At 63.6% G+C, this 57,671-nt stretch carries 45 protein-coding genes (2 of these 45 running past the window's edge); 20 read left to right on the forward strand and 25 right to left on the reverse strand.

Translation table 11 applies throughout. From position 1 onward, the window contains the following. The 12 genes from AB6802_RS11270 to AB6802_RS11325 all read right to left on the reverse strand — a co-directional run. Positions 1-832 carry the 5' portion of an amidohydrolase gene (locus AB6802_RS11270; RefSeq protein ID WP_371010175.1) on the reverse strand. 56 nt of this gene lie to the left of the window's left edge, so only the first 832 of its 888 coding nucleotides appear in the window; its start codon is at positions 830-832; its stop codon lies off the left edge, out of view. Then, positions 832-2,100, reverse strand: coding sequence for a VWA domain-containing protein (locus AB6802_RS11275; RefSeq protein ID WP_371010176.1), 1,269 nt, complete (start codon positions 2,098-2,100; stop codon positions 832-834). Before AB6802_RS11275 ends, AB6802_RS11270 begins: the two co-directional genes overlap by 1 nt. Next, positions 2,097-2,978, reverse strand: coding sequence for an AAA family ATPase (locus tag AB6802_RS11280; RefSeq protein ID WP_371010177.1), 882 nt, complete (start codon positions 2,976-2,978; stop codon positions 2,097-2,099). Before AB6802_RS11280 ends, AB6802_RS11275 begins: the two co-directional genes overlap by 4 nt. A gap of 8 nt (positions 2,979-2,986) precedes the next feature. Beyond that, positions 2,987-3,991 (reverse strand): xanthine dehydrogenase family protein molybdopterin-binding subunit, encoded by a 1,005-nt coding sequence (locus AB6802_RS11285; protein ID WP_023779827.1) that lies wholly within the window; start codon positions 3,989-3,991, stop codon positions 2,987-2,989. Position 3,992: 1 nt separating this feature from the next. After that, on the reverse strand, positions 3,993-5,360 hold the full coding sequence (locus AB6802_RS11290; protein WP_371010178.1) for a xanthine dehydrogenase family protein molybdopterin-binding subunit: 1,368 nt from the start codon (positions 5,358-5,360) through the stop codon (positions 3,993-3,995). Between the two features lie 11 nt (positions 5,361-5,371). Beyond that, a complete protein-coding gene (locus tag AB6802_RS11295) occupies positions 5,372-5,854 on the reverse strand; it encodes a (2Fe-2S)-binding protein (RefSeq protein WP_371010179.1) in 483 nt (160 codons plus the stop codon). A 108-nt stretch (positions 5,855-5,962) separates the two neighbouring features. Beyond that, on the reverse strand, positions 5,963-6,757 hold the full coding sequence (locus tag AB6802_RS11300; RefSeq protein WP_371010180.1) for a xanthine dehydrogenase family protein subunit M: 795 nt from the start codon (positions 6,755-6,757) through the stop codon (positions 5,963-5,965). A gap of 11 nt (positions 6,758-6,768) precedes the next feature. Further along, positions 6,769-7,212 carry an SRPBCC family protein gene (locus AB6802_RS11305; protein WP_371010181.1) on the reverse strand — a complete coding sequence of 148 codons (444 nt, stop codon included), beginning with the start codon at positions 7,210-7,212 and terminating at the stop codon, positions 6,769-6,771. Positions 7,213-7,329: 117 nt separating this feature from the next. Continuing rightward, on the reverse strand, positions 7,330-8,157 hold the full coding sequence (locus AB6802_RS11310) for a helix-turn-helix domain-containing protein (protein ID WP_371010182.1): 828 nt from the start codon (positions 8,155-8,157) through the stop codon (positions 7,330-7,332). A gap of 151 nt (positions 8,158-8,308) precedes the next feature. Next, complete coding sequence (locus tag AB6802_RS11315) at positions 8,309-9,307, reverse strand: ABC transporter permease (protein WP_371010183.1); 999 nt, start codon at positions 9,305-9,307, stop codon at positions 8,309-8,311. 28 nt (positions 9,308-9,335) lie between these two features. Beyond that, the gene (locus AB6802_RS11320) at positions 9,336-10,079 is read right to left on the reverse strand and encodes an ATP-binding cassette domain-containing protein (RefSeq protein WP_371010184.1); all 744 of its coding nucleotides are present in this window, start codon (positions 10,077-10,079) and stop codon (positions 9,336-9,338) included. A 5-nt stretch (positions 10,080-10,084) separates the two neighbouring features. Further along, positions 10,085-10,498 carry a hypothetical protein gene (locus AB6802_RS11325; RefSeq protein WP_371010185.1) on the reverse strand — a complete coding sequence of 138 codons (414 nt, stop codon included), beginning with the start codon at positions 10,496-10,498 and terminating at the stop codon, positions 10,085-10,087. Between the two features lie 32 nt (positions 10,499-10,530). Between AB6802_RS11325 and AB6802_RS11330 the strand changes: the two genes are divergently transcribed. Next, the gene (locus AB6802_RS11330) at positions 10,531-11,520 is read left to right on the forward strand and encodes a substrate-binding domain-containing protein (protein WP_371010186.1); all 990 of its coding nucleotides are present in this window, start codon (positions 10,531-10,533) and stop codon (positions 11,518-11,520) included. Between the two features lie 95 nt (positions 11,521-11,615). Here AB6802_RS11330 and AB6802_RS11335 read toward each other — a convergent pair whose 3' ends face one another. Next, a complete protein-coding gene (locus AB6802_RS11335; protein ID WP_371010187.1) occupies positions 11,616-12,554 on the reverse strand; it encodes an NAD(P)-dependent oxidoreductase in 939 nt (312 codons plus the stop codon). Positions 12,555-12,686: 132 nt separating this feature from the next. Between AB6802_RS11335 and AB6802_RS11340 the strand changes: the two genes are divergently transcribed. Beyond that, a complete protein-coding gene (locus tag AB6802_RS11340; protein ID WP_371010188.1) occupies positions 12,687-13,583 on the forward strand; it encodes an NAD-dependent epimerase/dehydratase family protein in 897 nt (298 codons plus the stop codon). Positions 13,584-13,685: 102 nt separating this feature from the next. After that, a complete protein-coding gene (locus tag AB6802_RS11345) occupies positions 13,686-14,462 on the forward strand; it encodes a FadR/GntR family transcriptional regulator (protein WP_371010189.1) in 777 nt (258 codons plus the stop codon). Between the two features lie 160 nt (positions 14,463-14,622). Here the strand turns inward: AB6802_RS11345 and AB6802_RS11350 are convergent, their stop codons facing one another. Beyond that, complete coding sequence (locus AB6802_RS11350) at positions 14,623-14,910, reverse strand: DUF3175 domain-containing protein (RefSeq protein ID WP_371010190.1); 288 nt, start codon at positions 14,908-14,910, stop codon at positions 14,623-14,625. 220 nt (positions 14,911-15,130) lie between these two features. On the opposite strand from AB6802_RS11350, the gene AB6802_RS11355 reads away from it, so the two are divergent. The 7 genes from AB6802_RS11355 (at position 15,131) to AB6802_RS11385 (ending at position 23,047) form a co-directional block, all read left to right on the forward strand. Continuing rightward, positions 15,131-16,303: an MFS transporter gene (locus tag AB6802_RS11355; RefSeq protein ID WP_371010466.1), complete on the forward strand. Its 1,173-nt coding sequence runs from the start codon at positions 15,131-15,133 to the stop codon at positions 16,301-16,303. Between the two features lie 137 nt (positions 16,304-16,440). Beyond that, positions 16,441-17,469: a LacI family DNA-binding transcriptional regulator gene (locus AB6802_RS11360; protein WP_371010467.1), complete on the forward strand. Its 1,029-nt coding sequence runs from the start codon at positions 16,441-16,443 to the stop codon at positions 17,467-17,469. A gap of 301 nt (positions 17,470-17,770) precedes the next feature. Beyond that, complete coding sequence (locus tag AB6802_RS11365) at positions 17,771-18,898, forward strand: sugar ABC transporter substrate-binding protein (RefSeq protein ID WP_371010191.1); 1,128 nt, start codon at positions 17,771-17,773, stop codon at positions 18,896-18,898. Positions 18,899-18,976: 78 nt separating this feature from the next. Continuing rightward, positions 18,977-20,524: a sugar ABC transporter ATP-binding protein gene (locus AB6802_RS11370; protein WP_371010192.1), complete on the forward strand. Its 1,548-nt coding sequence runs from the start codon at positions 18,977-18,979 to the stop codon at positions 20,522-20,524. Continuing rightward, on the forward strand, positions 20,521-21,501 hold the full coding sequence (locus AB6802_RS11375) for an ABC transporter permease (RefSeq protein WP_371010193.1): 981 nt from the start codon (positions 20,521-20,523) through the stop codon (positions 21,499-21,501). The genes AB6802_RS11370 and AB6802_RS11375 overlap by 4 nt, the downstream gene beginning before the upstream one ends. Before the next feature lie 14 nt (positions 21,502-21,515). After that, a complete protein-coding gene (locus tag AB6802_RS11380) occupies positions 21,516-22,502 on the forward strand; it encodes an ABC transporter permease (RefSeq protein ID WP_371010468.1) in 987 nt (328 codons plus the stop codon). A gap of 80 nt (positions 22,503-22,582) precedes the next feature. Continuing rightward, complete coding sequence (locus AB6802_RS11385) at positions 22,583-23,047, forward strand: gluconokinase (RefSeq protein WP_371010469.1); 465 nt, start codon at positions 22,583-22,585, stop codon at positions 23,045-23,047. 9 nt (positions 23,048-23,056) lie between these two features. On the opposite strand, the gene AB6802_RS11390 is transcribed toward AB6802_RS11385, so the two are convergent. The 3 genes from AB6802_RS11390 to AB6802_RS11400 all read right to left on the reverse strand — a co-directional run bounded on the left by AB6802_RS11390 (position 23,057) and on the right by AB6802_RS11400 (position 26,028). Beyond that, the gene (locus AB6802_RS11390) at positions 23,057-24,202 is read right to left on the reverse strand and encodes a hypothetical protein (RefSeq protein ID WP_371010194.1); all 1,146 of its coding nucleotides are present in this window, start codon (positions 24,200-24,202) and stop codon (positions 23,057-23,059) included. A 140-nt stretch (positions 24,203-24,342) separates the two neighbouring features. Beyond that, positions 24,343-24,792, reverse strand: a complete 450-nt coding sequence (locus tag AB6802_RS11395) for an Rrf2 family transcriptional regulator (protein WP_140821031.1) — start codon at positions 24,790-24,792, stop codon at positions 24,343-24,345. A gap of 249 nt (positions 24,793-25,041) precedes the next feature. Further along, a complete protein-coding gene (locus AB6802_RS11400) occupies positions 25,042-26,028 on the reverse strand; it encodes a sulfate ABC transporter substrate-binding protein (RefSeq protein ID WP_371010195.1) in 987 nt (328 codons plus the stop codon). A gap of 235 nt (positions 26,029-26,263) precedes the next feature. On the opposite strand from AB6802_RS11400, the gene AB6802_RS11405 reads away from it, so the two are divergent. Both AB6802_RS11405 and AB6802_RS11410 read left to right on the forward strand, forming a co-directional pair. Continuing rightward, positions 26,264-26,536 carry an antitoxin gene (locus AB6802_RS11405; protein WP_371010196.1) on the forward strand — a complete coding sequence of 91 codons (273 nt, stop codon included), beginning with the start codon at positions 26,264-26,266 and terminating at the stop codon, positions 26,534-26,536. After that, positions 26,536-26,934: a type II toxin-antitoxin system VapC family toxin gene (locus AB6802_RS11410; RefSeq protein ID WP_371010197.1), complete on the forward strand. Its 399-nt coding sequence runs from the start codon at positions 26,536-26,538 to the stop codon at positions 26,932-26,934. Before AB6802_RS11405 ends, AB6802_RS11410 begins: the two co-directional genes overlap by 1 nt. Before the next feature lie 47 nt (positions 26,935-26,981). On the opposite strand, the gene AB6802_RS11415 is transcribed toward AB6802_RS11410, so the two are convergent. The 7 genes from AB6802_RS11415 to AB6802_RS11445 form a co-directional block, all read right to left on the reverse strand. Continuing rightward, positions 26,982-28,022, reverse strand: coding sequence for a sulfate/molybdate ABC transporter ATP-binding protein (locus tag AB6802_RS11415; RefSeq protein ID WP_371010198.1), 1,041 nt, complete (start codon positions 28,020-28,022; stop codon positions 26,982-26,984). Positions 28,023-28,150: 128 nt separating this feature from the next. After that, positions 28,151-29,035: a sulfate ABC transporter permease subunit CysW gene (gene cysW / locus AB6802_RS11420; protein WP_371010199.1), complete on the reverse strand. Its 885-nt coding sequence runs from the start codon at positions 29,033-29,035 to the stop codon at positions 28,151-28,153. After that, positions 29,028-29,879: a sulfate ABC transporter permease subunit CysT gene (gene cysT / locus AB6802_RS11425; RefSeq protein ID WP_371010200.1), complete on the reverse strand. Its 852-nt coding sequence runs from the start codon at positions 29,877-29,879 to the stop codon at positions 29,028-29,030. The genes cysW and cysT overlap by 8 nt, the downstream gene beginning before the upstream one ends. 22 nt (positions 29,880-29,901) lie before the next feature. Next, positions 29,902-30,930, reverse strand: coding sequence for a sulfate ABC transporter substrate-binding protein (locus AB6802_RS11430; RefSeq protein ID WP_371010201.1), 1,029 nt, complete (start codon positions 30,928-30,930; stop codon positions 29,902-29,904). A gap of 271 nt (positions 30,931-31,201) precedes the next feature. Next, on the reverse strand, positions 31,202-31,891 hold the full coding sequence (locus AB6802_RS11435; RefSeq protein WP_371010202.1) for a M15 family metallopeptidase: 690 nt from the start codon (positions 31,889-31,891) through the stop codon (positions 31,202-31,204). 247 nt (positions 31,892-32,138) lie between these two features. Then, positions 32,139-34,229 (reverse strand): penicillin-binding protein 1C, encoded by a 2,091-nt coding sequence (gene pbpC / locus AB6802_RS11440; RefSeq protein WP_371010203.1) that lies wholly within the window; start codon positions 34,227-34,229, stop codon positions 32,139-32,141. A 121-nt stretch (positions 34,230-34,350) separates the two neighbouring features. After that, entirely contained in the window at positions 34,351-39,831 is a 5,481-nt protein-coding gene (locus AB6802_RS11445) for an alpha-2-macroglobulin family protein (protein ID WP_371010204.1), read from the reverse strand. A 277-nt stretch (positions 39,832-40,108) separates the two neighbouring features. Between AB6802_RS11445 and AB6802_RS11450 the strand changes: the two genes are divergently transcribed. The 6 genes from AB6802_RS11450 to AB6802_RS11475 all read left to right on the forward strand — a co-directional run bounded on the left by AB6802_RS11450 (position 40,109) and on the right by AB6802_RS11475 (position 54,764). Then, the gene (locus AB6802_RS11450) at positions 40,109-42,037 is read left to right on the forward strand and encodes an autotransporter assembly complex family protein (RefSeq protein ID WP_371010205.1); all 1,929 of its coding nucleotides are present in this window, start codon (positions 40,109-40,111) and stop codon (positions 42,035-42,037) included. Positions 42,038-42,039: 2 nt separating this feature from the next. Then, positions 42,040-48,090, forward strand: coding sequence for a translocation/assembly module TamB domain-containing protein (locus tag AB6802_RS11455; protein WP_371010206.1), 6,051 nt, complete (start codon positions 42,040-42,042; stop codon positions 48,088-48,090). A gap of 279 nt (positions 48,091-48,369) precedes the next feature. Then, the gene (locus tag AB6802_RS11460; RefSeq protein WP_371010207.1) at positions 48,370-50,028 is read left to right on the forward strand and encodes an ABC transporter substrate-binding protein; all 1,659 of its coding nucleotides are present in this window, start codon (positions 48,370-48,372) and stop codon (positions 50,026-50,028) included. Positions 50,029-50,176: 148 nt separating this feature from the next. Next, entirely contained in the window at positions 50,177-51,211 is a 1,035-nt protein-coding gene (locus AB6802_RS11465; RefSeq protein WP_371010208.1) for an ABC transporter permease, read from the forward strand. A gap of 12 nt (positions 51,212-51,223) precedes the next feature. Then, the gene (locus AB6802_RS11470; RefSeq protein ID WP_371010209.1) at positions 51,224-52,381 is read left to right on the forward strand and encodes an ABC transporter permease; all 1,158 of its coding nucleotides are present in this window, start codon (positions 51,224-51,226) and stop codon (positions 52,379-52,381) included. Between the two features lie 52 nt (positions 52,382-52,433). Then, on the forward strand, positions 52,434-54,764 hold the full coding sequence (locus tag AB6802_RS11475; protein WP_371010210.1) for a dipeptide ABC transporter ATP-binding protein: 2,331 nt from the start codon (positions 52,434-52,436) through the stop codon (positions 54,762-54,764). Between the two features lie 13 nt (positions 54,765-54,777). Here AB6802_RS11475 and AB6802_RS11480 read toward each other — a convergent pair whose 3' ends face one another. Continuing rightward, positions 54,778-55,368, reverse strand: coding sequence for a transglycosylase SLT domain-containing protein (locus tag AB6802_RS11480; protein WP_371010211.1), 591 nt, complete (start codon positions 55,366-55,368; stop codon positions 54,778-54,780). A 211-nt stretch (positions 55,369-55,579) separates the two neighbouring features. On the opposite strand from AB6802_RS11480, the gene AB6802_RS11485 reads away from it, so the two are divergent. Further along, complete coding sequence (locus AB6802_RS11485) at positions 55,580-57,118, forward strand: trimethylamine methyltransferase family protein (RefSeq protein WP_371010212.1); 1,539 nt, start codon at positions 55,580-55,582, stop codon at positions 57,116-57,118. A gap of 140 nt (positions 57,119-57,258) precedes the next feature. Beyond that, positions 57,259-57,671: the 5' end (the start) of an FAD-dependent oxidoreductase gene (locus tag AB6802_RS11490; RefSeq protein WP_371010213.1), read on the forward strand. It continues 2,014 nt past the right edge of the window; only the first 413 of its 2,427 coding nucleotides appear in the window; its start codon is at positions 57,259-57,261; its stop codon lies beyond the right edge, outside the window.

Genomic DNA, 57,671 nt, shown 5'->3' on the forward strand with positions numbered 1-57,671 from the left:
TCGGCCCATGCTTGCCCACCGCAGTTCGATGCGCCTTGATGAGTTCGGCGTGGCTGGTCCACAGCTTTTCGATCGGGAAGTTGGAGCCAAACATCAGCCGGTTCGCACCGAGGATTTCGATCGCGTTGTCGACGATGTAGGCGATCAGCGTCGGATCGTTACGATGCTCGAAAGTGCCGAGCCCCGACAGCTTGGCGTAGAAATTGGGCGCTGCGGCGAGCGTGCGCAGGCCGGCCTTCCAGGCCTCGGCGGTTTCCGGTTCCATGCCGGTCAGCATGCCGGCATGGGTGAGGATGAAATTCGTTTTCGGATTTTCGCCGACCAAAGTCAGCCCGTCCTTCATCTGTGCCGGGAAGAGCTGCAGGTCGAATGACAGGCCATAGTCCTTCAGCCTCGCCACATTGGCGCGAACCTTGGGGTCGATGACCTGATCGGCCAAGGCGGCGAAGCGGAAGGCGGGTGTCTCGTGCCAATGCAGTTGCATGCGCACGCCACGCAGCAGCTTGTATTTCATCAGCCGGTCGATCTGCGGCCTGACATCGTCCACCGTCATGTCGGCATAGCCGACGATGGCGTGCGGCCAGCCGGTTTCGTCTGATGTTTTCTGCAGGAAGGCGACTTCATTCTCGAAGTCCTCCTTCGCCCAGTTGGTCTGGACATAGACGGCTTTCTCGACGCCCGAGCCTTTCTGGTCATCGAGGAATTCCGTGATCGGGTAGTCACGGCGGATCGGTTCGTAGGGGCCGAAGATGCGCGGCACCATCGGGCCCACCAGCCAGGGCTGATCCTTTTGGCGCCAGATGTGGAAATGCGCGTCGATGGCTTTCTGCATCACGATACCCTTTTCCAGATTGCCGCCGCCGCCGGAGCAGGGCAGGCGAGCGACAGGATGAAATCAGTGAGGCTCGCGAGCGAGGAGCCGTCGACCAGATCGTCCAGCACCGGCAGGATGGCGCGCAGCGCTGCCGTCACCGGCTGGAAGCGCGGATCGCCCGCGAGCGGTGTTGCCAGCGAAAGCCGGAAGGCGCGGGCACTCAGCCGGCGGATCGCTGTTTCCAGCGCGGCATGGTCACCGCGCTCCAGCGCATCCGACAGGATGACGACCGCAGCACCGCGGGCGAAGGATGAAAAGCGCGGCACCGAGAGGAAGGCGAGCAGCGACGGGCCCATGCGGGTACCGCCGTCCCAATCATCGACGAGTGCTGCGGCGCGGGCGAGCGCCTGCTCGCGGTCGCGGATGCGCAGCGCCGAGGTGACGCGGGTGAGGCGCGTGCCGAAGGTGAAGACTTCGGCGTGATCCGCGCCCTGCACGGCCGCGTGCGCGAGCTTGAGATAGTCGGCTGTGTGCAGCTTCATCGAGCCGGAAACATCGATGAGCAGGAGCAGTTTTCGCGACACGGTCTGGCGGCGGCGCAGCAGCGGCGAGGGGATGTCGCCATCGGCGCTGACGATTTCGCTGAGAGAGCGGCGCAGATCGAGGGTGCCTCGCGAGCGGGTACGGACTGTGCGGAACGAGCGGCGGGCGGGCAGGGAGCCGGCGAGCTTGCGGCGGAACGAGCCAAGGCCATCGGGATCACGCTGGAAATCGCGGCTGCTCAGCTGTTCGAGCACCGAGGACAGTTCGCCACCTTTTTCCTTGCGGGCAATCTGGTTTTCTTCCTCGCGCGTGCCGCGATCGTCCTTGATGCGGGTTTCGTCGTTCTCCTCGCCTTCGATCGAAGGTTTTGCGTCGCCGTAGAAATGGGCGTGGAAATGCGCTTCGAATTCGCTGCGGCGGTCGGGCGAGGGGGCGAGTGTTGCGAGTGCGGCTTCGCGGATGTCGTTCATCGAGCGGGGGCCGAGCAGAGTGACCGCCTGCATGAAACCGGTGACTTGTTCTGGCGCGATGGGGAATGCGTGGCGGCGCAATAGGCGTGCGAAGCCGAGGAATGGCGCGGCGGCGGGGGGCCAGCTGTCCTCGCCCCGTTTACGGGGAGAGGATGCCGGCAGGCAGGTGAGGGGCAGCGCCGACGTCGGAGGTTGACGGTACCCCTCATCCGCCCCTTCGGGGCACCTTCTCCCCGTAAACGGGGAGAAGGGATTGTTGACGTCGCGCGTCACCCCAGCGCCTCCTCGACAATCCCGCCCAACTCCGGCGCGATATAGGACAGGTCCTCCTCATCCTTGATCAGCACGCCGATGGCGCGGCGGAAGGCTTCGGGCCACGGGCTGCCGCCTTTTTCGAGGATGGTCGCGGCATTGGCCCATTCGACCGCTTCGGCGATGCCGGGCGGCTTGGCCAGCGGGCGCGCGCGGATCTGCTGCACGGCTGAGGCCACGGCCCGCGCGGTTGCCTCCGCCACATCGCCGGCGCGCAGCATGATGATGGCGGCCTCGCGGTCGGCGTCGGGATAGCCGATCCAGTGATAGACGCAGCGCCGCCGCAGTGCCTCGGCGAGTTCGCGCGTTCGGTTCGAGGTCAGGATGACGATCGGCTGTGCCTGAGCGCGGATCGTGCCGCGCTCGGGAATGCTGATCTGGAAGTCGGAGAGGAACTCCAAAAGCAGCGCCTCGAACTCATGGTCGGAACGGTCGATCTCATCGACCAACAGCACGCGCTGCTCCGGCGCCTTCAGCACCTGCAGCAGTGGCCGGGCGATCAGGAAACGATCGTCGTAGATGTCGATCTCGTGCTCGCCAGCATGGCGGATGGCGAGCAGCTGGCGCTGGTAGTTCCATTCGTAGAGCGCGTGCGCGGCGTCGATGCCTTCATAGCATTGCAGCCGCACCAGATCGCGCCCGAGCAGTTCGGCGATTGCCTTGGCCGCTTCGGTTTTGCCGACGCCCGGCGCGCCTTCCAGCAGCAGCGGCTTGCCGAGCCTGATCGCCAGGAAGATGGCCGTCGCAAGACTGTCATCGGCCAGATAGCGTGAGGCGGCGAGATGCTCCGCCACCGCCTCCGGCGTGGTTGCGACAGTCTCTGCGATTGTCACGTTCATTTCGGTCCTCAGTTCGCCGCTTGCGCCTTGAGCGCACGCAAAATGCGTTCCGGCGTGATCGGCAGCGTGTCGATGCGCACGCCGACGGCGTCGAAGACGGCATTGGCGACAGCGGGAATCTGCGGGTTGGCGCACATCTCGCCAGGGCCCTTGGCGCCGTAGGGTCCGTCCGCCGACGGCCGCTCCAGCACGATGATCTCGGTCTCGGCGAGATCGCCGGGGCCGGGCATCAGATACTGGTTGAAATCGGTGCCGCCATGATCGCGGTTGGGATAATAGGGCTCGGTCGTCTCATAGAGCGCATGGCTGATGCCCATCCACGAGCCGCCGACCAGTTGCTGCTCGACCATTTTGGGGTTCAGCGCACGGCCGATTTCGAAAACGTTCTTGACCGTCAAAACCGTGACCTCGCCGGTCTCGTCATCGACCTCGACCTCGGCCACGGTGCAGGCATGCGCGTAGCACGTCGACGGCTTCATCGCGCCGGTTTCCTTTTCCGGATAAGAGCGCGGGATCAGGAACATGCCGCGGCCGGAGATCGAGCGGCCGCGCTTGAAATGCGCCGACAGCGCGACGTCGAAGATCGAGATCGATTTCTGCGGCGCACCCTTCACCAATATGTTGCCCTGGCCGTCGGTCTCGAGGTCGGAAGCGTTGACCTCCAGCTCTTCCGCCGCCACTTCCAGCATCACCTGGCGGGCTTCTTTCGCCGCCTGGATGACGGCATTGCCGGCGCGGTGCGTGCCGCGAGAGGCAAAAGTGCCCATGCAATGCGGGCCGGTGTCGGTGTCGGCGGTGTCGACGACGACGCGGTCGGTCGGAACGCCAATCGTCTCGGCGCAGATCTGCGCCATGATCTGCTTCATGCCCTGGCCGAGATCGACGGAGGACAGCGTCACCATGAAATTGCCGGTCGGCGTCGAATGCACCAGCGCCTGGGTCGGGTCGCCGCCGAGGTTCATGCCGGTGGGATAGTTGATCGCGGCAACGCCGCGTCCGCGCCGGATCGCCATCTCAAGCCCCGTTCTTGTAGGAGGACATCGTCAGATATTTCTCCGCCACCGGCCAGTTGGCGGCGCGCGAGGCTTCCTGCATGCATTCGATCAGCGCCGCGCCTTCAGTCGGCTGGCGATGCGCCTTCATGTCGCCGTCGCGATAGGCATTGATGAAGCGGAATTCGAGCGGGTCCATGCCGATGAGCCGCGCCAGCTTGTCCATCTGCACTTCAAGCGCGAAGTCGCCGATGGTGACGCCGAAGCCGCGCATGGCCGATGACGGCGTGCGGTTGGTGTAGACGCAGTAGGTGTCGATCCAGACGTTGGGGATGGTGTAGGGGCCGGGATAGTGGCCGGCGCCCTTCTGCGCGCCATAGGGCGAGTGGCGCGAATAGGCGCCAGCATCGGTATAGCCGGTGACTTTCCGCGCGACGATGCGGCCGTCTTTCATCACGCCGTCCTTGATGACGACTTTTTCGGCCGCGCGCGGCGAGGAAATCTGCATCTCCTCCTCGCGGCTGTAGATGAAAGAGACGGGACGCCCGGTGAGCTTTGCGCCTAGAATGGCGATCGGCTCGACGATGACATCGACCTTGCCGCCAAAGCCGCCGCCGACGGTGCCGCCGACGAAGTGCAGCTTCGAGCCCGGCATCTGCAGGATGATCGAGGCGTTGTCGAGGGTGAAGAACATCGCCTGCGTGTTGGTGTAGCAGGTGAAGCGGTCATTGCCTTCGGGCGCCACGACGCAGCCAGTGGTCTCGGTCGGCGCATGCTCGATCGGCGAGGACTGGTAGCTTTGTTCGAGGATGTGGTCAGCGCCGGCAAAACCCGCCTCGACATCACCGAAGCGGACCTTGCGGCACTCGCCGCTGTCATAGAGATAGTAGTTCTGGCCGTGATATTCGTTGACCAGCGGCGCGCCGGGCTTCAGCGCTTCCTCCATGTCGAAGACGGCGGGCAGCACCTCATAGTCGACCTTGACCTTGGCGGCGGCTTCTTGCGCGGCGCGCTCGGTCTCGGCCAGCACCGCCACGACGGCCTCGCCTTTCCAGCGCACCTTGCCGTCGGCGAGCACCGTCTCGTCCTCGGGACCGATCTGGATCAGGATCAGGATGGTGTAGACATTGTGCGGCACATCCTTGGCGGTGAGGATTTTGACCACGCCGGGATGCTTCTCGGCTTCGGAAGTGTCGATCGAGCGGATGCGGGCATGATGATGCGGGCTGCGCACCATCTTCAGGTGCAGCATGCCGGGAAAATTGCGGTCGGCGAAATAGGCGGTCTTGCCGGTGACATGTCCAGGCGAGTCCGAACGCGGCCTTGGCTGGCCGATCTCGTGCAGATCGTCCTTGCGCACATCGGCGAAATAGCTCTTGCGCAGTTCCATCTTTTGCTCCCTCAAGCCGCGTTCTGAGAGTTGGACCGCGCGGCGGTGAGCACCGCCTGGATGATCGGCTCGTAGCCGGTGCAGCGACAGATGTTGCCGGACAGCGCCTCGACCACGTCCTCGCGGCTGGGGTTGGGCGTGTGGTCGAGCAGCACCTTGGCAGCCATGATCATGCCCGGCGTGCAGAAGCCGCATTGCGTGGCAAAGGTATCAAGGAAGGCGCGCTGCAACGGATGCAGGACGCCGGCTTCGGCGAGGCCGGATGTCGTGATGATGCTAGTACCGTTGCAGGTCTCGGCCAGCGTCAGGCAGGAGAGCCGCAGTTCACCGTCAATGATGACGGAGCAGGCGCCGCAGGTGCCTTGATGGCAGCCGCCTTTCGGCGAGGTGTCGCCGATCTTGTCGCGCAAGGCATTGAGCAGCGTCGTGCCGCTGTCGATGAATTCGGCTTTTTCGGAGCCGTTGAGCGTGAATTGCACCGGGACCTTCGCCATTCTTCCTCCTTGCGCGCCTGCTCGACGGATCGGACAGACGCGCGTCCCCCACGGATTTTTTTGCTTGTCGTTATCCCAAAACCGCTTCGCACTTTTGGGCGGCAAGCATCAGTTCAACAGCAGCCGGCCGAGATGGACCGGCAGGACTTCGGCGCGATACCAGGCGCTGGCGATCGGATCGGTGATCGGCGCGATGCCTTCGGTTGCGACGGCCAGCGCTGCCGCGATGCCGTCCTGGTCGAGCGACTTGCCCAGGAGCGCCTTCTCCGCCGCCTTGGCGCGCATCGGCTGGTCGGCCATGCAGCCAAGCGCGATCCGCGCCGAAGACACGGTGCCGTCCGCAGCCTGCTCCAGAACAGCGGCGATGCTCAACACCGAAACGCCCTTGGGCTTGACCCGCGATACTTTCAGGAAGCGGAAGTTGTCGGCCTTTGGCAGCGTGAAGGCCACTGAAGTCACGATGGCACGGGTTTCGTCCCGCCCGGCCAGGAAAGTCTCGATGGGCAATTCGCCGTCATCGGTACCGACCATGGCATCGAGCGCCAGCAGGGCAACGGCGAAATCGCCATAAGGCGCCGGCGCGAACAGATTGCCGCCGATGGTCGCCATGTTGCGGATTGCCGGGCCACCGACGGCGCGCGCCGCCTTGGCAAGGACGCCGAGGTCCGGATGACGGGCGATCGCCGCCATGGTCACCGAGGCGCCGATGCGGACCGCGCCGCCCGAGACCGCGATGGCCGAGAGGGCCGGGTCGGTCGACCTGATAAGGCCGGAGACCGAAACGTCGCCTTCATTGGCGGCGCGGACGACCAGCGTGCCGCCGCCGAGATAGCGCGTGCCGTGGGCTTTCAGCGCCGCGTTGGCGTCCTTCACCGTTGCGAAAGTCTGGAGTGCCAGCGCCAATGCCCGCTCCTTCAGATCTGACCGGTAAAATGGCTCTTCAGAGCGTTGAAGCCGCCCTGGAAGACATTGGCGCCCATGCCGGCGGCGAGCTTGTCGGCCTCTTCCGGTGCCGCGTCGAAGCTGGCGGTCCATTCGGCATAGGTGCGGTCGCCATCGGTGACGCGCCTGAGCTGCAGTGTCGCCTTGTGGTTGGTCAGCGGCTGCGGGGTCTCCAGGATGGAGTAGCTGACAAGAAAATTCTCATCGGAAAAGTCGAGCAGCTTTTCACGGATGCGCGCGCCGCTGGCGAGCTCGAAATTGCGCACGCAGCCGATCGTCGAAGCGTCCTTGCCGTCCTCGATATGGCTTTCGACCATACGCGGATGCCAGCCCGGTAGGTCGTTGAAGTCGCGTATGCGCGCCCAGACCTTTTCGACCGGCGCGTCGATGACGCTGGAGACGGTGACTTTGGCCATATCAAAATGTCCCTTGCGAAATGCGGCTGCCGGGCAAGGTAGGGCGCTGATGCGGACGACGTTTATCAAGGCGTCTTAAGCGCCTATCAATCAGTATGAAAAACAGGTGACTGCGGCTCAGGCTATCGCCCGCGCGGCTTCCCGGTAGAGCGTTGGTGGCACGCCGACATGATCGCGGAAGAAGCGCGAAAAATTCCCTTGGGTGGTGAAGCCGAGATTGCAAGCGACGGAGATCAGCGGTTCCTGCGACCATTGCAACTGGCGTACGGCCTCTTCCATGCGCAACGTGTTCCAGTAGACGTTGGGCGTCAGGTTGGTCTGTTCCTTGAACAAAGCGAAGAAGTGCGGCCTCGACAAGCCGACCGAACGGGCGACGTCGTCGAAGGAAATGCGCTCGCAGACATTGGCCTTCATCAGCTGGATCGCCTTGCGGACGCGGAAGTCGAGCATCGTGTTGATGCGCGCGCGTACCGCCTGCGGTGCCGAGGCGTCCGCCGCGTCGAGCACTGAGTCGATGAAGCGCTCGATCTCGTAATTGGCGACGTCGTCGATGCTTTCATTGTCGGTGAGGTGATCGAGCAGATTGGCCGCCGCCTGATGCAGCCACGGCTCCAGCGTAATCGCGGCCCGCGTGAACAGCGGCGCCGAGGAGGGCAGATCGCGGCGCAGGCGCGCCCAATCGGGATCGATATAGAAGGCCAGGAACAGGCCACATCTGCCGTCATGCGCAAGCGCGTGACTGTGCGGCTGGAACGAATTGATACCGGCCGCTGTTTTCGGCCCAAGCCGTACCGTTTCGCGGCCGACGGTCATTTCGCCGGCCGTGCCTTCCAGCCAGATAATGAGATGCGCCTCGCCATGCGCATGAGTGACGAAGTCGTTGGCGACATTCAGCACGGAGACATGTCCGAACCGGCCCCAATAGAGCCTGATCGCGTCCGTCATGGGTATCGTTCCTCCCGCAGGCGACTGGCCTCCCTTCGCCTGCCAGGAGATAGTGCGGCCGGGGTCCGGCTGCGTCAAGGCAGGTCGAATGGTGTACCGCCTACGCTCAAAGCGCGCGGGCCGATTTTCAGACTGAGCGATAGCAACGAAATCAGTCGCTTTTGCGGAAATTGCGGATTCGGTCGAACAGCACCGCCAGGATAATGGCGCCGCCGATGAAGGTGCCTTGCCAGAAGGCGTTGATGCCGAGCAGGCCGAGGCTGTTGCGGATCACCTCGATGAGAGCCGCGCCGACAATGGCGCCGAAGGCGGTGCCAACGCCGCCGGCGAGGTCCGCGCCGCCGATGACGGTGGCCGCGATCACCTGCAGCTCCATACCATTGCCGAGATTGGTGGTGACGGCGCCCAGCCATCCGGTTTGGATGATGCCGGCAAGCCCCGCCGACAACGCCGAGATCATGTAGACCGCGACCTTGATCTGCTTGACGGGAACACCGGTCAGCGTCGCCGCATGCTCATTGCCGCCGATGGCGAAGATGTGCCGGCCGAACTTGGTCCAGCGCAGGGTGAAGCCGGTGATCAGCGCCAGCACGATTGTGTAGAGCACCGGATTGGCGATGCCGAACACCCAGGCGCCGCCGCCCAAGGCGAGAAGCTTCTGGTGGTCGGGTCCGAACTGGAACACCACCGTGTTGTTGGACGCGACCATGGCAAGGCTGCGCGCCACCGACAGCACTCCGAGCGTTACCACGAAAGGCGGGAAGCCGAGATAGGCAATCAACACGCCATTGAAGGCGCCGACGGCAAGCGCGGTGGCGATCGACGCCAGGATGCCGATCTCGATCGAATAGCCGGCATGCATGGTGACGGCGAGCACCATCGAGGACAGGCAGAGCACCGAGCCGACAGAAAGATCGATGCCGCCGGTGATGATGACGAAGGTCATGCCCAGCGCCACGATGGCGACGAAGGTGATATTGCGGGTGATGTTGTAGAGATTCTTCGAGGTGGCGAAGGAATCGGTGGCGAAGGACAGGAACAGGCAGGCCAGGATGACCGCGATCACCACCCAGAAGGTCTGGTTGGAAAAGAGCCGCGACAGCAACGTGTGCTGCTTCTGCGCGATCGTCTGGTCAAGGGTGACTGCCATTATCGACCTTTCCTGAGAGGGCGCAAGATCACGCCACCTGTTCGATGGCGCCGGTGATCAGCCCGGTGACTTCCTCGGGCGAACTTGCCGCGATCTTCTTGTCGGCCACCTTGCGACCGCGCCGCATGACGATGACGCGGTCGGCGACGTCGAACACGTCCGGCATGCGGTGACTGATCAATATGACGGCAATGCCTTGGTCGCGCAGATGACGGATCAGGTTCAGCACCTCGGCGACCTGCCGGACCGAGATCGCCGCCGTTGGCTCATCCATCAGCACGATCTTGGCCTGCGACAGCATCGTGCGGGCGATCGCCACCGCCTGGCGTTGGCCGCCCGACATCTGCTTGACGAGGTCACGGGGACGGGTTTCCGACTTCAACACAGCGAAGAGCTGGCCGGCGCGCTTGTACATCGCGCCATAGTCGAGAATGCGGAGCGGGCCGAAACCACGGCGCAACTCGCGGCCGAGATAGACATTTGCCGCTGCCGTCAGATTGTTGCACAGCGCCAGGTCCTGGTGGACGATCTCGATGGCGTGCTGGCGCGCGTCCGCGGGCTTGTGCAGAATTAGCTCCTTGCCGTCCAAGCGCATGGTGCCGTGGCTCGGGTGGAAATTGCCGGCGATCATCTTGACCAGCGTCGACTTGCCGGCGCCGTTGTCGCCCATCAGGCCGACGACTTCACCCGGCTCCAGCGAGAACGACACGTCGTTGACCGCCTGGATGGCGCCGAAATGCTTCGAGATGTTGGCGAGTTCGAGAACCGACACCAGCCTTAAGCCTCCCCTTTTGTCCCCACGGCAGCCACCGGTTTGCCGGCGCAGCTTCCGTCCCGCTCGTGCACTTCCTCCCGAACGGGCGCGATTTGTGCATTTAGGCGAATGCGGACAGGGGCGTCAATCAATTGTCTGACGATTAATTTCGAGACTCGACGAAAAATCGGTTTTGTAGGACAAATAGGAATTGACGTTGGCTGAAAGCCGATATTAGCTAAGTCTCGGAGGAATAATTTTGCCCGCCCGGCGCGTATACCGCGGAAGCGGCAAATGGTTTGACGTTCAAGGATCCGGCTGCGCCAGTATTCGGGCAAGCGGATCGGCAAATGCTTATCAGTCCGGCTCAAGATGCGAGTGTAGCGAAGATGCTTGCCATTGTTCTTGTGTTCCGGGCTGATCGGTGTGGCGGGCACGCCGTGTCCGTCTGGTTCAAGGGAGGACTGATATGAGGAAAACACTTTTGCTTGCCGCCGTCGCCGCCATGGCGCTGGGCGCCGGGCCGGCTCTGGCCAAGAAACAGCTCGTGATTGTCGTCAAGGGCCTCGACAACCCATTCTTCGAAGCCATCCATCAGGGCTGCGAAAAATGGAACAAGGAAAACGCCAGCTCGGAATATGAATGCTTCTACACCGGTCCGGCATCGACGTCGGATGAAGCCGGCGAGGCGCAGATTCTTCAGGATATACTGAGCAAGCCGGACACGGCGGCGGTGGCGATCTCGCCGTCCAACGCGCCGCTGATCGCCCAGACGCTCAAGACGGCCAATCCGACGATCCCGATCATGACCGTTGACGCCGACCTGGCCAAGGACGACGCAGCACTGCGCAAGACCTATCTCGGCACCGACAACTACCTGATGGGCAAGAAGATCGGCGAGTACATCAAGAAGGCCAAGCCGAATGGCGGCACGATCTGCACCATCGAAGGCAACCCCGCGGCCGACAACATCCTGCGCCGCGCGCAAGGCATGCGCGATGCGCTGACGGGCAAGGAAGGCCTCGCGGCGCTGGCAGGCGAGGGCGGCTGGACCGAAGTCGCCGGTTGCCCGGTGTTCACCAATGACGACGGCGCCAAGGGTGTGCAGGCGATGACCGACATCCTCGCTGCCAATCCGAAGCTCGACGCCTTCGGCATCATGGGCGGCTGGCCGCTGTTCGGCGCCCCGCAGCCTTATCGCGACCTGTTCAAGCCGATGGCCGACAAGATCGGCAAGAACGAGTTCGTCATCGGCGCCGCCGACACGATCGGCGACGAGGTGGCGATCGCCAAGGAAGGCCTGGTGACCGCGCTGGTCGGCCAGCGGCCGTTCGAAATGGGCTACAAGGCGCCTTCGGTGATGATCGACCTCATCACAGGCAAGAAGGTCGACGATCCGGTCTTCACCGGCCTCGACGAATGCACCAAGGAAACGGCCGACACCTGCATCCAGAAGTAGGCGCGGGCTCATCGGGAAAACTCGATATCAAAAGGGGCGCCGCGAGGCGCCCCTGATTTTTCAGGTTCAATTTCGAGAAGGCGGCTTCTGCACTTTCAGATCGTCTGCTTGACGCCGTCCTTCGATGGCATCAGGTCGACGCCGTTGAGCTTGCCGATATGGGTGGCGAGCATCGGCACATACTGCTCGGCGGGACCGGCGGCGAAGGCGGTCGCAAATGAGTTCTTGGTGGCGTTGCCAAGCGGATTGGCGATGCCGGCGGCGCCCGCCATCGACCCGAGATAAGTCAGGTCCTTGAACGCATTGGCGATGGAGAATTTATGCGCGTCGCGGTCGCCCTCCAGCGTCCAGCGCATGAAGGTCTGGTAGAAGCCGCAATCCATGCGGCCGTTGCGGATGACGCTGTCGAAACGCTGTGGCGAGATGCCGACCTTCTCGGCCAGCGTGAGCGCCTCGGCGTAGATCGCGGCATAGCCCAGCGAGATGAAGTTGTTGAGCAGCTTCATGCGATGGCCGTCGCCGGTGCCGCCGATATGGACGATGCGGCCGGCCCAGGTCTCGATCACCGGCTTCAGCCTGGCGAACACCGCGTCGGGCGCGCCGACCATGGCGTCGAGCGTGCCTTCCCAGGCTTCCTTCGGCGTGCGGCTGAGCGGCGCGTCGACATAGTCGACGCCGAGCGCCTTGAGCTCGGCGGCCAAAGCCACGGTCGAGACCGGATCGGATGTCGAGCAATCGACGACGACCGCGCCCTTCTTCAAACCTTCTTTCAGCCCGCCGGGGCCGCGGATGATCGCCTCGACCTCTGGCGAGCCGGTGACGCAGATGAAGACGATGTCGGAGGCTGCGGCAACCTCCTTCGACGTCGCCGCTTCCTTGGCGCCGCGGCTAGCCAAATCGTCCGCCGGCTTGCGGTTCTTACGGCCGAGGAAGGTCAGCGCGTAGCCCTTGTCGACGATGTTCTTGGCGATGCCGTGCCCCATCAGGCCGAGGCCGATGAAGCCGATGTTTTCGCGCGCCGCATTCGTGGTCATGTCGGTTGTCCTGTCATTTGTTCGGCTTGGGGATTATCGATAATCATGTCGTCGTTCTTGCCGCATATGGTTGTGGAATGCAATATTGTCTGACAATACACCTCAATGCCAAGCGATGTGGAGAGAGCAGGGATGACGAAGCGGATCATGTTCACCGGCGGCAGCGGCAAGGCCGGCCGCCATGTCGTCCAATATCTTGTCGAGCATGGCTGCCAGGTGCTCAACATCGACACCAAGCCGCTCGACAATCCCAAGGTGCGCACCTTGATCACCGACATTACCGACAGCGGCCAGGTGTTCAATGCGCTGTCGAGCTATATGGGCCTGCACGAGTTCGATCCGTCGCTGAGAGCCCAACCCGTCGACGCGGTGGTGCACTTCGCCGCCATTCCGCGCATCATGATCACACCCGACAATGAGGTGTTCCGCATCAATGCGATGGGCACCTACAACGTCATCGAGGCCGCGGTGAAGCTCGGCATCCGCAAGGTGATCGTCGCCTCCTCGGAGACGACTTATGGCCTGGTTTTCGCCAACGAGCCGCGCAATCCGACGCATTTTCCGCTGGATGAGGAGTATGACGTCGACCCGATGGACTCTTATGCGCTGTCCAAGATCGTCAACGAGAAGACGGCGCGGGCCTTTGCGCTGCGCAGCGGCGCCGATATCTACGCGCTGCGCATCGGCAATGTCATCGAGCCGCATGAATATTCCTTGTTCCCGAAATGGTTTGCCGATCCGGGTTTCCGCAAGCGCATCGCCTGGAGCTATATCGACGCGCGCGATCTCGGTCAGATCACGCTCCGCGCCATCGAGAAGGATGGGCTGGGCTACCAGGTGTTCAACGCCGCCAACGACGACACCTCGTCCGACCTGCCGACGGCGGAGCTCTTGAAGCGCTTCTATCCGGGGGTGCCGGTGAAGGCGGAGATCGGCGAATATGAGACACTGCTTTCGAACCGCAAGGCGCGCGAAATGCTCGGCTTCCGACCCGAGCATAGCTGGCGCAAATACGTCAAAACCGCGTGAGAGGGCAACAAACGCTGGTTGAGCTGTGCACATCCGTGCACGTTATGGCAAAGCTGGCCTGTCGTGCTTGACAGCCCCTGAAAACCGGAATCTCTGGATCACATGCGCGACGCGAAGCCGAACAACGAAAAAGGGCCGACGAAAACGCCAACCGCCGAGCGTGCCGCAGGCGTTCGCCGGCCCAATGCGGCGCGCATGCCGGGCGCCAGCGTGCATGCATCCTTAGCCAGCGAAATCGGCCTCAGGATCGTACGCGGCGACTATCCGCCGGGCACCATCCTGCCCAACGAAGCCAAATGGTCGGAAACCTTTGACGTCAGCCGGTCGGCCGTGCGCGAAGCCATCAAGATGCTGATGGCCAAGAGCCTGCTTGCATCACGCCCCAAGATCGGCAGTTGGGTCGAGCCTAAGGAGCGCTGGAACCTGCTCGATCGCGACGTGCTCGCCTGGTATGCGACCTCGCCCGACCGCGAGGTGTTTCTGAAGACGGTGCAGGAGTTCCGCCACATCATCGAGCCGGAGGCGACCGCCTTCGCGGCGATGCGGCGCACCGACGAGCAGATGGCCGAGATCAGCGCGGCCTGCCGCGAAATGGGCGAGGCGACCAACCTGCAGGAGCGCACGCGCGCCGATACGCGCTTCCACCTCGCTATCCTCAGGGCCTCGGGCAACGATTTGCTGGTGCCGCTCGGCGTGTTGATAGAATCCGCTTTCGACCACCTCTTCACCTACACGACGCGCGAGCTGGACGACCTCCATCACGCCCAGAAGCTGCATGAGGCGATCGAGAAGAACATTCGCCTGCAAAGGCCGGACGCGGCGCGCAACGCGGTGCGCAAGCTGCTGGCGAACACCGACGAAGTCATTCAGTCGCGTTAAGGTCCGTCGATATTCAGGCGAGGCCGGCCTGCGAATGGCGGCCTCCTGCGCTTCCGGTGCTCGCGTACCTCAAATACGCTTCGCTCCGGTTCTCGGAAGCCACCATTCTCGGCTCGGTCTGACCTGAATCTCAACAGACCTTCATGCTTTAGCGACATTTTTAATCCTGCTTCTCGCGGCCGAAAGCGACGCGCAGTTCGTCCTTGGCCTTTTCCAGCACTTTTTTGCGCTCTTCGGGCAAATTCTTGCCGGCGCGGTTGATGTAGAAATTCAACATCGACATCGCGGACTGGAACGGCTCGGCCTTGCGGCGGTCACTGTGCTCGGCCGAGCGCTTGAGCGAGGCGGCGATCTTTTTGGCATCGTCGGATTCAAATACATGGTCCTCGAGATCGAGCGCGTCGCTGTGCTCGGTCACGTCGGCTGACCATTTCTTCGTGGCGGTCATGGCGAAACTCCTTTCTCGAGGCACAACTCCACCGGATGAGGCCGGTTCCAGCTTCTGGAGTCACGGATTTGGCGGCCGTGGCGCTGCTCGGTGCTGCAAATGAGCCGATAGTGGGACGAGAACCCGCCAAGCTTCGAGAACAGCGGGACGGGAAACGCCTTTGACGACGGTACCTGCAAATACGGCAAACAGCCCTGGCATCGACAGCGGCTATGCCTGGATGCGGCTCGCCATTTCGGTGCTGCTCGCCACCATCGGCTGTGTCGGAAGTTGGGCGGTGGTCGTGGTGCTGCCCGCCGTCCAGGCCGAATTCGGCGTCGATCGCGCTGCCGCCTCGATGCCATTTACGGCCACCATGGTGGGCTTCGCCGCCGGCAATGTCCTGATCGGCCGCTTCGTCGACCGTCTTGGCTACCGGATCCCGGCGCTGGTTTCTTCCGCGCTGCTCGCCGCCGGCTTTCTGCTCGCGGCGCTGTCGCATTCGATCCTGCAGTTCACCCTTATCCAAGGCGTTCTGATCGGTGTCGGCACGGCTGCGATCTTCGGACCGCTGATTGCCGATATCTCCCACTGGTTCAACCGGCGGCGCGGTGTCGCCATGACGGCCGCTGCGTCCGGCAATTATCTGGCCGGCGCGGCCTGGCCGACGGTCATGCCTTATCTGATCCAGGGTCATGGCTGGCGTTTCACCTATGCGGCAATCGGCATCTTCTGCCTGGTGACCATGGTTCCGCTGGTGCTGATGCTGCGGCGCGGGGCGCCAAGGCAGATGGCCCCCGGCTCGTCCGGCAGCCGGGCGGTTCAACCGATCTCGCTGTCACCGCGGGCGTTGCAGGTGCTGCTGATCATTGCCGGCCTTGGCTGCTGTGTGGCGATGTCGATGCCGCAGGTCCATATCGTCGCTTATTGCATGGACCTTGGTTACGGCGTGGCGCATGGCGCCGACATGCTGTCGATCATGATGGCGGCTGGTGTGGTCAGCCGGCTTGGCTCAGGTTTCATCGCCGACCGTATCGGCGGCGTGAAGACGCTGCTGATCGGCTCGGCACTGCAATGCCTGTCGTTGTTTTTCTACATTCCCTTCAATGGGCTCGCCTCGCTCTATGTCGTGTCGCTGGTGTTCGGGCTGTCACAGGGCGGCATCGTGCCTTGCTATGCGATCATCATCCGTGAATACATGCCCGCCAAGGAAGCCGGACAGCGAATCGGCACCGTCTTGATGGCAACGATCTTCGGCATGGCCATCGGCGGCTGGATGTCGGGCTGGATCTACGACCTTACCGGTTCCTATGCCGCCGCGTTCCTCAACGGCATTGCCTGGAACCTGGTCAATGTGGTGGCTATCGGGCTGTTGCTGTGGAAAGCTAACCGAAGCGCCGCCGCGTTTGCCTGACACGCTTTGCGGGCACCGGCGGTCTTGACAATAGCGGGTGCATGCCCGACCCCAGGCGGGCAGAGCTTGGGTTGCGCGATGACACAGACGACGATCTTCATTCCGCTGCCATCTATTCGAGCCTTGGCGACACGTCGGTGACCAGGCCGCGCTCCCGGCGTGGCGGCGGCCGCCCGACCATTGCCGATGTGGCGCGCAAGGCCGGCGTCGGCGCCATCACTGTATCGCGTGCCTTGCGCGAGCCCGGCCGGGTGTCGGAAGATTTGCGGCGGCAGATACAGGCCGCGGTCGAAGAGCTGGGCTATGTGCCCGACCCCAATGCGCGTGCGCTGGCCTCGGCGCGCGCCGAGGTCTTCGGCGTGCTGGTGCCGTCGCTCACTAACAATGTCTTCGCCGAAGTGGTGCGTGGCATCTATGACAGCCTGTCCGACAGCCCGTTTCGCATCCAGCTCGGCAACACGCATTACTCCGGCCTCGAGGAAGAGCGGCTGCTTCAGGTCTTCGGATCGCAGCGGCCGGCAGCGCTGATCGTGGCCGGCATCGACCAGACGCCAACCTCGCGAAGATTGCTGGAGAACGCCGGCTGCCCGGTGGTGCAGGTCATGGAGACAGGGCCCGATCCCATCGATATGATGGTCGGCTTCTCGCATCTCGACGGCGGCAGGACAGCGACCGAGCATCTGATCGAAGCCGGATATCGTCGCATCGGCTTCATCGGCGCACGCATGGACCCGCGCTCGCAACGGCGTCTGGCCGGTTACCGCGCGGCGATGGAGAAGGCCGGCCTGTTCGACCCGCGGCTCATCACCACCACGCCGGTGCCGTCCAGTGTGTCGCTTGGCCGCGAACTGTTTCGCGATGCTCTGGCCAAGGTGCCGACGCTCGACGGCGTCTTCTGCAACAATGACGATATCGCGATCGGCGTGCTGTTCGAATGCCATCGCGCCGCAATCGATGTGCCGAAGACCATCGGCATCGTCGGCTTCAACGATCTCGACATGATGCAGGTGGCTTTCCCCTCGATCACCAGCATCCGCACCTACCGCTATGAGATCGGCCGGCGCGCTGTCGCCATGGCGCTGGCGGCGATCGCCGGCGACAGGCCGGAACAGCGGATCGTCGATCTCGGCTTCGAGCTCAAGCGCCGCGAGAGCACGGCGCGCTGAGTACCTTAGAGTTCGCTTAAATGAGGCTTTACAGGCTTCCTTGGTAGCGCTACCATCCGCTATTCGCGGAAACTCACAATAAGACCAGTTCTGTTTATTATACATAAGCGACAGGATTCTCCTTGTTTATTATGGATAATATGATAGCTTTTTTAGTCACTTGAGGGAGCGACAGGGAGAGGATCAGGTCGGCGTTGACCGCCTGGAAACCGCAGTGAGCCAAGGCAGGAGGTGCTTGGGCAAACGCGTCGATTGTGCAGTAGCCAACAACAAATCAGAACTGCAAATGGGAGGAATATCGATGATCAAGTCACTCGTTGGTGGCATCGTTGCCGCCACTGCATTCGTTATGCTGAGCTCGTCGGCGATTGCCGCAGGCCCTGAAATCGTGAAAGGCCCGGCTGCCGAGCCTGATTGCTTCGCACCGTGGGCCGCGGACACGCAGTTCTTCAAGTTCCCCAAAAAGGCCGGTCCATACCGCATCGCGCTCGCCAACGGGTATATCGCCAACACTTGGCGCATCCAGATGGTGCAGACCGCGAAGGCCTACGCGGCGCAGAAGGACGTCGCCGCCAAGCTGAAGGAATTCAAGGTGGTCTCGACCGGCGAAGACGTACCGGCGCAGATTTCGGCGATCAACAACTTCATCGATTCCGGCTATGACGCAATCGTCGTCAACGCACAGAACCCGACCGCCTTTGGGCCGGTCATCAAGCGCGCCAAGGAAGCCGGCGTCGTGCTGGTTGCCTTCGACAACATTCTCGACACCAAGGATGCCATCAACGTCAATGTCGACCAGAAAGGCCTTGGCGAGCTGTGGGGCAAATGGCTGGTCTCGCATGTGCCGAACGGCGGCAAGGTGCTCGAGGTGCGCGGCGTTGCCGGCACCTCCGTCGATACGGACCGTCATGCCGGCATCCACGAGGTGCTCGATGGTTCCGGCAAGAAGTGGGCTGTCACCGAGGTGGTCGGCAAATGGGACGACGGCGTTGCCCAGAAAGCGACGGCCGACGCGATTGCCACCAATGGGCCCTTCGACGGCATCACCGGGCAGGGCGGCGACACCGGCATCGTGCAGGCGATGATGGATGCCAAGCATCCTTTCGTGCCATTCGGCGGCGAGACGGAGAATGGCTTCCGCAAATTCTGCGCGGCTCATGCAGGCGACGGGTTGAAATGCTCGTCGGCCGGCACGGGCCCAGCGCAGGTGGCGGTTGCCATCAAGACGGCGATCGCCGCACTTGAAGGCAACGTCGTCCCGCAGTCGGTCAAGCTGCCGCTGGCGATCGTCGAAGATCCGAACTTCAAGGCCGGTCAGGATTTCTTCCCCGACCAGTCCGACAATTTCTTCGTCGGCAATTCCTTCCCGACCTGCGGCATCAATTTCACCGCCCAGGAAATCATGGGTCAGACCAAGGCTGACCAGTAGGTCGAGCATCCGGTGCCGTGGGATCTCCGCGGCACCGATCACCTGATATTCTGCCATCAAGGTGCCTCGGGAGGGCCGATGGACGGTGCGGTTCCGCTCTTCCAGATGGAAGGCATATCCAAGCGCTATGGTGGCGTGCGAGCGCTGGAGAAGGCTGAGCTTTCGGTCACATCCGGCAGCATCCACGCCATCCTTGGCGAAAATGGCGCCGGCAAATCGACGTTGATCAAGGTGATGGCGGGCGTCGTTGCGGCCGACGAAGGCCGCATGATGCTGGACGGGCGGGAGGTGACTTTCGCTTCGCCCGGTGCGGCCAACAAGGCCGGCATCGTCTGCATCTTCCAAGAACTGTCGCTGGTTCCCGAACTCAGCGTCGCCGACAATATCGTCATTTCCGATCCGCCCAAACGCTTCGGCATGATCGACCGCAAGGCGCAGCGCCGTATCGCCGAGGAGGCGCTGGCGCGCGCGGGAGCCGCCGATATCCATCCGCTGGCATTGGTCAAGGACTTGCCCTTGTCGCGCCGGCAGATGGTCGAGATCGCCAAGGCGCTCGCCAGAAAGCCACGCATCCTCATCCTCGACGAGGCGACGTCCGCGCTCACCGCGACGGATGTCTCGAACATTTTTGGCGTGCTGAAGCGGTTGCGCTCGGAAGGACTGGCGCTGCTCTACATCTCACACCGCATGAACGAGATCGCGGAACTCGCCGATCAGTGCACGGTGTTCCGCAATGGCCGCAACGTCGCCAGCTACAAGGCCGGCTCGAAGAGCGACAATGAGGTGGTCGAATTGATGATCGGCCGCGAATACAGCCACATCTTTCCGCCCAAACCGTCGGCCGTGCCAGCTACAGCCTCACCGAGGCTCGAAGCCCGCAAGCTCTCCTGGACGGACCGGCTGGACAACATCTCGCTGACCGTCAGGGCAGGCGAGGTGGTTGGCCTCGGCGGACTCGACGGCCAGGGCCAGCGCGAATTGCTGCTCGCCTTCTTCGGCGTGCTGCGCGGCCTGTCTGGTCAGATCCTGATCGATGGCAAGCCGGTTGCCATTGCCAGTCCCGCTGCTGCGCGGCAAGACGGCGTCGGCATGGCGCTGATCCCGGAAGACCGCAAGACCGAAGGGCTGATGCTGCCGATGACGGTGCGCGAGAACCTGTCTTTCGCCGCGCTCGACCGGCTGTCCAGGGGCGGCATCATCGACCGGGCCGCCGAGCAGCGGCTGATCGACGATATGGTCGGCCTTTTGGCGATCAAGACCGCCGGGCTCGACATCCCGGTCGGGGCGCTGTCGGGCGGCAACCAGCAGAAGGTGGTGATCGCCAAATGGTTGATGCGCCAGCCGCGCATCATCCTCCTCAACGATCCGACGCGCGGCATCGATGTCGGCACCAAGCAGGAGCTCTACCAGCTTATGCGCAAGCTGGCGGATGCCGGAGCGGCAATCCTGTTCTACTCGACCGATTATGACGAGCTGATCGGCTGCTGCGACCGGGTGCTTGTGCTCTATGACGGGGCGGTCAAGCGCGAACTGGTCGGCGCCGAGATCACCGAACGGGCGCTGATCGCCAGCGCGCTCAACATTGATGGCAAGGAGAGCCCGGTGGGCCTGGGAGCAAGTGCGTGAAGGATTGGCGCTACTGGCTTGCCGAACAGCGCGGAACGCTGCTCGCGCTCGGCATCTTCATCGTCATGTTCGTCATCTACACATCGAACCATCCGGCCGGCTTCACCGCCAATGTCGTGCAGACGGCGGCGAACAAGGGTGTGCTGCTTGCGTTCGTCGCCATGGCGCAGACACTGGTGGTGATCACCGCCGGCATCGACCTGTCGGTCGGCATGATTTTTCTCCTCACCAACTGCCTGGCCTCCTGGCTGGTGATGGGCACGCCGATGCAGACCACGCTCGGTGTCATCGCCGTGCTGGCAGTCGGTCTTCTCTGCGGCGCTATCAACGGCGCCATCGTCATCTATGGAAGGCTGCAGCCGATCGTCGCCACCATCGCCACCGGGGCCGTCTATTACGGCATCGGTCTTTTGCTGCGGCCGTTCCCGGGCGGTTCGGTCAATGAGGACCTGGCCGATGCGCTGACCGGCCGCGTCTTCGATGTGGTGCCGGCGAGCCTCGTCGTGCTGCTCGCCATCGTGCTGGTGATCTGGGTGCCGTTCAGTCGCTCGGTGCTTGGCCGGGCTGCCTACGCGGCGGGGTCGTCGGAGACGGCGGCCTATATGTCCGGCGTGCCGATAAGGCGCGGCAAGTTCGCCGCCTACACGCTGGCCGGGCTGCTGGCCGCGATCGGCGGGCTGTTCTTGACCTTCTTCACCTATACGGGCGACGCGGCCTATGCCAGTGGCAACGCCTACACGCTGTTCTCGATCGCTGCCGTGGTGCTGGGCGGCGTCTCGCTGTTCGGCGGCAAGGGCAGCGCCATCGGTGCCATCTTCGGCGCGCTCGCCTTCCGCACTATCGGCGATTTGTTGTTCGTGTTCGATTTCGATCCGCTCTGGCAGCCGCTGTTCCAGGGCGTTATCCTGCTGATCGCGGTCAGCCTCGGCGCCTTCGCCCTGTTTCGGGTCCGCAACCGGCTGGAGTGGTTCCTGTGAGCGAAACGACGCCGATGGTTAGGAAGAGCGACGGCGGCATTGCCGGCCGCATGCCGAAATTCATCCGCCGCGCCGATCCGGCGGTGCTGACGGCATTCGCCTGTATCGTGCTGCTGCTGTTCCTCGGCAGCCTCTATTCGCGCAGCTTCCTGTCGCCTGAATATCTGCTGCAGCAGCTCAAGGTGGCCTCGTTCCTCGGCGTCATCGCCACCGGCATGATGCTGGTCGTCCTGCTCGGTCAGATCGACCTGTCGGTGCCGTGGTCGGTAGCCGCAGGCGCGATGATGGCCTGCGCGGCGGCCGCCTACGGTCCGGCCGGGGTGGTGTTGGCTATCCCGTTCGGCATCTTCTGCGGCGTCCTGATCGGCATCGTCAACGGCATCGGCGTCGCCTATCTGCGCATTCCCTCGATGATCATCACGCTCGCAACCAACGCCGTCGCGCAAGGGTTGATGGTGGTCTATACCGGCGGCTTCTCGCCACAGGATTCAGCGACCCGCGCCATGCGCTACCTCGCCACGGGCTTTACCATTCCGGGAGTGCCCAACGCGGTCATCATCTGGGCTGTCATCGGTGCAGCGATGGTGTTCGTGCTGACCCGCACCGGCTTTGGCCGTACCGTCTATGGCATCGGCAACCGCGAGCGCGCCGCCTATCTGTCCGGCATCGACACGCGCCGCGTGGTGATGATCGCCTTTGCCGTCTCCGGCGGGTTGTCCGCTTTCGGTGGTGTGCTTCTGGCCGGCTATGCGTCCAAGGCGGCACAGTCGATGGGCGATGCCTATCTCTTGCCGTCGATCGCCGCCGTCGTGCTCGGCGGCACGTCGATCCTCGGCGGGCGCGGCTCCTATCTCGGCACGGTGGCGGGCGTGGTCCTGATCACGCTCTTACAGTCCATCCTCTCGGTCATGCAGATGCCGGAGGCGGGGCGGCAGATCATCTATGGCGTCGTCATCGTCGCCATGCTTCTGCTTTATGGCCGTGCGCCGGCGAGCCGCTGACCGTGGATGATGATGAGAAAGCAGCGCTGCCATTGAAGGCTGGCGTCAACAATATTGCCGCGGTGTCGGCCATTGTGGTCATGGGGGTGGCCGGTTCCGGCAAGACGGCCGTTGGCGAAGCGCTGGCCAAGGCGGTCGGGGCAATCTACGTCGAGGGCGACAGGCTGCATCCGCCGGAAAACGTGGCGCGCATGGCGCGCGGCGAGGCGCTGACGGATGAACTGCGCGAGGGCTGGCTCGACGCCATAGGCGAGCGTATCGCCGCCGCTGTCACGGACCGCCGCAAGGTGGTTGTGGCTTGCTCGGCCTTGAAGCGCAGCTATCGCGACCGGTTGCGTGGTTTTTTCCCGGGTATCGTCTTCCTCTATTTGAGGGTCGACCGCGCGATCGCCTGGCGGCGCGTCAACAACCGCAGGGGCCACTTCATGCCGGCAAGCCTGGTCGACAGCCAGTTCGCCACGCTGGAAGAACCTGCCGACGATGAGCGGGCGGTGACAGTCGACGGAACGCGCCCGGTGGCGGAGATTGTGAAAGAGCTCAGTTAGGACTTGCTTTCAGGCGCCTTCGTCGCCGATCGCGGCTTCCGTTGGCCGCTCGGTCAGCCGGGCAGCGCTGGACCAGACCATCATCTGGCCCGGACAGAGCTTGATCGTTTCGAGCATGTGGTCGCGCTTCGACAGAATGTAGCCTGCCTGAAGGGCGAGGTTCTTTGCCGTTTTATCCAGCCCGGCCGATGCGGCCGCCTTGGGACCGGAACCGAGCTCGCGCACGATCGCCCGATAGTCGCGAAACGGGACCGTCTCCAGCGTCGCCATATGGAACAGCGCGGCACCCGCGCGCGAGGCGAAGTTTGCCGGCGCCGAGGCGAGGTGGGTCCAGCCCTGCTCGCCAAAAGCGGCTTCGGCGAAGGTGGAGCCGGCATAGACGGTGTTAGTCATAAGCACCACGCCATTCTCCTTGAGAACCTTCTGGATGCGTATCGTCACCTGGTAGGCGTCGGAGCGCTCGAAGACGATCCGGCTTTTCAGGAAGCGGTTCTCGACCTTGACCAAAGGCGGGTTGATGACATGGAGACCGAACTTGCTCGGCGTAAAACCATGGAACTCGGCGCTCACTTGATGGCCTTCGATGCCCGCCTCGTGAAGGGCGCGCTTGCCCATGATGGTCTGCGCCGTGAACTGATCGCACCAGACGATGGCGCCGCGCCCGCGCCGCAAGGCCTCGCGCAGGCTTTCGAGGCCTTCCAACCGGATGGTCGGCGACCAGCGGCGTCCGGGAACAAGGTGCGCGGCGAGCGTCAGCCGTCGGCGGTGAATGGCGGCGAGTTCTTCCGCGAACATGCTTTGCGTGTCGACGGTATCGCCAAGCACCGCCCTGACCGCGGCGTCGTAACGGGGGTATTCCTTGCGGAAATGGCGCTTGCGCCGGACCCTCGATACCCAGCCGCAGATCGCCTCCCAAAAGGAGACGGGCAGCACCGCGGCGACCGCGAGATAGAAGCAGGCCAGCACGATCTCGCGCAGATCCCGATTGGAAAAGCTACGCAATTTGCCGGGGCGGACCAGCTTGCGGCTGAAGAAGCGGACCGCCTCGTCGCGCTCCGGCACTGGGACATCGGCAATGACCTCGGTGCGAAAGATATCGCTGGACGATGGCTGACGGTTGGCCTTGCGTGAATTGCCGAGCCAAGGCAGCCTCATGCGTCAGACCCCCGTTCCATCCCTAAATGGAGCATGATCTTGTCCGAGAACCGGTTCCCACTTTTCAGGATCATGCTGCGCCGATTTACTGCGTCCAAGGCGGACAAGCAACCAAGGGCGGAGCGGGTCAGTGCGGGGGCTTAAATCTGCGACGTCAGTTCGGCCGGGAAATCGTCGTTATCGGCGTCACGCATGGCGGCGAGGCTGCGATTGTCGAGCACCTCGGCGATCGCCTGGCGCACTTCCAGCATCATATGGCGAACCTGGCAGGTGGCCTCGTCGCAATCCTCGCAGCGCTGATACTGCGTACGGCTGGCGCAAGGGATCGGCGCCAGCGGTCCGTCGAGCACACGCACGACATGGCCGATCTTGATCTCGGCCGCCGGCCGGGCGAGGCGATAGCCGCCTTCCTTGCCCTTGCGGCTCTGCACGAAGCCGGCATTGCGCAACTCGCCGAGGATGGCATCCAGGAATTTCTTCGGGATGTTGTTGGCGACAGCGATGTCGTTGACGAATGCAAGCTGGCCAGCCGGCAGGCTGGAAAGATGCACGAGGGCCTTGAGGCCGTATTTGCCTTTTTTGGTCAGCATGCCCGAGTCAGTTCATCAAACCCCAATGCGCCTGCATCTGGCGGTTGTTTGTGTGCAAATCATGACAGGTTGGCCCCCGAACAGCCTTTGGCCCAATGATTTGCCAGTCACCATAGGCACAAACGCGTTGATTCTTCGTAACGTTTTTCACATTGGCGGTCGCGCTGTCCCCAGCAAAGCGTTGTCATCCCGGCCATAAAGAAAGCCGGCAAACGCCGGCTTCCTGCTCTTCCTGATTGTGAAGCTTTTTCAGCGACTGCCGTAAGCCTGATCGAGCAGTCCGCCGGCGGCGAAATGCTCCTTCTGCACCTTGTCCCAGCCGCCGAAGACCTCTTCGACCGTCAACAGCCGAACGTCCGGGAAGTCCGCCTTGTGCTTGGCGGCCACCGCGGCGTCGCGGACCCGCAAACCGTTGCTGGCGGCAACGTCCTGGCCTTCGGGCGTGTAGAGGAAGTCCAGGTAGCTCTTGGCGAGATCGCGGCTGCCGTGCTGGTCGACGACCTTGTCGACGATCGCCACCGGGAACTCGGCCAACAGGCTGACCGAGGGCGTGACCTGCTCGAATTTATCGGCGCCATATTCCTTGCGGATGCCGCGCGTCTCGGATTCGAACGTGATCAGCACGTCGCCGATCTCGCGCTGCACGAAGGTGGTGGTGGCGGCGCGGCCGCCGGTGTCGAAGATCGGCACGTTGTTGAACAGCTTGGTGACGAACTCCTTGACCTTGGCGTCGTCGCCCTTGAAGACCTCCTTGGCGTAAGCGGTTGCAGCCAGGTAGGTATAGCGCGCATTTCCGGAAGTCTTCGGGTTGGGGAAGATCACCTGCACGTCGTCGCGCACCAGATCGTTCCAGTCCTTGATGTGCTTCGGATTGCCCGCGCGGACAAGAAACGAAGGCAAGGAATAGAAGGGCGAGGCGTTGTCTGGAAAATCTTTCTGCCAATCGGCCGAAACCAGGCCCTTCTTGACCAGGAAGTCGACGTCGGTGACCTGGTTGAAGGTGACGACATCGGCGGCGAGACCCTCGGCGATGGCGCGCGCCTGCGCCGAGGTGCCGGCATGCGACTGGTCGATGGTGACGCCGGGATGCTTGGCAATGAAGGCCTTGTTGACGTCGACGAACAATTCGCGGCCGACGTCGTAAGAGGCGTTCAACAGCTTGTCGGCCGACCAGGCTTGGGAGGATGCGAGGACGAGACCGGCAATGGCTGCGAGGCCAAGCAAAAATCGCTTCATGAAAATAGGCTCCGGATGAAAATACGCTGATCTCGACAAGATAGCCGCAACCGCCGTGTGCGACGAGATATGGCCGGAAGCTGGGCGGTGTCTGAGCGAGAAAAGATTTCGCCAAAGCCACCAGTTGTCAGAATTTCCTTCCAGAGGCGGTCGCACGTCGGCCGGAAGTGCAAGCAAAAGATTGCAGTGCGAGACCATTTGGCATATACAAATGGCATATGCAACGGAGGTAACGATGCGCCAAGACCGCCCCGCGACGCCGCCGCCGAAGGAAGCGAAGCTGTTTCGCAACAATCGCAGTCAGGCGGTGCGCATTCCTGTGGAATTCGAGCTCCCCGGGGATAAGGTTCTGATCAGCCGGGACGGCGAGCGTCTCATCATCGAACCTGTTCGGAAACCCGGTCTTGTCGCGTTGCTCGCCCAATGGGCGAAAGAGCCGCCGCTTGGCCCAGAGGACGACTTTCCCGAGATCGACGATGCGCCCGTCAAGCCCGAGGATATATTTTGATGCGCTTCATGTTGGATACCAATGTCATCAGCGACATCATCCGAAATCCGGCCGGCAAGGCCGCCAGTGTGGTGGCGCGCGAAGGAGACGGCGCCGTGTGCACCAGCATCGTGGTCGCGTCGGAACTGCGCTATGGTTGTGCCCGGAAGGGGTCGGCAAAGCTGCTCGCGAAGGTCGAGGAACTGCTGGCGGAGATTCCCGTCCTACCCCTCGATGTGCCTGTGGACGCCGAATATGGCGCACTTCGAGCAGACCTGGAAGCCAGAGGTCAGATCATTGGCCACAATGACCTTTTCATTGCCGCGCATGCCTGCACGCTGGGCACAACATTGGTGACGGCTAACATCGGAGAGTTTAGCCGGATCAAAGCTTTGAAGGTCGAGAACTGGCTGGAGTAGGGTTCAGGGCAGGTCATCGTTTTTCAGGAACGATAAGCCGCTGTATCTCAGCCCGCCGGAAAAAGCTTCCAGCGCCGCGGCCTGAAGGCGACGCGGCTCTTCTGCGCGGCGGGGTGGTCTACCGGCAGTTCGATCTCGACGCGTTGCCGTTCGCCGCCGATCTCGAGTTCCACCCGTCTGGTGCCGGCGACGCGGCGGCTCGCCGCGACCGTGCCGGCGATGCAGCCGCTGCAGCCGTCGAGCAGGTCGACGTCGTGCGGGCGGAAATAGAGAACTGCTTCGCCGGTCTGCGCATGCGGCGCCTGCAGGCCGATCGGCCGGTCGGCGATCCAGACTTCGCCATTCTCGACCTTGACCGGCAGCGAACTCGACTCGCCGATGAAGGAGTAGACGAAGGGCGAGTTCGGCGTGTCGTAGATGTCATCGGCGGTGCCGACCTGCTCGATGCGGCCCTGGCTCATGACCACGACACGGTCGGCAAGCTCCAGCGCTTCCTCCTGGTCATGGGTGACGAAGACGGTGGTGTGGCCGGTGCGGTCATGGATCTCGCGCAGCCAGCGGCGCAGCTCGCGGCGCACCTGCGCGTCGAGCGCGCCGAACGGCTCGTCGAGCAGCAGCACCTTGGGCTCGATCGCCATGGCGCGGGCAAGCGCCACGCGCTGGCGCTGGCCGCCGGAGAGCTGCGCCGGGTAACGCTTTTCCAGTCCCGACAACTGAACGAGATCGAGCAGTTCCGAGGCGCGCCGGCGTATCTCCTGCGCCGGCGGGCGCGCCGCGCCGTGACGGACCTTGAGGCCGAAGCCGATGTTGTCGGCCACCGTCATGTGGCGGAACAGCGCGTAATGCTGGAAGACAAAGCCGACATTGCGCTCCTGGATCGACCTTTGCGAGGCGTCGTCCTCGCCGAAGAAGATGGCGCCCTTGGTCGGCCGCTCCAGCCCGGCGATCAGGCGCAGCAACGTCGTCTTGCCCGAGCCGGAGGGTCCAAGCAGGGCGATGAGCTCGCCGGACTTGATGTCCAGCGAAACGTCGTGCAGGGCCGGGAACCGGTCAAACTCCTTGCGCACGTTGACAACGCGAACTTCCATAAACGTCCCTTTTTCAGTGGATGCATGTCGTTATCCCAAAACCGCTACACACTTTTGGGCGACATGCACTTCTTTGTTTCATGCATGTCGTTGCCCCAAAACCGGCCTCCACTTTTGGGCGACATGCATCAATGTCCGCGTGTCGCGGCGATCTCGGCGCCGTAGCGCATCTCGAGAAGTGTTTTCAAGACCAGTGTCACCAGCGCCAGGCCGGCAAGCAGCGAAGCCACAGCGAAAGCGCCGACGGCGTTGTATTCGTTGTAGAGGATCTCGACATGCAGCGGCATGGTGTTGGTGAGGCCGCGAATATGGCCCGACACCACGGAGACGGCGCCGAACTCGCCCATGGCGCGCGCGTTGCAGAGCAGCACGCCGTAGAGCAGCCCCCATTTGATGTTGGGCAGCGTCACATACCAGAAGGCCTGCCAGCCGTTGGCGCCGAGCGAGAGCGCCGCTTCCTCATCGCCATTGCCCTGTTCCTGCATCAGCGGGATCAGTTCGCGGGCGACGAAGGGGAAAGTCACGAAGACGGTGGCCAGCACAATGCCCGGCACGGCAAACAGGATCTGGATGCCATGCGCCTGCAGCCATCCGCCCAGCAGCCCCTGCGCGCCGAACAGCAGCACATAGACCAGGCCGGAAATGACCGGCGAGACCGAGAAAGGCAGGTCGATCAGCGTCGTCAGGAAAGCCTTGCCCTTGAATTCGAACTTGGCGATCGCCCAGGCAGCCGAAAGGCCGAAAACGAGGTTGAGCGGCACCGCGATCGCCGCCACCAGCAAAGTGAGCCGGATGGCGGAGCGCGTGTCGGCATCGCTTAGCGATGCGAAATAGGCGCCGACGCCTTTGGCAAAAGCTTCCCGGAAAACGACGATCAGCGGCAACAGCAGGAAGACGGCGAGAAAGGCCAGCGTCAGGATCGTCAGCGTGATCCGGACGGGGCGGCTCTCCGTGACCGCGGCCGATCGGCTCTCGTGGTGCGGCTCGTAGGATTTGATCTCGGGGTCAGCCATAGCGCTTGCGGCTCCATGTCTGCGCGAGATTGATCACCAGGAGCATGGCAAAGGACAATGCCAGCATGATCGCCGCGATCGCGGTCGCGGCCGGGTAGTTGTACTCCTCGAGCCGGATGACGATCAGCAGCGGGGCGATCTCCGACTTGTAGGGAAGATTGCCGGCGATGAAGATGACCGAGCCATATTCACCGACGCCGCGCGCGAAGGCGAGCGAGAAGCCGGTGATGATGGCGGGCGCCAGTCCAGGGAACAGCACGCGGGTGATGATCTGAAAGCGGCTGGCGCCGAGCGTCGCTGCCGCTTCCTCGACCTCCTTGTCGATCTCTTCCATGATCGGCTGCACGGTGCGCACGACGAAAGGCAGGCCGATGAAGACCAGCGCCACGACGATGCCGAGCGGCGTATAGGCGACCTTGATGCCGAGTGGCGCGAGCAGATGGCCGATCCAGCCATTCGGCGCGTAAAGCGTGGTGAGCGCGATGCCGGCGACCGCGGTTGGCAAAGCGAAGGGCAGGTCGACCATGGCATCGACGACGCGGCGGCCCGGAAAGCGGTAGCGCACCAGCACCCAGGCCACCAGCGTGCCGAAGACGACGTTCACGGCAGCGGCGAGGAAGGCCGTGCCGAAGCTGATCTCGAGTGCCTTGACGGTGCGCGGATCGCCTGCGAGAGCCCAGAAATCGGCCCAGCCAAGGGCTGCCGATCGCCAGATCAGCCCGGAGAGGGGAATGAGGATGATGAGGGTGAGGTAGGCAAGCGAGAAGCCGAACGTCAGTCCGAAACCCGGAATGACACTCGGCTGTCTGAATCGCCACCCTGCCTTAGCGGGTGCTGTGGTCATATCGTCCTGATCTAGATCTGGCTCACTGGGCCGGCTTGTAGATCTGGTCGAATATACCACCGTCGCCGAAATGGTAAGGCTGTGCCTTCTTCCAGCCGCCAAAAAGCGGATCGTCGATGGAGATCAGCTTGATGTCAGGCGTCTTGGGCAGATCCTCCGCCGCCACCAGCTCCGGCTTGGCCGGGCGATAGTGGTTCTTGGCGATGATCGTCTGGCCTTCCTTGGAGTAGAGCCAGCCGAGATAAGCTTCGGCCACCTTGCGCGTGCCCTTGGCGTCGACATTGGCATCGACGATCGCCACTGGCGGCTCAGCCAGGATCGAGGTCGGCGGGTAGACGATGTCGAAATTGTCCGCGCCGAATTCGTCGAGCGCCAGATAGGCATCATTTTCCCAACCGATCAGCACGTCGCCGAGACCCTTCTGCGCGAAGGTCACGGTCGCTCCGCGCGCACCGCTGTCGAGCACGGGGGCGTTGGCGTAAAGCTTGCCGACGAATTCCTTGTTCTTGGCCTCGTCGCCGCCGTCATGGGCGTTGGCATAGGCCCAGGCCGCCAGATAGTTCCAGCGTGCGCCGCCGGAGGTCTTCGGGTTAGGCGTGATCACCTGCACACCGTCCTTCACCAGGTCACCCCAGTCGTGAATGCCCTTGGGGTTGCCCTTGCGCACCAGGAAGATGATGGTCGAGGTGTAAGGCGCTGAATTGTTTTCGAATTTCTTGCGCCAGTCGGGATCGATCTTCTTCGATTTTGAAACGATGGCGTTGATATCGCCTTCGAGCGCCAGCGTCACCACGTCGGCATTGAGGCCGTCGATCACCGCGCGGGCCTGCGCGCCGGAGCCGCCATGCGATTGCTGGATGGTGACCGTCTCGCCGGTCTCGGCCTTCCAGTGCGCGGCAAACGCTTCGTCGTAGGCCTTGTAGAGCTCGCGTGTCGGATCGTAGGACACGTTGAGAATTGTCGTATCGGCGAACGCGAAACCGAGCGTGCCGAACTGGACAGATGTGGCGACCAGCGCGCCGAGCAGTTTCCTGAAATGAGGTTTGGTCATTTCTGCCTCCGTTGAACCCGCGCCAAATCTAGCGAATTGATAGAAATTAGATGCACCGATTGTTGCCTTTTTCGCCTCCTGGAAGCAATTTTTCGCCGGACGAAGGGCAAACGAGGAAATAACTTCCTCAATGCGCGAAGCGGCACTCGGGGCCTAACTAGGACCGGTCCAGGTCGAGGCAAGGCGACGGCTTGGAGCGGTGAACCGCCCTCGCTCTTTGTTCTCGCGCAATTCCGGACCGAAAACCGCGGCCCACTTTTCGTGGAATTGCTTAGTTCGCCGTCACCGGAAAATCGAAGCGCTGTTTTGGGAAAGGCTCCTTGGTCAGCGTGAAGTGCCACCATTCGCGCGCGTAGTTGCGGAAGCCGGCGGCACGCATGGCGGCCAGCAGCATTTTGCGGTTTGCGGCTGCCTCGGCGCCGATCAGGGCGCTGGCGGTTTCGCTTTTCGGATCGAAGCAGTCGAAGCCGGTGCCGAAATCGAGCGTGCCGCCGTCCGGCGCGCCGCAGGCCGGATGGGCCGAGCTCTTCTTGTCTGTTTCGGCGATGGCGAGGTCGACGGTCGAGCCGCGCGAATGGCTGGACAGCTCGCCGATATAGCCTTCGGCAATGAGATCGCCGCGTTGGACCGTCGGATACCATTGCGGATCGGGCGGGCCGCCTTGTCTCGTCCATTTGCCCATGTCAGCGACGGCCTGCGCCGGCCGATAGCAGTCGAAGACGACCAGCGTCAGGCCTTTGGCGGTCATCGCTTTCTGGACGGTCGACAGTGCCTTGGCCGCCTGCCTGGTCAGGATGCAGACAGGGGCGTCATAGCCGTCAGCTTTGCGGTGCAGGAAGTTTTCAAGGCCGGCATAACGGATGTCCTGGCGGATGGAGGGATCGACATCGGCCAGCCTGACGAAACCGGCGGGCAGGGGGGCGGCGTGGGCCGGGGAGGAGATTGTGGGTAGGAGAGCCAATGTTGCGAGGAATGCTAATGAAAGTTTGCGCGAAGCTCCCCTCTCTGCCCTGCCGGGCATCTCCCCCTCAAGTGGGGAGATTGGCGGCTTCGGCGCCGGCTCTGTCTTTCCAACGTTGAAGATTGGCGAAGCCATTGAGGCGAATAATCTCCCCCCTTGCGGGGGAGATGGCCGACAGGCCAGAGAGGGGGGCCTCGCGCCTAACGGGACACGGATAAGCGCAATCCACTGAATCGCTTGCCGCACCCTATTCAACGAAAACCTTCACGCTCGCGGCACGCCCCACGGCGTCGATCACCGTCAGCGTCGAATAGCCGGTGCCATCGGGCTGCCAGGTCGCGGTGCGGCGGCGGTCGATGCCGGCGAGCGGCTTGCCGTTGGCGAGCCAGCGGAACGGCGCGCGGCCGCCTTGCAATTTCAGCACCAGCGGCGTGGCGTCTGCCGAATTGGTGCCGAGGTCGACGCGCGCGCCATTGGGCGGGTAGATGATCGTCGGCGCGGGTTCGATCGCCGTCGCCTGCACCAGCCCGTCCGATCCGGCGCCGAAGCGGGCGAGCGTCACCGGCAGGTCCTCGCGTTTGGGGTTGAAGACGCCCGGCGGGCGGCTGGGCAGCGGCACGCTGGCCAGGCCTGACCGCACAAAACCTTCGAACAGGATCGGCGCCGCCGAAACATAGCCGGACAGGCCGGGTATCGGGCTGGCGTCGGCGCGGCCGACCCAGACGCCGAGCACGTAGCGGCCGTCGAAGCCGACGGACCAGGCGTCGCGATAGCCGTAGGAGGTGCCGGTCTTGTAGGCGATGCCGCGCTGCATGGCGCCTTCCGGCGGCTTCACGCCGGAGAGGATGTCGTTGATTTGCCAGGCGGCCTGATCGTCGAGCATGGTGGCGGTGACGCGCGGGGCATCTGCCGGCTCGGTGCCGTCATGCAGCGAGTGCATCTTCCCGCCATTGGCAAGCCCGGTATAGAGCTGCACCAGGTCGCGCAGCGTGATGCCGACGCCGCCAAGGCCGATCGCCAGGCCCGGCGCTTCGTTGAGCGGCAGGATCGGATTGACGCCGGCCCGGCGGAAGCGCGCGGTCAGCCGCGCGGGGCCGACTGCGTCGAGCACGCGGATCGCCGGCACATTGAGGGAGAGCTGCAAAGCCTGGCGGATCGAGACGTCGCCCTGGTAGCCCATGTCGAAATTCTTCGGACGATAGCCGCCGAAATCGACCGGGCTGTCCTCGATGATCATCTCCTGCGCCACCAGCCCTTGTTCGAAGGCGAGCCCGTAGATGAAAGGCTTCAGCGTCGAGCCGGGGGAGCGTACCACCTTGGTCATGTCGATCCAGCCGGAGCGGCTGGCGTCGAAGAAATCGGCCGAGCCGACCTCGCCGAGAATGTCGCCGGTGCGCGCATCCGCCATCACCATGGCGATGGAAAGCTTGGGGCCAAGCTTTCTGGCCGCATCCCTCGCGACCTGCTCCAGCCCTTGCTGCACGCTCTTGCGAATGGTGAGCTGCAGCGGCTGGCCGGGCACCGCCCTGGGCAGCATGGCGTAGGAAGCATGCGCCGCCAGCGCCGGCAGCTTGCGGCGCAGGCCGGAGACGTCGTCGAGAGCGGCGCGCGCGGCCTCGCGTTCGCCGAGCAGGCCGGATGAGACCATGCGGGTCAGCACCCGGTCGCGCGCCGCGTGCGCAATGTCGAGGTTGCGGTCGGGCCGGCGCTTTTCCGGCAATTGCGGCAGGGCGACGAGGAGGGCGGCTTCCGAGACGGTGAGCCGCTTCGGCTCCTTGCCGAAATAGGCGAGCGAAGCGGCGCGTACGCCTTCGAGGTTGCCACCATAGGGCGCCAACGTCAGGTAGCGTTCGAGGATCTCCTGCTTGGAGAGCCGCCGTTCGATCTGGATGGCGCGCAACATCTGCTTGATCTTGGAGCCAAGGCTGCGGCTTTCGCGCGGCTCGATCAGCCGGGCGAGCTGCATCGAAAGCGTCGAGCCGCCGGAGACGATGTGGCCGCTGGTGACGAGCTGGCCGGCGGCGCGGCAGATCGCCAGGAAATCGACCCCGCCATGGTTCCAGAAGCGCTTGTCTTCGTAAGTGACCAGCATGTCGACGAACTGCTTGTCGACCTGGTCGAGCCGGGTTTCGAGCCGCCAGTAGCCGTCCGGCGTGGCGAAGGCGCGCAGAAGCTGGCCGTCGCGATCGTGCACCTCGGTCGAGACCGTCAGCGTTGCCGGCAAGGGCGGTGGGAAGGCGCGGTCGAGCTCCCAGAGCGCTGCGATCGAAAGCACGGCGAAGCCGGTCAGGCAGGCGCCGGCGATGGCGGTTCGTCTGAGGAATTTTCTGGAGAGCATGGCGCTACCCCTCGCAGCAGCGGCGCTGCGGCTGCTGGGGGTGGACCGGCACCTTCTCCCCGTAGAATGGGGAGAAGGTGATTGTCGCGGCCATCGGCATGTTCATCTTCGTCAAGGCGCCTTACGGCGCCTTGATCTCCATCACGCCGGTGGCGGTGCGGGCCGAGTATTGCGGCCGGTACATGTCCTCCACCGTCGCCGCCGGATGGGCGTAGGTGCCGGGCGTCACGGCGCGCACGACATAGGCCAGCATGATGTTGCGGTCGCCGTCGCCTTCGTTGGGGTTGAAGGCGGCGACGAAACGGTCATCGCGGAACTCCAGATGCGCGGCGTCGGTCTGCGCCAGCCAGGAGAAGTTCGACAATTGCGCGCTGGACACCAGCCCCGGATTGTCGATCTCGAAGCCAGCCGGCAACAAGTCGGTGATCAGGAGGCGCGACGGCCACTTGTTCTGCTCATAGACCTTGAGCACGACCACGTAGCGCTCGTTCTGCGTGGCCTCGGTGACGTCGGCCTCGGTACCATCGAGCTTGTAGTAGGTGCGATCGATGGTGAAGCCGTCGCCGCCGGCCGGCAGCGGCTCGACAGGAGCGGCGACCGTTGTCACCACCGCCTGCAGCGGCGTCGTGCCGGTGTTGGCGATGGTGAGCGGGCTGTCGACCAGGCTGCTGCCGGCGACCTGGTTGGAATAGCCGCCCGAATGCGGCGCGCCGTTGACGGAAAGCGTGATGGAATCATTGCCTGCCCGCAGTGCTCGTGCGGCGAGCAGCATCCAGGATTCGTCCTGCGTGCTTGTCCAGCGGGCATCGGCGCGCGCCACGCCGACCAGCTTGATCAACTGCGGCATGAGGCTCGGCACTGGCTTCGATTCAGCCGCCAGCGCCAGCATCGCGGCGCCGTCACGCAGCCGCGAGCCGTAGTCGGAGCGGTACCAGTCGTAGTCGGTCTCCGACTGCGCCAGCCGCAGCGCCGTCTGGAAGGTCGCCTCCGAACGCTGCGTGTCGCCGTAAAGCGCGAGGCTCGCCGCCAGTTGGGCGACGGCCATCGGGCTGGAGAAGGCTTCGAGCTGCGTGTCGGCGTAGTAGCGCAGATCGCCGATCGAGGCCTTCTTGTTGCGGGCAAGCACGTAGAGCGAATAGGCGATCTCGCTGCCCTTGTCCTGGACGTCCTGGTCGTAGCCGATCGAGTTCTGCAAATTGCTCAGCGCCTGGTTCATCGCCAGCGCCGGAACATCATACTTCTCCTCGCGCGCCCGGGTCAGGAACTCGGTGACATAGGCGTCGAGCCACAGATCGCCCGAGCCTGGGCCCCAGAGGCCGAAACTGCCGCTCGCCGCCTGGTAGGACAGAACCTTGTAGATGGCGTCCTGGATGCGGCCGTGCAGGTCCGGATCGTTCTCCATGCCGATGCTCTTGGCCATGTCGTTGACATAGAGCAGCGGCATGGCGCGGCTGGTGGTCTGCTCGGCGCAGCCATAGGGGTAGCGGTCGAGCGACATCAAAAGCGACGGCACGTCGAGCGCCGACGACTGCGAAACGCCGACGCTGACCGAAGCGCCGTCGAGGACGCTTGCGGCAAGCAGTTCCTTGTCGACGCGCAGCGAGCCGCCATGCGGCTTGAGGTCGACAACCATGCGGTTGGTGACCGGAAGCTGCGCCGGGCGCACCGGCAAATAGAGCGTCTGCTCGACCTCTGTGCCATCGGCATGCGCGAGCTTGACGGTCACGGAAGCGTCGCCGGCAGTGTGCGCAACCAGCGGGAAGGTGAGCGACTGGCGCTTGCCCTGGGCGAGCGTCAGCTTCTCGGGCAATGGCTTGTCGCCGGTCGTTAGATCGCCGGTCGTGGTGACCGCCAGCGAATAGTCGCCGGCCGGACCGTCGGTGTCGGCAATGTCGAGACGCATGGTCGCGGCATCGCCCGGCGCCAGGAAGCGCGGCAGGCCGGCGGTGATCACCACCGGATCGCGCACGATGACATCGGTCTGGGCATGGCCGACGGCATCCTTGGTCCAGGCGACGGCCATGACGCGCACGGTGCCGTTGAACTGCGGGATGTCGAAGTCGATGCGCGCCTTGCCGTTGGCGTCGAGCTCGACCGGGCCGGAGAAGAAGGCGACCAGCTTTTCGGTCGGCGGGCTGCCTTGCGCCTGCATGTTGGCGCCGTCGCCGCCGGTCCGTATCTTGCCGATGGCGCCGAGCGAGCCGTCGATCAGGCGGCCATAAAGGTCGCGGATCTCGAGCCCCAGCATGCGTTGGCCGAAGAACCAGTCCTCCGGATCGGGCGCTTTGTAATTGGTGAGGTTGAGGATGCCGACATCGACGGCCGACACCATGACATAGGCGTTGGTGCCGGCCTGGGCGCCGTTGACGGCAACCGGGATCGACAGCTGCTGGCGCGGCAAGGTCTTTTCCGGCGGCGTCAAGGAGACCGCGAGCTTCTTCGAGCCCGGGTCGACCGTCAGCCACTGGATGCCGATGGCGCGGGCCGGCATGCGCGATTCCTGCGCATCGCCCGGCCTGAACAAGGTCGCAGTGACATAGGCGCCGGCGCCCCAGTCGTCGCCGATCGGGATGTCGACGGTGCTGCCGCCGGCCGGCACCGAAGCGGTGACGGTCTTCAAGAGTTTCTCGGCGCCGATGGTGACCAGAAGTTCGCCGGCAAAATGCGGCGAGATTTTCAGCTTGGCGACTTCGCCGGCGGCGTAGTTGTCCTTGTCGAGGGCGATCTCCAGCCCGTCGGGTGTTTCGGTGGTGGTCGAAGCGACATACCAGCCGGCGTCGAACTCATAGCTGCTCGCCGGGCCGTCCGGATCGAGTGTCTCGACCTCAAGGCGGTAGCGGCCCCAATCGACGGGAAGCGACACTGTCGCGTCGCCGTCGGCGTTGAGGTCGATTGCGCCATTGGCAACGGCCTTGGTGAGGCTCACTGCTTCGTAGTTCCAGGAATTGTTGTTGTGGTACCATTGATAATTGCGTTCGACCTTGACCAGCGACCACTGGGCGCCCTTGAGGTTCTCACGCTTGCCATTCGGGTCGACGGCGATGATGCTGAATTTGGCGGTCCCGCCCTGCGGCACCTCATCATCCGCGAAATCCGGGCGAATGCCGATCATCTCCTTGAGCGGATGCACCGCGAGATCGAGCGAGCGCTCGACGGCGCGGCCGCCGGCCTCACGCATGCGCACGGTGACCTTGGCGTTGACCAGCTTGGTGGTCGACGGCAACGTGTCGATGGTGACCGGGAAGGTCGCCTTGCCGTCGTCGCCAACCACGGGAAGGTTGGTGAACGGCGTCACCGTCGGCTCGCTCGACTGCTCGTCGGCGAGACCGAAGGTGAAGTTCTTGAAGCTGTCCCAGGTGCTGGTGGTCGACAGCGTCATCTCGCCTTCGAGCGCCAGGCCCGCGGCCGGTGCGCCGTAGAGGAAGCGGCCGTCGACGGTGGCGGTGGCGGTCTCGCCCTGGGCGATCTCTTTCTTATCGGCCGTCAGGTCGAACTCGATGCGATCCGGCACGAAGTCTTCGACCAGGAACATCTGGCTGGCGACCGGCGACTGCTTGGGATCGGTGTAGATCGACACCGTCCAGGTGCCGCGCATGGCATTGGCCTCGAGCGGCAGGTCGACGGCATGGCCGCCGGCCGACTCGCCATTGCTGACGATGCGGCGGCTCTCGACGCCGTCAGGGCGGGTGAAGATGAAGGTCAACGGCAGGTTCTCGACTGCTTTTGCCGCGCCGTCGCGGGCAAGGGCTGCGACATGCACATCCTCGCCGGCGCGGTAGATGCCGCGCTCGGTCCAGGCATAGACGTCGAGCGCGCCGGGCGAAGCACGGCCCTCGACGCCGCGATCCGAGAGGTCGAAGCCGGCCTTGGTCATGTCGAGGAAGACGAAGTCTTGGTCGCCTTGCTTGGCCATCAGCACGGCAGGAACCATGCCGTTTTCGCCGCGCGTGAGGCCGGGGTTGAAGACAGCGTGGCCTTCGGCGTCGGTGGTCGCCGTGCCGAGGATTTCGTTGTTCTTGGCAAGCAGCGTCAATTCCGCGCCGGCGATCGGCTTGGCCGAACCCAGCGACCGGGCAAAGACGTTGAGGCCGTCCTGGCCGGTATAGGTGGTCAGGCCGATGTCGGAGACCACGAACCACTGGGTGGCGCGCGAACCATAATCGTCGCTCTTGTCGTTGACCGCCTCAGCGGTCAGGACATAGACGCCAGGCTTGCGTTGCGGGATCGCCTGATCGACCGGGAAGGAGGTGGTGACTTCCTTGTTGAGATCGTTGGCGATGTCGAGCGTGCCGGACCAGACCGGCTCGCCCATCTGGTCGGAAACGGTGGAAATGTCATAACCGTCGAGCTGGTGCAGGAACTGGTAGCCGGACAGAAGCTGCGCCAGCGAACGATCGCCGATGCGATAGAGCGTCATCTTGGCGGCCGTCATGTTGACGGTGACGACCGGAATGCCGCGGCGGGCGCCGGAAGGCAGCACGAAGCTGTCGCCGGTGAATCGGGCGGACGGGGCACGATCCTGGACATAGATCGACAGCACGACCGGGGCGGGGAGCGTCTCGCCGATCGCGGCCGGCAGGCCGGCGCGGAAGGTCACGTCATAATGCTGGCCATGCTCCAGGCCTTCGACGCAGACCTGCTTGTCCTTGGCCTCGACAGCCTTGGGAGCGGCGTTGTCGACGGTGACGAACTGCGAATAATCGACGCCGGTCTTGACCAACTCCTCGGAAAACTGGGCACAGATGCGCGGCGAAGAGGAATCGGCGTCGACAGTGTGCTCGATGACGCGGAAACCCTTGCGCGCCTTGAGGTCGGCGTAGTCGGCCTGGACGGCGGGCGAGCTCACCAGGGCAAGGCTGGCTTCATAAGCCTGCAGCGACGGCCGATAGAGATCGCGCCTGTCGAGGCCGGCGGCAAGCACGGCCAGGGCTTCAGCGCGGGTTTTCGTGGTGCGTACCAATTTATAAGCGTTGAAGGCGGCGGAGGTGACGTTTGTCGGGAAAGTCGAGGGTTCGGCGGTGTTCGACGCCGGCTGCACGGCGAGCGTTTCACGCGCCAGCGCCAGCCACAGCATGCCATTATCAGGCAGGACCGACACCGCGGCCTGGTATTTCTGCATGGCAAGGCGATGGTCGCCGGTCAGCGCCGCCTGTTCGGCGGCGGCTTGCAGCGCGGCAAGACCTTCGGTCGGCTTGTCATAGGCCGGATCGGTCAGCTTGTTGCGGAACTGCTGGGCCTGGTCGGCCATCCAACCAGGGAAAAAGGCCAGTTCCGGCGGCGCGCCGATATCGGGATCGCCATCGAGGTTCGCGACCTTACCGGCGACGGCGCCAGTGAAGGGTTTGAGCTGATTATAGTCGGATTTGAGAAAGCACCACTTTGCCTTGGTGTTGTAGGTGAAGGCGCGGCAGGCGGTGTCGCCAAGGCAGGCGGTCTTGCACTGGTCGAGGCTGACATTCTGGTCGGACCTGAGGTCGAAACCGAAATAGTCGGAATTGTCGGTCGTTACGATTCGCCGGGCTTCAGCCGCCAGTGCGACCCCGCTCAAGGCGAAAAAAAGAACGAGAAAGAAAGAGAGACCACGAGCCGCGCGCATTGCCATACCACCCTCCAGACATTGCCAGCGTCCGGACATGAGCAAGCTTCAAACAGGCTTGTCAACGCCGGAACGGCGCAGGTTTATCACCCGCGAACGGTTTCCATGCCGGCCAAAGGCCGGTATTTCGACAGAACCTCTGTGAGACGGATCACACTTTCTTGCGAAAACGTAAAAGGTGTGAATTCCAAGCCCGGTCTATTTGAGACAATTGGATTGTGGCCCCTTTACGAACGTTTCGGAACTTCATTCCAATTTTAGTTTTGTCGACTAGGTTGTCTTAATGCCGGCGCATGAAACGCAGATGTCAGCGGAGGTCGCGCCAGGGCGCGGGCTTTCGCGCGCCCTGGTTTTGGCGTTCGTCTGCTCGACCGTGCTTTGGGGCCAATCGCGGCCGGCGGCCGCCTTCGAGATCTTCGGCATCAAGCTCTGGGGCTCCTCCAGCGACGAGGACACCGACATTGTCGATCCTTTGCGCTATTCCGTGACCATCGATGCGCCTGATGCCGACAAGGACCTTGTCAAGAAGCTCGAAAACGCCTCGGCGCTGAAAAGCGACGAAGAGCATCCGGTCTCAGGCTCGCTCGGCCTGATGGCCAAGGCACGCAACGACCGCGAACAACTGGTGGCCGCGCTTTACGCCGATGCGCGTTACGAGGGCGTGGTCACGGTCACGATCCAGGGCAAGTCGATCGACGAATTGCCGCCGGATGCCGAATTCAAGGGACCGCAGCCTATTCCGGTGGTGGTCAGCGTCGCTGCCGGACCGAAATTCACACTTGGCACCATCAAGCTGGAAGGCGATGCGGCCGGGCTGGCTGGCGCCGATTTCGGCCTGATTGCCGGCGGCGATGCCGGCTCCGGCGCCGTGCTCAAGGCGGAAGCGGCCATCGTGCGGGCCTTGAAGGAAGAGGGCAGGCCGCTCGCCAAGGTCACGGACCGCGAGATCGTCGCCGACCATGCCAATTCGATGCTCGATGTCACGTTGACGGTGGCGGCCGGCCCGGTTGCCGGCTATGGCGACACGACGGTCGAAGGCACAGAGAAGGTCGACCGCAACTTCACCGAATACATGACCGGCCTGCAGCGTGGCAAACAGTACTCGCCGCAGGAGATCGACGACGCGCGCGACCGGCTGCTCGGGCTGGAGGTCTTCAACAGCGTTACGATGAAGGAGGGCGATAGTCTCGACGCCAACGGCAACATCCCGATCAACGTCCAGGTCAGCGAGCGCAAGCCACGCTATTTCGGCCTTGGCGGCACGGTTTCGAACACGGAAGGCTTGGGGCTCGAAGGCTATTGGGGCCACCGCAACCTGTTCGGCCAGGCCGAGAAGCTGCGCATCGACGGCTCGATCAGCGGCATCGGCAGCAACAGCATCTCGGCGCTCAACTACAATGCCGGCGTTATGTTCGAGAAACCGGGCGTGCTCGGGCCGACATCGAAGTTCTTCACCGGCATCAAGACGGTGTTCGAACACCCTGACGCCTATGACCATTTCTCGGTCAAGGGCGATGTCGGCGTCTCCTATGACCTCGACAAGCAGCAGCGTGTGTCGGCTGAAGTCGACCTCGACTATTCGAAGATCACCGACGCTTTCGGCAAGCACACCTATCTGATCGCCAGCGTGCCGCTGCAATATGTCTATGACAGCCGCGACAACAAGCTGAACCCGACCAGGGGATTCCGCTTTCTGGCCTATGCCGAACCGAGCTACGACATCCTGAATGGCGCCACCTTCCTGAAACTGAAGGGCGAGGGCTACGCCTACCAGTCGATCGATACGGCAAGCCGGTTCGTGCTCGCCGAGCGCGCCACGCTTGGCTCGATCGTCGGCACCAGCCTGCAGAACGTTCCGGCCGACCGGCGCTTCTATTCCGGCGGCGGCGGTTCGGTGCGCGGCTATTCCTACCAGGGCATCGGCCCGAAAGACATCAACGGCCAGCCGATCGGCGGCCTGTCCTTCTTCGAGACCTCGGTCGAGATGCGCATCGGCGTCACCGATACGATCGGCATCGTGCCCTTCATCGATGCCGGCACGGTGTCGACCAAATCCTTCCCCGATTTCTCCAATGTGAAGGTCGGCGCCGGTGTCGGCCTGCGCTACATCACGCCGTTCGGGCCGCTGCGCATCGATGCGGCCGTGCCGCTCAACCGCGATCCGGGCGATCCGCATTTCGGCATCTATGCCGGCATCGGCCAGGCGTTCTGACGATGAAGATTTTCTGGCGCATCCTCCGCATCTTTATCTACACGCTGCTTCTGCTGCTGGTGGTCGCAATCGGCGCGCTGTTCGTGCTGACCGGCACGGAAGGCGGCCGTGAGAACCTTGCCAGCCTGATCTCGAAAATGGCTTCGAACGAGGACCGCAAGGTCACGGTCGCCGGCATAGAGGGCGTATGGTCGGGCGCGCTCAGGCTCGATCATGTCGTGGTCGAAGACCGGGCCGGCCCCTGGCTGGTGGCGCGCAAGGTGGCGCTGGACTGGTCGCCGTCAGCGCTCTTGTCATGGCATTTCAACGCCGACCGCCTGGCAGCCGAGCGCATCGAACTGGCACGGCTGCCGCAGCCAAGCCAGCAGCCGGCACAAGGCGGATCGAGCGGCCTGCCGGTGTCGATCGACGTCAAACAGATTGACCTGCCCGAGATCGCGCTCGGCCAGGAGCTTGCCGGCAGCGGCATTGCCGAACTCGCCGCCAAGGGGTCGCTCAAGGCCGATCCGTCGCCGCTGGCGATCGAAACCGTGCTCAATGTCACTCGCCATGACGGCAAACAGGGGAATGTCGACGCCAAGATCCACTTCGTGCCCGCCGACAATAAGCTCGACCTCGATCTCAAGGCCTCGGAACCGGCGGGCGGCATCATTGCCAATCTGCTCAAATTGCCCAACGCGCCGCCTGTCGACATTGTCGTGTCCGGCAGCGGACCGTTCGCCAATTGGAGCGGCGTCGGCACGTTCATGGTCGACAACCAGATCGTCACCCAGTTCACCGGCCGCCATCAGCTTTCCGACAAGGGCCACCACGTCGAGGCCAAGGGCGACGGCCAATTCGAGCCGTTCCTGCCGGAACGGATCGCTTCCTTGTTTGCCGGCAAGACAAGTTTCGATATCGCCGGCACGGCGACGACGAGCGGCGGGATCGATGTCGAGCGCGGCACGATAGAGAGCGACGCCGTCCAAGCCACGGCCAGCGGCAATGTCGATCCGAAGGGCGCCAGCGATCTCGCCGTGGAGTTGTCCGCCAAAGGCAAGCCGATCACCATCGATGTCGGCAACAGCGCGGTGCCGATCCTGGTCGCAGTCGAAAAGGCGACGGCACGGGCGTTCGGCGACGGCAAGGCGCCGATGGTCGATATCGGGACAACGCTTAACTCGGTCGCGGTCGGCGGCACGCAGCTCAACAATATCACCGCCCAGATCCATTCCGACGGCTTCGACATCGAGAATCGCAGCGGCCCGGTCAAAATCACACTTGCGGCTGCCGGCCTCAAGACCGACGTGGCGACGCTGGCGCCTTTGGTGACAGGCAAGCTCGCCGCCGACCTCGCCGGCACCATCAGCCGCGAAAATATCGTGCTCGATCAGGGCACGCTGCGCAGCGATGCGCTCAATGCCGGGTTGACGGCTAATGTATCGCTCGTCGACCTGTCGATGACGCTAAAGATGAATGCCGATGCTGTCTCGAAGGCATTGCCGCCGCAGATCAGCTCGCTGCTTGGCGAACGGGTGAAGTTCTCGGCCACCGCGACACGCGATCCGCAAGGCGGGTTCGCGGCCAATTCGCTGGAGCTCACCTCCGGCTCGCTCAGCGCCAGCGGCACGGCCAGCGCGCAAGGGTCGGACATTGAGGCCAATCTCAAGGGAACGCTTGGCGACGTCTCGTCGCTGTCCTCGCTCGCCGGCACGCCGCTCGCGGGTGGGGTCGAGTTCGGGCTGACGGCGAACGGGCCGCGCTCGGCGCCGGATTTTGCCGTATCGGCCGACAGCGCCAGCCTGACGGCGGCCGGCCGGACAGTGAAGGACATCAAGTTCTCGGCCAAGGGCAAGGCCGACATCGTCAATCCGTCGGCCGATATAGCGCTGACCGGCAGCGCCGAGGAGCAGCCGCTCGATATCAGGGCGTCGCTGGTCACGACGGGCGGCAATCGCTCGATAAAGGGGCTCAGCCTGTCGCTCGGCGACAACAAGGTTTCAGGTGATCTTGCGCTTGACGGCCAGTTCCTGCCGCTCGGCACGCTGACGCTCGCCGTGCCCGACATCGGACCGCTAGCGGCGCTCGGCAACCAGAATGCGACGGGCGACATCAACGGCACGATTGCTTTTGCCAAGGATGGCGAGGCGCCGACCGTCACCGTCAATGCGACCAGCGGGTCGATCGCGCGCGGCGATCTGGCGGCAAAGACCATCACCGTCAACGCGCTGATCGCCAATTATCTCAAGGGTCCGGCGATCTCAGGCACGATCAAGGCCGACAGCGTGACGTCGGGCTCAACCGTGGTCAGCGGCATCGGCATCGACCTCAAGCGCGACGGCGACTGGACCAATTTTGCCGGCGGCGCGACTGTGGCCGGCATTCCGGCGACCGCCAGCGGGCGCGTGAAGATCGCCAATGGCACGACCAGCGTGGAGATCGCCTCCGGCGAGGCGACCGTACGCGGCATCAAGGCGGCGATTGCAGAGCCTTCGAGCCTTTCAATTGCCGATGGCGTGGCCACTATCGAAAAACTTGCGCTCGATCTTGCCGGCGGTTCGGCAACGGTTTCCGGCAAAGCCGGCCAGGCGCTTGACCTGTCGGCCAAAGTCGCCAATTTGCCGGCGGCCCTTGCCAATGAATTCGTGCCTGGCCTCGATGCAGCCGGAACATTGAACGGCGCGGCGCATGTGACGGGCGCCTCGTCCAATCCTGATGTCCAGTTCAACGCGCAAATCGCGGACGCCGAGACCAGCCAGACGCGGCAGGCGGGGCTGGGGCCGCTCAATCTCGATGCCGCGGGCAGCGTCACGACCGCCGGCGGCCTCGTCATCGACAAGGCGACATTGTCCGGCGACAAGATTTCCGGCACGGCGACCGGCACCATCAACCCGAACGGCGCCAGCGATTTCACGCTCGACCTCGCCTCCACCGGGCCGAGCCTGCCGCTGAAGTTCGGCACACCAGACAGCCCGGTCGCGCTGGATCTGCAGACGGTTTCGGTGAAGGCGCAAGGGCAGGGCACGACGCCGCGGCTCGACATTTACGCGACGCTGCCCTCCGCCACGGCCAACCACGTCAAGGTCGAGGGGCTGGCGCTGGCGCTGCATTCGGACGCTTTCGACATCAAGGAGAAGAAGGGGCCGATCTCCGGAACGGTCGAGGCCGACAAGATCGATCTCGACAATCCGACCGTCGCGCCCTTGGTTGCCGGCAAGGTCATGGCAAAGGTCGCGGGCAGCCTTGCGCCGGATGCGATCACCATCGACAGCGGCTCGGCGTCGAGCGACGCGCTGGACGGCGCCTTCAACGGCCGCATCTCGCTGGCCGACGGCTCAGTCGATTTCACCGTCAAGGCCGACGTGCTTTCGGCGGCCCTGCCGGCCGGCGTGCGCGGCGTGCTGGCCGAGCGGACGCAATTCAGCGCCACGACGCAGCGCGACGCCAATGGCAATCTCAGCGTCGGGCCGGTCAAGCTTGTGTCCGGCGCGCTGACCGCCGACGGGCAGGCGAGCATCGCCGACAACAAGCTCAGCGCCGCGGTGAAGGGCGCTTTGGCGGATATTTCACCGCTGTCGAAGGACGCCAAGGGGGCAATCACCTTCTCGCTCGACGCGCAGGGCGCGCCGACCGCGCCCGATCTGTCGCTCAACGTCGATAGCGACCGGCTCACGGTCGCAGCGCGTGAGATCACCGGCCTGAAGCTGACGGCAACCGGCAAGGCGGATGCGGCCAATCCGGCCGCCAATGTGCAGCTTACCGGCAATGTTGCGGGACAGGCGCTGCAAGGCAGCGCGGTGCTCGCCACCACCGGCGGCAAGAGCGCGATCAACGGGCTGTTGTTGTCGCTCGGGCCGAACAAGATTTCGGGCGATCTGGCGCTCGACGAGGCCTTCGTGCCGGTCGGCACCGTCTCGCTCGATCTGCCAGACATCGGCCCGCTGGCAGCGCTCGCGTTGGAAAAGGCCGAAGGCGACGTGCGTGGCACGATTGCTTTCTCCAAGAGCGCCAACGGTCCGAATGTCGCGGTCAAGGCCAGCACGGCGGCGATCAAGCGCGGCGATCTGTCGGCCAAGAACGTCGCCATCGACGCACAGATCGCCAACTTTATGGCCGCGCCGGTCATTGCCGGCACGGTTCGCGCCGAGAGCGTGACTTCGGGCGGCACCGCCATCACCGGTATCGATGTAGACCTCAAACGCGACGGCGACTGGACCGGCTTTTCCGGCGGCGCGACAGTCAAGAATATCCCGGCCAAGGCGACCGGCCGCGTGAAAGTGGCCAACGGAACGACCGCGATCGAGCTGTCGTCCGGCCAGGCGACGGTGCAGGGCATCAAGGCGGCGATCGCCCAGGCCTCGACCGTGACCATCGCCAATGGCACGACGACGCTGGACAGGCTGGTGCTCAATCTCGGCGGCGGCACGGCGACGGTGACCGGCAAGGTCGGGCAGGCGCTCGACATCAACGCCACTCTCGCCCGCGTGCCGGTGTCGCTCGCCAACAGTTTTTCGCCGGGCCTCGATGCCGCCGGTTCGATCTCGGGCACGGTCAAGGTGACGGGCGCGCCGGCGAGCCCTTCGGTCGCTTTCACTATCGATGCCTCCGGCGTGCAGACCTCGCAGACGCGCGGCGCCGGGCTCGGTGGCATGAACGTGACCTCGTCGGGAACCTTCGCCGGCAATAAGCTTGCTTTCGACGCCAACATCAGCGACGGCGCCGGCCTTGGCCTGAAGGGCGGCGGTTCGGTGACGACCACCGGCACGCCGGCCCTGGTGCTCGACTTCAACGGCAAGGTGCCGTTCTCCTTCCTCGCCGCCAAGCTTGCCGCGCAAGGGTTGGGGCTGACCGGCACCGCCAACGTCAATCTTCAGGTGCGCGGCCCGGCCTCCGCGCCGGTCATCGGCGGCACGGTGAGCACGTCCGGCGCGCGCCTGGTCGACGCCCGTTCCGGGCTCGCGGTCAACGATCTCGCCGCCGATGTTTCGATCGGCAACGGCGTTGCCAGGATCAACCGCCTGACCGGCACGCTGTCGACGCGCGGCAGCCTGTCGGCCAGCGGCACGGTCGGCATCAATCCGGCGCAAGGCTTCCCGGCCGATCTGTCGATCAAGCTTACCGACGGCCGCTATACCGACGGCCGGGTGGTGACCGCCAATCTCGGCGGCGACCTGACGATCAAGGGGCCGCTTGCCTCGGCGCCGGCGATCGCCGGCACCATCAACTTGGCAAGGACAGTGATCACCGTGCCGGACAAGCTGCCGGCTTCGCTGTCGGCGCTCGACGTCAAGCACCGGAATGCGCCGGCGGCGGTGCGCGCGCAGGACAAGGCGCTGCGCCCGGCGAGCGCCGGCGGCGGCAACAGCGGCAGCGGCCTGTCGCTTGACGTGACCGTCAACGCGCCGAACCAGATCTTCATCCAGGGCAGAGGCGTCGACGCCGAGCTCGGCGGCTCGCTGCGCTTGACCGGGCCGGCCTCCTCGCCGCAGGCCGTCGGCACCTTCACCTTGCAGCGCGGCCGGCTGTCGATCCTTGGCAAGCGGCTGACCTTCACCGAGGGCACCGTCGGGTTCTCGGGTTCGCTGGTGCCTTATCTCAACCTCACCGCGACGACGACGACAAGCGATGCCACCGTCACCATCGTGGTTTCGGGCGAGGCGACCAATCCGAAGTTCACCTTCTCGTCGGTGCCGGCACTGCCGGAGGACGAGGTGCTGGCGCAGTTGATCTTCGGCCGCTCGATGTCCAACCTTTCGCCGCTGCAGATCGCGCAGCTCGCCGAAGCCGCCGCGCAGCTGGCGGGCGTTGGCGGCTCGACCTCGCTGCTCGAAAACCTGCGCAGCGCCATCGGCGTCGACGACCTCGACGTCACCACCGACGACAAGGGCGGCACCGCCGTCTCGGCCGGCAAATACCTCAACGACCGCACCTATGTGACCATCCAGAAAGGCGACAAGCCGGGTTCGGGCAAGGCGACGATCGACCTCAATGTCGGCAAGGGCGTCAAGCTGCGCGGCGAGGCCAACGACGCCGGTGAAGCCAAGGGCGGCCTATTCTACGAACGCGAATATTGAGGGTGCGAAGCCCTCGTTTCGTCGGCACCGCGGCCCGCGGCCTGCGAGCAGAAAGCCGTTATCCATATAAAATGTATTGATTTAATCCCCCCGTGACGATTTTTGGCGAATCCGTGGCGCGCTAGCAAATTTGCGCCAAGACTGTCGTTATCGCGCGAACCGGGTTGTGCTCAAAGATGCACATTCCCTAACATGTTCCTTTCTCACCCTGTGGTGCTTTGACATCAGGGTTTGGATGCGGAATGTTAAAAGGCGGAAAGCCAACAATGGGAGTTAGTCATGGCAATCTATAAAAGCAACGGTGACCGTGTTCCGGACCACATCCTGGCAATGGCCGAAGAAGCCAAGTCGGGCACGGTGGATCGCCGCGAATTCCTGGCTTTGGCCAGCGTCTTCGGGGCATCGACGGCAATGGCCTATGGCATGCTCGGTCTCGCCGCTCCGACCCCGGCCAGAGCCGAGGACGTGCAGGGCAAGAAGGGCGGCGTGATCAAGGTCGCAATGTCGGTCAAGGATCCCAAGGATCCGCGCACGGCCGACTGGTCGGAAATCTCCAACGCGGAGCGCCAGGCGCTCGAACCGCTGGTGAAATACACCAAGGATTACACTTTCGCGCCGTACCTGCTGGCGAGCTGGGACATCAATGACGACGCCACCGAATACACGCTGCATGTGCGGCCGGGCGTCGAGTGGAACAATGGCGACAAGTTCACCGCCGACGACGTGATCTACAATTTCACCCGCTGGGCCGACAAGGGCGCGGAAGGCAACTCGATGCCGGGCCGCCTCGGCAGCCTCGTTGATGAGAAGACCAAGAAGCTGCGCGACGGCTCGGTCGTCAAGGTTGACGACATGACGGTCAAGCTCAAGCTGACCAAGCCCGACATCGCCATCATCCCGAACCTGTGCGACTATCCGGGTCTCATCGTCCACAAGACCTTCGACGAGAAGGGCGCCAACTTCAAGAATTGCCCGATCGGCACCGGTCCGTTCGAGCTCGTGTCTTATGACGTCGGCCAGAAGGTCGTCTACAAGCGCCGCACGACCGGCAAATGGTGGCAGGGCGAGGCCTTCCTCGACGGCGTCGAGTTCATCGACTACGGCACCGATCCGGCAGCGACCGTCTCGGCTTTCGAGTCCGGCGAAGTCCATACCAACCACGAGACGACCGCCGATTACGTCAAGATCATCGAAGGCGTCGGCGCCCCGGCTTCGGAAGTGGTGACCGCCGCGACCGTGGTGTCGCGCTTCAACGTCAACGCCAAGCCTTATGGCGACCAGAAGGTGCGCCAGGCGATGGCCCTGGCCGTCGACAACTCGGTGGTGCTGCAGCTCGGCTACGGCAATGCCGGCACGCCGGCCGAAAACCACCATGTCGCGCCGATCCATCCGGAATACGTCAAGCTGCCGGAGATCAAGCGCGACATCGCCAAGGCCAAGCAGATGCTGACGGAAGCCGGCGTGATCGATTTCGAGCACGAGCTGATCAGCAACGATGAGGACTACCACAAGAACACCACGGACGCGATCGCCGCCCAGCTGCGCGAGGCCGGCATCAAGGTCAAGCGCACCGTGCTGCCGAGCTCGACCTTCTGGAACGACTGGACGAAGTATCCGTTCTCGGAAACCAACTGGAACATGCGTCCGCTGGGCATCCAGGTCATCGCCATCGCCTATCGCACAGGCGAGGCCTGGAACGAGACGGCCTATGCCAATCCCGACTTTGACAAGAAGGTAAACGAGGCGCTCGGGATCGCCGATGCGGAGAAGCGCAAGGTTGTGATGAAGGACATCGAGACGATGCTGCAGGAATCCGGCATCATCATCCAGCCCTACTGGCGCAAGCTCTACATCAACATCAAGCCCGAGGTGAAGAACCACTCGATGCACCCGACCTACGAGCACGACTTCGGCAAGGTCTGGCTCGATCAGGCGTGATCCGTCGCGATGAATACGAGGGGCAACAGCCCCTCGTATTTGCAGCTTCGTCGCCGTTGCATAGGCTGCAGCGGTGGCGGGGCCTCATCAGGTTTCCGACATAGGGTTGACCATATCTGACCCCAACCCGACCGGCAGGGGGGCACGCATGTTCTCATTCATCGCCAGACGCATCGGCACGATCCTGCTCACGATGCTGTGCCTGACGCTGGTCGTCTTCTTCCTCGTCAATCTCGAGCCCAATCTGAAGAAGCTGGCGATCAGCCAGACCGAGATGCACACGCCCGCCGACCAGCTCGAAAGCTGGCTGGTCAACCATGGCTACCGGCAGAACTTCTTCGTGCGCTACGGTCAATGGCTGGGCGTGTTGCCGAAGCAACCGATCACCGATCCGGCGACCGGCAAGACGACGCAACGCTTCTCCTTCTGCAACGATCCTATCGAGCCGAAATTCTCGGGCGTGCTTGAAGGTGATTTCGGCTGCTCGACCAAATTCAAGACGACGGTCGGGGCCAAGCTGTTCCCCGCGCTCGGCGCTACTGGACTGCTGATGTTCTGGGTGCTGGTGGTGATGGTGCCGATCTCGCTGCTCATCGGCATTCTTGCCGGCATGCGCGAAGGGTCGCGCACGGACCGGACGTTGTCCGTCGCCTCGATCGCCTCGACGGCGACGCCCGAATATGTGTCTGGCGTCATCTTCACCGTCATCTTCGCGTCCTGGCTTGGCTGGCTGAACGGCTCGGCGGCGTCCGCCAGCCAGGGTATCACCTTCTACAATTTCACCCTGCCGGTGATCACGCTGGCGATCTACGGCATCGGCTACATCGCGCGCATGACACGCGCCTCGATGGTCGAGGTGATGACGCAGCAATATATCCGCACCGCTCGGCTGAAGGGCCTTTCCTTCAACAGCGTGGTGGTCAAGCATGCGTTGCGCAACGCGCTGATCGCGCCGTTCACGGTCATCATGCTACAGTTCCCGTGGCTGCTCACCGGCGTCGTCATCGTCGAGGTGATGTTCCGCTATCAGGGGTTTGGCTACACGCTGGTCGAGGCGGCCGGCAACAACGACATCGACCTTCTGCTCGGCTGCTCGCTGGTCTCGGTGTTCATCGTCCTGATCACGCAGCTCATCTCCGATGTCGGCTACGCGTTTCTCAATCCGCGCATCCGGGTTCAGTAGAGGGAACGGCGCATGCAAGCTCAATATATCGGCGCCTCCACCATTGTCCTCGAAGTGCTCTGGCGCTTCTGGCCGGTCTGGGTCGCCCTCGCCATCGTCATGGGGGCGAGCTTCCTCTACAAGAAGAAGCTGGCGCTCTATGGCCAGCTGTTCGACAGCGGCGTCGGCATAGCGGGTGTCTTCATCTGCCTGTTCTGGCTGTTCACCGCGATCTTCGCCTCGACCATCTCGCCCTTCGATCCGCTCGGCCAGATTCCGATCATGAAGGACACGTTGCCCGGCGCCATCGAACCGCAATCGGGGCTCGTCTACCTGTTCGGCGGCGACAAGCTCGCGCGCGACGTCTTTTCGCGCATGGTCTATGGCAGCCAGATCGTGCTGATCATCGCGCCGGCGGCAACCGGCTTCGCGCTGATGGTCGGCATCACGCTCGGCCTGCCGGCGGGCTACTACGGCGGCAAGATCGACACGGTGCTGTCGTTCCTCGCCAATCTCGTGCTGGCTTTCCCGGTCATCCTGTTGTTCTACCTTCTGGTGACGCCGGGGATCATGGACACGCCGATCCCCTACGCGCTGGCCGGTGTCTTTTTCCTGTTTCCGATCATCTTTTTCAGCGTGCTGTTCTGGACACGCTACAAAAACCGGCCCGACCGGATCTACATCCTGCTCGGCCTGACGCTGATCATCGGTGGCTGGATCTACCTCGGCCTGGTCTTCGACAGGGACCCGCTGCACATCGTCCACATCGATCCCAACCAGCTCAACATCTTCGTGGCGGTGGTGTTTGCTTCCAGCCCCGGCGTCTTCCGCATCGTGCGTGGCCTGGTGATGGACATCAAGACGCGCGACTATGTGGCGGCGGCGCAGACGCGCGGTGAATCGCCTTGGTACATCATGCTCTGGGAGATCCTGCCCAATGCGCGCGGACCGCTGATCGTCGATGCCTGCCTGCGCATCGGTTACACGACGATCCTGCTTGGCACGCTCGGCTACTTTGGCCTGGGTCTCGCACCCGAGAGCCCAGACTGGGGCACGGCGATCAAGGATGCCAGCCGGCTGCTGCGTTCCTTCATCCATCCGGCGCTGCCGCCGACGATCGCACTGATGAGCTTTGTGCTGGGGCTCAACCTGCTTGCCGATTCCCTGCGCGAGCAATCGATGAAGGATTGATGGCGGGGTCCTCGACCCTAGGTGCCCGGAAGAACAAGGATTGGAGCGACCCATGAACGAGGCAGTTCGAAATCCCAGCAAGCCGACCGATGGGCCGATCATCGAGATCGAGAACCTGTCGATCTCCTTCTTCACCCGCAAGGGCGAGATACCGGCCGTCATGGATTTTTCCTGCACGGTCATGCCCGGCGAGGCGATGGGCATCGTCGGCGAATCCGGCTGCGGCAAGTCGACGGTGTCGCTCGGCATCATGCGCGACCTTTCCAACATCGGGAAGATCGTCGGCGGCAAGATCAAGTTCCAGGGCAAGGATATGGGCGAGCTCTCCGACGAGGAGCTACGCGCCATCCGCGGCAACAAGATCGCCATGATCTACCAGGAGCCGATGGCCAGCCTCAATCCGGCGATGAAGATCGGCCAGCAGCTGATGGAAGTGCCGCTGATCCACGACAAGGTGTCGAAGGACGAGGCCTACAAAAGAGCGGTCGAAATGGTCCGCTCGGTCAGGCTGCCCGACCCCGAGCGCATGATGCGCTCCTATCCGCACCAGCTGTCAGGCGGCCAGCAGCAGCGCATCGTCATTGCCATGGCGCTGCTATCGAAGCCGGCGCTGCTGCTGCTCGACGAGCCGACGACGGCGCTCGACGTGACGGTGGAGGCGGGCATCGTCGAACTGGTCAAGGGTCTGGGCGAGAAGTTCGGCACCTCGATGATCTTCGTGTCGCACAATCTGGGGCTCATCCTCGAGACCTGCGATCGCATCACGGTGATGTATTCGGGCGAGGCGGTGGAGACCGGCAAGATCAAAGACGTCTTCGACCGGATGCGGCATCCCTACACGCAAGGGCTGTTCCGTTCGATCCCGCTGCCCGGCGCCGACAAGAATTCGCGGCCGCTGATTGCCATTCCCGGCCAGTTGCCGCTGCCGCATGAGCGGCCCAAGGGCTGCAATTTCGGCCCGCGCTGCCACCATTTCGTCGAGGGCGTTTGCAACGCCGCAGAAATTCCGATGATCGAGGTCGCCGGCCATGAAGGCCATTTCTCGCGCTGCGTGCGCTTCAACGAAATCGACTGGGAAGCGCTGCCGCCCGGCGCCAAGAAGGTCAACGAAAAGGTCGTACCGGGCGCGCCGGTGCTCAAGATCGAGGACCTGAGAAAATACTACAGGGTTGGCGGCAGCGAAGTCTTCGGCTCCAGCGAGGGCCGCGTCGTCAAGGCCAACGAGACCATCTCGTTCATGGCGCGCGAATCCGAGACCGTCGCCATTGTCGGCGAGTCCGGCTGCGGAAAGTCGACGCTGGCCAAAGTGCTGCTTGGGCTGGAGACGGCAAGCTCCGGCACCGTGACGCTCGGCAACAAGGAAATCCAGTCAACCAGCATCGAGAAGCGCGGCGTCGATACCGTGTCATCGATCCAGATGGTGTTCCAGAACCCGTTCGACACGCTCAACCCCAGCCACTCCGTCGGCTCGCAGATCATCCGCACGCTGGAGAAATTCCATGTCGGCAACAATGTCGCCGAGCGCCGCAAACGCATGCTGGAACTGCTAGACCTGGTGAAGCTGCCGCGCGCCTTCGAGACGCGCAAGCCGCGCCAACTCTCGGGCGGCCAGAAACAGCGCATCGGCGTGGCGCGCGCCTTTGCCGGCGACGCCAAGGTGGTGGTGGCCGACGAGCCGGTCTCGGCGCTCGACGTTTCGGTGCAGGCGGCGGTGACCGAGCTGTTGATGGACATCCAGCGCAAGAACAAGACGACGATGCTGTTCATCAGCCACGATCTGTCGGTGGTGCGCTACATCGCCGACCGCGTCGTCGTCATGTATCTCGGGTATATCGTCGAGCAGGGCACGACCGACCAGATCTTCGCGCCGCCCTACCACCCGTATACCGAGGCTCTGCTGTCGGCGATCCCGATTGCCGACACCAGCGTGGTCAAGAAGCATATCGTGCTCGAAGGCGATATCCCTTCGGCGATGAACCCGCCTTCCGGCTGCCCGTTCCAGACGCGCTGCGGCTACAAGAAGCTGGTGTCGGACAATCTGTGCGAGACCAAGGTGCCGCCGGTCAAACATCTCGGCGACGGCCATATGAGCCTGTGCTGGCTGTCTGACGATGTGCTGGCGACGATGGAGCCGGTCATCAAGTTCGACAAGGAGCACGCCGCGCATGAGGGCGTGCCGGAAGATGCGCACGGCACCGGGCCGGGTCTGGCCGGGACGGCGCCCAACCGACCGCGTGGCAAAACGGGCAGCGCGGAAGCCGACCAGATCGGGGATGCCGTGGAGCAGGGTGAAGCCGGCATGCGAGCGCGTCGCCACGAAGTGCGCGACGAGGTTTCAGAAACCGGTGTTAAGAAGCCGAAAGACACGACAAGGCGGCACTAGGTCAGGCGAAACGTCAACTGCCGCATTGCCGTAGCTGCGCCGCATAATCCTGCGCCATCTTGTCGGTGGCGCGGGCGTAGCCCTGCACGCCGGCGTCGCCGCGATTGCCGCGGCCATAGGCGGTCCAGCCGAGATAATAGGCCAGATAGAGATTGTAGGTGTCGTTGCGGGCAACGCCGAACGTGTCGGCAGTCTTGGAATGATACCAGCCGACGAAATCCACGGCATCGGCGAATTTGGTGCGGCGCGCCGCCCAATTGCCGGTCTCGCTCTGATATTGCGACCACGTGCCGTCGAGCGCCTGCGAGAAGCCGGTGGCCGACGAGACATGGGTCCACGGAATGAAGCCGAGCAATTTGGTGCGCGGCGGCCTGGCGTTGCTCTTGAAGCCGGATTCCTTGCGCACCGTCGCCATCAGTACGGGGACGGGGACGCCGTATTTCTGCGACGCGCTCTCGGCGGCCGACTGCCAGTTATCGAACCAGCCGTCATTCTGGTCGAAGACGGCGCAGACATTGTTGATATGGCTCGGCGCCGTCGCGCAGGCGGACAGCGCCAGCAGCATCGTGACAGCTACACTTTTACTAAAACTCGACCTACGCATTGGAAGACGAATAGGCCGAAATTATAAAAGGAGTCTTGCGACGTTCCTTAACGAGGTTTCTTGTGAGCCGGGCACGTCGGTATTGATATTTCGACGTCGCCTGTCGCTTTTGTCGTTGTCGATTTCAAGAAATGCCGCCTTGGCTAAAATCACGCCGGGAAATGACGGAATTCCGACAGCCGTCCTGGCCGGCGGGCGTTCTGATGCCCGCATGAATGAGCCAAGACGCAAGCGCGGCGCCGAGCGGACCAGCAACCGGGGGCCAGCCGCCATTCCACAATTGCCGCTCAGGCGCGTGGAAAATCCTTACCCGCCGATGGCGCTGCTGTCGTCCGACCAGATCGAAGCCATCCATCAGGCCTCAATGCATATCCTGGAAAATTTCGGCATCGAGGTGATGAGTCCGCGGGCGCTGTCGATGTTTGAGAAGGCGGGCGCCAAGGTCGATCACACAACGGCGAATGTGCGCATCGACAGGGGTCTGGTTGCCGACGCGCTGAAGACCACGAAGTCGAACTACCGGCTGACGCCGCGCAACCCGGCCAACGCCATCTATCTCGGCGGCAGCACCATCAATTTCACGCTGGTTGCCGGGCCGCCCAATGTGCACGACATGGAGCGCGGCCGTCGCGCCGGCAACCTCGCGGACTATTGTGATCTGACCCGGCTGGCGCAGCATTTCAACTGCATCCACATGCTGGGCAACCAGGTCTGCGCGCCGATCGAACTGCCCGCGAACACCAGGCATATGGACACCTATTTTGCCAATCTGACGCTGACCGACAAAAGTTTTCATGTCTCGGCAATCGGGCGCGGCAGGGCGCTGGACGGCATCGAGATGATGGCGATCGCGCGTGGGCTGACGCTGGACGAAATCCGCGATGACCCTGGCATCGCCACCATCATTTCGGTCAACTCGCCGCGCCGCTTCGACGAGATGATGGCCGAAGGGCTGATGACGATGGCCGAATATGGCCAGTCGGTGGCGGTGACGCCGTTCACGCTTATGGGCGCGATGAGCCCGGTGACGCTTGCCGGCGCCTTGGCGCAGCAGAATGCAGAAGCGCTGTTCGGCGTGGTGCTGACGCAGCTGGTGCGCCCCGGCGCGCCGGTTATGTATGGCGCCTTCACCTCCAATGTCGACATGAAGTCGGGCGCGCCGGCCTTCGGCACGCCGGAGAACACCAAGGCCAACATCGCCTCCGGGCAATTGGCGCGACGCTATGGTTTGCCGTATCGCACGACGCCCGGCTCGGCCTCCAACGCCGCCGACGCGCAAGGCGCCTATGAAACGCTGATGGCGCTGTGGGGCGCGGTGCTCGGCCACGGCAATCTCGTCTATCACGCCGCCGGCTGGCAGGAAGGCGGGCTGACAGCGTCCTTCGAAAAGCTCATCATCGATGTCGAGATGATCCAGCATATGATGGAATTCCTGCGGCCGATCGTGGTCGACGAGGCGGAGCTTGCGGTCGAGGCGCTGGGCGCGGTGCCGACCGGCGGCCACTTCTTCGGTGAGCCGCATACGTTGGAGCGTTACGCCACCGCCTTCTATCAGCCGATGCTGTCCAACTGGCAGAATTACGAGGCCTGGCAGGAGGCTGGCGGGCTCGACACGACGGCGCGGGCGACGCGGCTGTGGAAGAAGGCGCTGGATGAGTATGTGCAGCCCGCCATGGACCCTGCCGTGCGCGAGGCGCTGGAGGCCTATACGGCGCGGCGCAAGGAAGCGATCGGGCAGGGCGAGCCGTGACCTTCGCAGTGTTGGCGCGAGGCGCCCCCCTCTGTCCTGCCGGACATCTCCCCCTCAAGGGGGGAGATTGGCTGTCTTGGCACCCTCCCGTGCCGAATCACCTCGCCAATCCAACGCACTGAATTAACGAGAAAAACCCCATGAAATCGCATGCAAAGGTCGTGGTCATCGGTGGCGGAGTCGTTGGGTGCTCGGTCCTGTTCCATCTGGCGCGCCATGGCTGGACCGATGTCGTGCTGCTGGAGCGCGACGAGCTGACCTCCGGTTCGACCTGGCACGCGGCCGGCGGCATGCACACCATCAATGGCGACCCCAACGTCGCCAAGCTGCAGAAATACACGATCAATCTCTACAAGGAGATCGAGGAGCTGTCGGGGCAGGCGACCGGCGTGCATCTGACCGGCGGCGTGCTGCTGGCGGCGACCGAGGCGCGGCTCGACTGGCTGCGCGGCGTTGTCTCGAAGGGCCGCTATCTCGGCATCGATCTCGAAGTGATCTCGGCCAAAGAGGCGGCCGAGCTGATGCCGCTCATCGATCCGAAGCAATTCGTCGG

This window comes from Mesorhizobium sp. RCC_202 (assembly GCF_041355295.1).
Taxonomy (GTDB): Bacteria; Pseudomonadota; Alphaproteobacteria; order Rhizobiales; family Rhizobiaceae; genus Mesorhizobium.

What these genes read in the sequence shown, in the direction of transcription:
- AB6802_RS11450 (WP_371010205.1), top strand. Translation starts at nt 40,109, where the DNA reads ATGCCGGCGCATGAAACGCAGATGTCAGCGGAGGTCGCGCCAGGGCGC.
- AB6802_RS11470 (WP_371010209.1), top strand. Translation starts at nt 51,224, where the DNA reads ATGCAAGCTCAATATATCGGCGCCTCCACCATTGTCCTCGAAGTGCTC.
- pbpC (WP_371010203.1), bottom strand. Translation starts at nt 34,229, where the DNA reads ATGCTCTCCAGAAAATTCCTCAGACGAACCGCCATCGCCGGCGCCTGC.
- AB6802_RS11350 (WP_371010190.1), bottom strand. Translation starts at nt 14,910, where the DNA reads ATGACCGCCACGAAGAAATGGTCAGCCGACGTGACCGAGCACAGCGAC.
- AB6802_RS11290 (WP_371010178.1), bottom strand. Translation starts at nt 5,360, where the DNA reads ATGGAACTGCGCAAGAGCTATTTCGCCGATGTGCGCAAGGACGATCTG.
- AB6802_RS11355 (WP_371010466.1), top strand. Translation starts at nt 15,131, where the DNA reads ATGCGGCTCGCCATTTCGGTGCTGCTCGCCACCATCGGCTGTGTCGGA.
- AB6802_RS11485 (WP_371010212.1), top strand. Translation starts at nt 55,580, where the DNA reads ATGAATGAGCCAAGACGCAAGCGCGGCGCCGAGCGGACCAGCAACCGG.
- AB6802_RS11340 (WP_371010188.1), top strand. Translation starts at nt 12,687, where the DNA reads ATGACGAAGCGGATCATGTTCACCGGCGGCAGCGGCAAGGCCGGCCGC.
- AB6802_RS11365 (WP_371010191.1), top strand. Translation starts at nt 17,771, where the DNA reads ATGATCAAGTCACTCGTTGGTGGCATCGTTGCCGCCACTGCATTCGTT.
- AB6802_RS11335 (WP_371010187.1), bottom strand. Translation starts at nt 12,554, where the DNA reads ATGACCACGAATGCGGCGCGCGAAAACATCGGCTTCATCGGCCTCGGC.
- cysW (WP_371010199.1), bottom strand. Translation starts at nt 29,035, where the DNA reads ATGGCTGACCCCGAGATCAAATCCTACGAGCCGCACCACGAGAGCCGA.
- AB6802_RS11310 (WP_371010182.1), bottom strand. Translation starts at nt 8,157, where the DNA reads ATGACGGACGCGATCAGGCTCTATTGGGGCCGGTTCGGACATGTCTCC.
- AB6802_RS11385 (WP_371010469.1), top strand. Translation starts at nt 22,583, where the DNA reads ATGGGGGTGGCCGGTTCCGGCAAGACGGCCGTTGGCGAAGCGCTGGCC.
- cysT (WP_371010200.1), bottom strand. Translation starts at nt 29,879, where the DNA reads ATGACCACAGCACCCGCTAAGGCAGGGTGGCGATTCAGACAGCCGAGT.
- AB6802_RS11400 (WP_371010195.1), bottom strand. Translation starts at nt 26,028, where the DNA reads ATGAAGCGATTTTTGCTTGGCCTCGCAGCCATTGCCGGTCTCGTCCTC.
- AB6802_RS11455 (WP_371010206.1), top strand. Translation starts at nt 42,040, where the DNA reads ATGAAGATTTTCTGGCGCATCCTCCGCATCTTTATCTACACGCTGCTT.
- AB6802_RS11315 (WP_371010183.1), bottom strand. Translation starts at nt 9,307, where the DNA reads ATGGCAGTCACCCTTGACCAGACGATCGCGCAGAAGCAGCACACGTTG.
- AB6802_RS11395 (WP_140821031.1), bottom strand. Translation starts at nt 24,792, where the DNA reads ATGCTGACCAAAAAAGGCAAATACGGCCTCAAGGCCCTCGTGCATCTT.
- AB6802_RS11410 (WP_371010197.1), top strand. Translation starts at nt 26,536, where the DNA reads ATGCGCTTCATGTTGGATACCAATGTCATCAGCGACATCATCCGAAAT.
- AB6802_RS11345 (WP_371010189.1), top strand. Translation starts at nt 13,686, where the DNA reads ATGCGCGACGCGAAGCCGAACAACGAAAAAGGGCCGACGAAAACGCCA.
- AB6802_RS11480 (WP_371010211.1), bottom strand. Translation starts at nt 55,368, where the DNA reads ATGCGTAGGTCGAGTTTTAGTAAAAGTGTAGCTGTCACGATGCTGCTG.
- AB6802_RS11445 (WP_371010204.1), bottom strand. Translation starts at nt 39,831, where the DNA reads ATGGCAATGCGCGCGGCTCGTGGTCTCTCTTTCTTTCTCGTTCTTTTT.
- AB6802_RS11285 (WP_023779827.1), bottom strand. Translation starts at nt 3,991, where the DNA reads ATGGCGATCCGGCGCGGACGCGGCGTTGCCGCGATCAACTATCCCACC.
- AB6802_RS11295 (WP_371010179.1), bottom strand. Translation starts at nt 5,854, where the DNA reads ATGGCGAAGGTCCCGGTGCAATTCACGCTCAACGGCTCCGAAAAAGCC.
- AB6802_RS11475 (WP_371010210.1), top strand. Translation starts at nt 52,434, where the DNA reads ATGAACGAGGCAGTTCGAAATCCCAGCAAGCCGACCGATGGGCCGATC.
- AB6802_RS11370 (WP_371010192.1), top strand. Translation starts at nt 18,977, where the DNA reads ATGGACGGTGCGGTTCCGCTCTTCCAGATGGAAGGCATATCCAAGCGC.
- AB6802_RS11280 (WP_371010177.1), bottom strand. Translation starts at nt 2,978, where the DNA reads ATGAACGTGACAATCGCAGAGACTGTCGCAACCACGCCGGAGGCGGTG.
- AB6802_RS11460 (WP_371010207.1), top strand. Translation starts at nt 48,370, where the DNA reads ATGGCAATCTATAAAAGCAACGGTGACCGTGTTCCGGACCACATCCTG.
- AB6802_RS11415 (WP_371010198.1), bottom strand. Translation starts at nt 28,022, where the DNA reads ATGGAAGTTCGCGTTGTCAACGTGCGCAAGGAGTTTGACCGGTTCCCG.
- AB6802_RS11465 (WP_371010208.1), top strand. Translation starts at nt 50,177, where the DNA reads ATGTTCTCATTCATCGCCAGACGCATCGGCACGATCCTGCTCACGATG.
- AB6802_RS11380 (WP_371010468.1), top strand. Translation starts at nt 21,516, where the DNA reads ATGGTTAGGAAGAGCGACGGCGGCATTGCCGGCCGCATGCCGAAATTC.
- AB6802_RS11430 (WP_371010201.1), bottom strand. Translation starts at nt 30,930, where the DNA reads ATGACCAAACCTCATTTCAGGAAACTGCTCGGCGCGCTGGTCGCCACA.
- AB6802_RS11305 (WP_371010181.1), bottom strand. Translation starts at nt 7,212, where the DNA reads ATGGCCAAAGTCACCGTCTCCAGCGTCATCGACGCGCCGGTCGAAAAG.
- AB6802_RS11390 (WP_371010194.1), bottom strand. Translation starts at nt 24,202, where the DNA reads ATGAGGCTGCCTTGGCTCGGCAATTCACGCAAGGCCAACCGTCAGCCA.
- AB6802_RS11405 (WP_371010196.1), top strand. Translation starts at nt 26,264, where the DNA reads ATGCGCCAAGACCGCCCCGCGACGCCGCCGCCGAAGGAAGCGAAGCTG.
- AB6802_RS11330 (WP_371010186.1), top strand. Translation starts at nt 10,531, where the DNA reads ATGAGGAAAACACTTTTGCTTGCCGCCGTCGCCGCCATGGCGCTGGGC.